The 55,234-nt window shown below is 77.1% G+C and carries 57 protein-coding genes (1 of these 57 cut by a window edge); 27 read left to right on the forward strand and 30 right to left on the reverse strand.

The genetic code is table 11. From position 1 onward, the window contains the following. Positions 1 to 151 precede the first annotated feature (151 nt). The gene (locus tag ACI79Z_RS14795; protein WP_456903048.1) at positions 152 to 325 is read left to right on the forward strand and encodes a hypothetical protein; all 174 of its coding nucleotides are present in this window, start codon (positions 152 to 154) and stop codon (positions 323 to 325) included. Positions 326 to 354: 29 nt separating this feature from the next. On the opposite strand, the gene ACI79Z_RS14800 is transcribed toward ACI79Z_RS14795, so the two are convergent. From ACI79Z_RS14800 to ACI79Z_RS14825, 6 genes are all read right to left on the reverse strand, one after another. Continuing rightward, on the reverse strand, positions 355 to 945 hold the full coding sequence (locus tag ACI79Z_RS14800; protein ID WP_387993778.1) for a hypothetical protein: 591 nt from the start codon (positions 943 to 945) through the stop codon (positions 355 to 357). A gap of 102 nt (positions 946 to 1,047) precedes the next feature. Next, on the reverse strand, positions 1,048 to 2,469 hold the full coding sequence (locus tag ACI79Z_RS14805) for an NADP-dependent succinic semialdehyde dehydrogenase (RefSeq protein WP_456903049.1): 1,422 nt from the start codon (positions 2,467 to 2,469) through the stop codon (positions 1,048 to 1,050). A 79-nt stretch (positions 2,470 to 2,548) separates the two neighbouring features. Continuing rightward, complete coding sequence (chrA, locus tag ACI79Z_RS14810; RefSeq protein ID WP_387993772.1) at positions 2,549 to 3,943, reverse strand: chromate efflux transporter; 1,395 nt, start codon at positions 3,941 to 3,943, stop codon at positions 2,549 to 2,551. 16 nt (positions 3,944 to 3,959) lie between these two features. Further along, a complete protein-coding gene (locus tag ACI79Z_RS14815; RefSeq protein WP_456903050.1) occupies positions 3,960 to 4,391 on the reverse strand; it encodes a chromate resistance protein ChrB domain-containing protein in 432 nt (143 codons plus the stop codon). Beyond that, complete coding sequence (locus tag ACI79Z_RS14820; protein ID WP_456903112.1) at positions 4,388 to 4,882, reverse strand: Chromate resistance protein ChrB; 495 nt, start codon at positions 4,880 to 4,882, stop codon at positions 4,388 to 4,390. The genes ACI79Z_RS14815 and ACI79Z_RS14820 overlap by 4 nt, the downstream gene beginning before the upstream one ends. Positions 4,883 to 4,946: 64 nt before the next feature. Next, the gene (locus ACI79Z_RS14825) at positions 4,947 to 6,122 is read right to left on the reverse strand and encodes a DUF222 domain-containing protein (protein ID WP_456903051.1); all 1,176 of its coding nucleotides are present in this window, start codon (positions 6,120 to 6,122) and stop codon (positions 4,947 to 4,949) included. Between the two features lie 131 nt (positions 6,123 to 6,253). Here ACI79Z_RS14825 and ACI79Z_RS14830 point away from each other — a divergent pair, with 131 nt between their 5' ends. Further along, on the forward strand, positions 6,254 to 6,823 hold the full coding sequence (locus tag ACI79Z_RS14830) for a dihydrofolate reductase family protein (RefSeq protein ID WP_456903052.1): 570 nt from the start codon (positions 6,254 to 6,256) through the stop codon (positions 6,821 to 6,823). A 1-nt stretch (position 6,824) separates the two neighbouring features. Here the strand turns inward: ACI79Z_RS14830 and ACI79Z_RS14835 are convergent, their stop codons facing one another. After that, a complete protein-coding gene (locus tag ACI79Z_RS14835; RefSeq protein WP_456903053.1) occupies positions 6,825 to 7,793 on the reverse strand; it encodes a sulfotransferase family protein in 969 nt (322 codons plus the stop codon). Between the two features lie 77 nt (positions 7,794 to 7,870). Here ACI79Z_RS14835 and ACI79Z_RS14840 point away from each other — a divergent pair, with 77 nt between their 5' ends. From ACI79Z_RS14840 to ACI79Z_RS14860, 5 genes are all read left to right on the forward strand, one after another. Continuing rightward, complete coding sequence (locus tag ACI79Z_RS14840; protein WP_456903054.1) at positions 7,871 to 8,794, forward strand: hypothetical protein; 924 nt, start codon at positions 7,871 to 7,873, stop codon at positions 8,792 to 8,794. Positions 8,795 to 8,872: 78 nt separating this feature from the next. Then, a complete protein-coding gene (locus ACI79Z_RS14845) occupies positions 8,873 to 8,962 on the forward strand; it encodes a putative leader peptide (RefSeq protein WP_387993752.1) in 90 nt (29 codons plus the stop codon). A gap of 68 nt (positions 8,963 to 9,030) precedes the next feature. Continuing rightward, the gene (locus tag ACI79Z_RS14850) at positions 9,031 to 9,594 is read left to right on the forward strand and encodes a cysteine dioxygenase (RefSeq protein WP_456903055.1); all 564 of its coding nucleotides are present in this window, start codon (positions 9,031 to 9,033) and stop codon (positions 9,592 to 9,594) included. Further along, the gene (locus ACI79Z_RS14855) at positions 9,591 to 9,728 is read left to right on the forward strand and encodes a hypothetical protein (protein WP_456903056.1); all 138 of its coding nucleotides are present in this window, start codon (positions 9,591 to 9,593) and stop codon (positions 9,726 to 9,728) included. Before ACI79Z_RS14850 ends, ACI79Z_RS14855 begins: the two co-directional genes overlap by 4 nt. 24 nt (positions 9,729 to 9,752) lie before the next feature. Then, a complete protein-coding gene (locus ACI79Z_RS14860) occupies positions 9,753 to 10,001 on the forward strand; it encodes a rhodanese-like domain-containing protein (RefSeq protein ID WP_456903057.1) in 249 nt (82 codons plus the stop codon). Positions 10,002 to 10,059: 58 nt separating this feature from the next. Here the strand turns inward: ACI79Z_RS14860 and ACI79Z_RS14865 are convergent, their stop codons facing one another. The 3 genes from ACI79Z_RS14865 to ACI79Z_RS14875 are packed head-to-tail and all read right to left on the reverse strand — an operon-like array spanning position 10,060 to position 12,340. Then, positions 10,060 to 10,236, reverse strand: coding sequence for a hypothetical protein (locus tag ACI79Z_RS14865; protein WP_387993745.1), 177 nt, complete (start codon positions 10,234 to 10,236; stop codon positions 10,060 to 10,062). Beyond that, a complete protein-coding gene (locus ACI79Z_RS14870; protein WP_456903058.1) occupies positions 10,233 to 11,285 on the reverse strand; it encodes a glycosyltransferase in 1,053 nt (350 codons plus the stop codon). Before ACI79Z_RS14870 ends, ACI79Z_RS14865 begins: the two co-directional genes overlap by 4 nt. Next, a complete protein-coding gene (locus ACI79Z_RS14875; RefSeq protein ID WP_456903059.1) occupies positions 11,282 to 12,340 on the reverse strand; it encodes a glycosyltransferase family 9 protein in 1,059 nt (352 codons plus the stop codon). The genes ACI79Z_RS14870 and ACI79Z_RS14875 overlap by 4 nt, the downstream gene beginning before the upstream one ends. 105 nt (positions 12,341 to 12,445) lie before the next feature. On the opposite strand from ACI79Z_RS14875, the gene ACI79Z_RS14880 reads away from it, so the two are divergent. From ACI79Z_RS14880 to ACI79Z_RS14890, 3 genes are read left to right on the forward strand one after another with little or no spacing between them, the layout of a single operon-like run. Continuing rightward, positions 12,446 to 13,699 (forward strand): glycosyltransferase, encoded by a 1,254-nt coding sequence (locus ACI79Z_RS14880; RefSeq protein WP_456903060.1) that lies wholly within the window; start codon positions 12,446 to 12,448, stop codon positions 13,697 to 13,699. After that, on the forward strand, positions 13,696 to 15,480 hold the full coding sequence (locus tag ACI79Z_RS14885; protein WP_456903061.1) for a glycosyltransferase: 1,785 nt from the start codon (positions 13,696 to 13,698) through the stop codon (positions 15,478 to 15,480). Before ACI79Z_RS14880 ends, ACI79Z_RS14885 begins: the two co-directional genes overlap by 4 nt. A 31-nt stretch (positions 15,481 to 15,511) precedes the next feature. Next, positions 15,512 to 16,354 (forward strand): hypothetical protein, encoded by an 843-nt coding sequence (locus ACI79Z_RS14890; protein WP_456903062.1) that lies wholly within the window; start codon positions 15,512 to 15,514, stop codon positions 16,352 to 16,354. On the opposite strand, the gene ACI79Z_RS14895 is transcribed toward ACI79Z_RS14890, so the two are convergent. The 3 genes from ACI79Z_RS14895 to ACI79Z_RS14905 form a co-directional block, all read right to left on the reverse strand. Further along, a complete protein-coding gene (locus tag ACI79Z_RS14895) occupies positions 16,351 to 16,731 on the reverse strand; it encodes a hypothetical protein (RefSeq protein ID WP_456903063.1) in 381 nt (126 codons plus the stop codon). The genes ACI79Z_RS14890 and ACI79Z_RS14895 overlap by 4 nt on opposite strands. A 190-nt stretch (positions 16,732 to 16,921) precedes the next feature. After that, entirely contained in the window at positions 16,922 to 17,404 is a 483-nt protein-coding gene (locus tag ACI79Z_RS14900; protein ID WP_456903064.1) for a hypothetical protein, read from the reverse strand. Continuing rightward, on the reverse strand, positions 17,401 to 19,842 hold the full coding sequence (locus ACI79Z_RS14905; protein ID WP_456903065.1) for a molybdopterin oxidoreductase family protein: 2,442 nt from the start codon (positions 19,840 to 19,842) through the stop codon (positions 17,401 to 17,403). The genes ACI79Z_RS14900 and ACI79Z_RS14905 overlap by 4 nt, the downstream gene beginning before the upstream one ends. Positions 19,843 to 20,016: 174 nt before the next feature. On the opposite strand from ACI79Z_RS14905, the gene ACI79Z_RS14910 reads away from it, so the two are divergent. From ACI79Z_RS14910 to ACI79Z_RS14940, 7 genes are read left to right on the forward strand one after another with little or no spacing between them, the layout of a single operon-like run. Beyond that, positions 20,017 to 21,054 carry a bacteriorhodopsin gene (locus ACI79Z_RS14910; RefSeq protein WP_456903066.1) on the forward strand — a complete coding sequence of 346 codons (1,038 nt, stop codon included), beginning with the start codon at positions 20,017 to 20,019 and terminating at the stop codon, positions 21,052 to 21,054. Positions 21,055 to 21,056: 2 nt separating this feature from the next. Further along, positions 21,057 to 22,043, forward strand: coding sequence for a beta-carotene 15,15'-dioxygenase, Brp/Blh family (locus tag ACI79Z_RS14915; protein WP_456903067.1), 987 nt, complete (start codon positions 21,057 to 21,059; stop codon positions 22,041 to 22,043). Further along, on the forward strand, positions 22,040 to 22,447 hold the full coding sequence (locus ACI79Z_RS14920) for a four-helix bundle copper-binding protein (RefSeq protein WP_456903068.1): 408 nt from the start codon (positions 22,040 to 22,042) through the stop codon (positions 22,445 to 22,447). Before ACI79Z_RS14915 ends, ACI79Z_RS14920 begins: the two co-directional genes overlap by 4 nt. Positions 22,448 to 22,483: 36 nt before the next feature. Further along, a complete protein-coding gene (pdxY, locus tag ACI79Z_RS14925) occupies positions 22,484 to 23,332 on the forward strand; it encodes a pyridoxal kinase PdxY (protein WP_456903069.1) in 849 nt (282 codons plus the stop codon). A 59-nt stretch (positions 23,333 to 23,391) separates the two neighbouring features. Then, positions 23,392 to 24,876 (forward strand): amino acid permease, encoded by a 1,485-nt coding sequence (locus ACI79Z_RS14930; protein ID WP_456903070.1) that lies wholly within the window; start codon positions 23,392 to 23,394, stop codon positions 24,874 to 24,876. A gap of 60 nt (positions 24,877 to 24,936) precedes the next feature. After that, the gene (locus ACI79Z_RS14935; protein ID WP_456903071.1) at positions 24,937 to 25,317 is read left to right on the forward strand and encodes a hypothetical protein; all 381 of its coding nucleotides are present in this window, start codon (positions 24,937 to 24,939) and stop codon (positions 25,315 to 25,317) included. Beyond that, positions 25,314 to 26,615 (forward strand): ANTAR domain-containing protein, encoded by a 1,302-nt coding sequence (locus ACI79Z_RS14940; RefSeq protein ID WP_456903072.1) that lies wholly within the window; start codon positions 25,314 to 25,316, stop codon positions 26,613 to 26,615. The genes ACI79Z_RS14935 and ACI79Z_RS14940 overlap by 4 nt, the downstream gene beginning before the upstream one ends. Here the strand turns inward: ACI79Z_RS14940 and ACI79Z_RS14945 are convergent. Continuing rightward, a complete protein-coding gene (locus ACI79Z_RS14945) occupies positions 26,596 to 28,551 on the reverse strand; it encodes a CheR family methyltransferase (RefSeq protein ID WP_456903073.1) in 1,956 nt (651 codons plus the stop codon). The genes ACI79Z_RS14940 and ACI79Z_RS14945 overlap by 20 nt on opposite strands. Before the next feature lie 78 nt (positions 28,552 to 28,629). Continuing rightward, positions 28,630 to 29,682: a chemotaxis protein CheB gene (locus tag ACI79Z_RS14950; RefSeq protein ID WP_387990025.1), complete on the reverse strand. Its 1,053-nt coding sequence runs from the start codon at positions 29,680 to 29,682 to the stop codon at positions 28,630 to 28,632. 120 nt (positions 29,683 to 29,802) lie between these two features. Here ACI79Z_RS14950 and ACI79Z_RS14955 point away from each other — a divergent pair, with 120 nt between their 5' ends. From ACI79Z_RS14955 to ACI79Z_RS14965, 3 genes are read left to right on the forward strand one after another with little or no spacing between them, the layout of a single operon-like run. Continuing rightward, on the forward strand, positions 29,803 to 30,552 hold the full coding sequence (locus ACI79Z_RS14955) for a LamB/YcsF family protein (RefSeq protein ID WP_387990022.1): 750 nt from the start codon (positions 29,803 to 29,805) through the stop codon (positions 30,550 to 30,552). Beyond that, complete coding sequence (locus tag ACI79Z_RS14960; protein ID WP_456903074.1) at positions 30,552 to 31,151, forward strand: 5-oxoprolinase subunit B family protein; 600 nt, start codon at positions 30,552 to 30,554, stop codon at positions 31,149 to 31,151. Before ACI79Z_RS14955 ends, ACI79Z_RS14960 begins: the two co-directional genes overlap by 1 nt. Then, on the forward strand, positions 31,145 to 31,978 hold the full coding sequence (locus tag ACI79Z_RS14965; protein WP_387990016.1) for a 5-oxoprolinase subunit C family protein: 834 nt from the start codon (positions 31,145 to 31,147) through the stop codon (positions 31,976 to 31,978). Before ACI79Z_RS14960 ends, ACI79Z_RS14965 begins: the two co-directional genes overlap by 7 nt. Here the strand turns inward: ACI79Z_RS14965 and ACI79Z_RS14970 are convergent. Then, positions 31,975 to 32,841, reverse strand: coding sequence for an intradiol ring-cleavage dioxygenase (locus tag ACI79Z_RS14970; protein WP_456903075.1), 867 nt, complete (start codon positions 32,839 to 32,841; stop codon positions 31,975 to 31,977). The two genes, ACI79Z_RS14965 and ACI79Z_RS14970, sit on opposite strands and share 4 nt — an antisense overlap. Before the next feature lie 55 nt (positions 32,842 to 32,896). Then, a complete protein-coding gene (locus ACI79Z_RS14975; protein ID WP_387990010.1) occupies positions 32,897 to 34,357 on the reverse strand; it encodes a benzaldehyde dehydrogenase in 1,461 nt (486 codons plus the stop codon). Between the two features lie 168 nt (positions 34,358 to 34,525). On the opposite strand from ACI79Z_RS14975, the gene ACI79Z_RS14980 reads away from it, so the two are divergent. Then, the gene (locus ACI79Z_RS14980) at positions 34,526 to 35,701 is read left to right on the forward strand and encodes a DUF222 domain-containing protein (protein WP_456903076.1); all 1,176 of its coding nucleotides are present in this window, start codon (positions 34,526 to 34,528) and stop codon (positions 35,699 to 35,701) included. Between the two features lie 34 nt (positions 35,702 to 35,735). Here ACI79Z_RS14980 and ACI79Z_RS14985 read toward each other — a convergent pair whose 3' ends face one another. After that, the gene (locus ACI79Z_RS14985; protein WP_456903077.1) at positions 35,736 to 36,110 is read right to left on the reverse strand and encodes a VOC family protein; all 375 of its coding nucleotides are present in this window, start codon (positions 36,108 to 36,110) and stop codon (positions 35,736 to 35,738) included. A gap of 165 nt (positions 36,111 to 36,275) precedes the next feature. Between ACI79Z_RS14985 and ACI79Z_RS14990 the strand changes: the two genes are divergently transcribed. After that, complete coding sequence (locus ACI79Z_RS14990) at positions 36,276 to 36,482, forward strand: hypothetical protein (protein WP_387990002.1); 207 nt, start codon at positions 36,276 to 36,278, stop codon at positions 36,480 to 36,482. A 9-nt stretch (positions 36,483 to 36,491) separates the two neighbouring features. Here ACI79Z_RS14990 and pcaC read toward each other — a convergent pair whose 3' ends face one another. The 6 genes from pcaC to ACI79Z_RS15020 form a co-directional block, all read right to left on the reverse strand. Next, positions 36,492 to 36,908, reverse strand: coding sequence for a 4-carboxymuconolactone decarboxylase (gene pcaC / locus ACI79Z_RS14995; protein WP_456903078.1), 417 nt, complete (start codon positions 36,906 to 36,908; stop codon positions 36,492 to 36,494). Next, complete coding sequence (pcaD, locus tag ACI79Z_RS15000) at positions 36,905 to 37,684, reverse strand: 3-oxoadipate enol-lactonase (RefSeq protein ID WP_387989996.1); 780 nt, start codon at positions 37,682 to 37,684, stop codon at positions 36,905 to 36,907. Before pcaD ends, pcaC begins: the two co-directional genes overlap by 4 nt. After that, the gene (pcaB, locus tag ACI79Z_RS15005; RefSeq protein WP_456903079.1) at positions 37,681 to 39,024 is read right to left on the reverse strand and encodes a 3-carboxy-cis,cis-muconate cycloisomerase; all 1,344 of its coding nucleotides are present in this window, start codon (positions 39,022 to 39,024) and stop codon (positions 37,681 to 37,683) included. Before pcaB ends, pcaD begins: the two co-directional genes overlap by 4 nt. A 51-nt stretch (positions 39,025 to 39,075) precedes the next feature. Then, the gene (gene pcaG, locus ACI79Z_RS15010; protein ID WP_456903080.1) at positions 39,076 to 39,738 is read right to left on the reverse strand and encodes a protocatechuate 3,4-dioxygenase subunit alpha; all 663 of its coding nucleotides are present in this window, start codon (positions 39,736 to 39,738) and stop codon (positions 39,076 to 39,078) included. Beyond that, positions 39,735 to 40,481, reverse strand: coding sequence for a protocatechuate 3,4-dioxygenase subunit beta (gene pcaH, locus ACI79Z_RS15015; protein ID WP_456903081.1), 747 nt, complete (start codon positions 40,479 to 40,481; stop codon positions 39,735 to 39,737). Before pcaH ends, pcaG begins: the two co-directional genes overlap by 4 nt. A gap of 71 nt (positions 40,482 to 40,552) precedes the next feature. Continuing rightward, positions 40,553 to 42,244 carry an FAD-dependent oxidoreductase gene (locus ACI79Z_RS15020; RefSeq protein ID WP_387989984.1) on the reverse strand — a complete coding sequence of 564 codons (1,692 nt, stop codon included), beginning with the start codon at positions 42,242 to 42,244 and terminating at the stop codon, positions 40,553 to 40,555. Positions 42,245 to 42,447: 203 nt separating this feature from the next. Between ACI79Z_RS15020 and ACI79Z_RS15025 the strand changes: the two genes are divergently transcribed. Next, on the forward strand, positions 42,448 to 45,030 hold the full coding sequence (locus tag ACI79Z_RS15025; RefSeq protein WP_456903082.1) for an ATP-binding protein: 2,583 nt from the start codon (positions 42,448 to 42,450) through the stop codon (positions 45,028 to 45,030). Here the strand turns inward: ACI79Z_RS15025 and ACI79Z_RS15030 are convergent, their stop codons facing one another. Beyond that, positions 45,031 to 45,864: an acetoacetate decarboxylase family protein gene (locus ACI79Z_RS15030; RefSeq protein ID WP_387989978.1), complete on the reverse strand. Its 834-nt coding sequence runs from the start codon at positions 45,862 to 45,864 to the stop codon at positions 45,031 to 45,033. Positions 45,865 to 45,944: 80 nt separating this feature from the next. Here ACI79Z_RS15030 and ACI79Z_RS15035 point away from each other — a divergent pair, with 80 nt between their 5' ends. Continuing rightward, positions 45,945 to 46,721: an IclR family transcriptional regulator gene (locus ACI79Z_RS15035; protein ID WP_387989976.1), complete on the forward strand. Its 777-nt coding sequence runs from the start codon at positions 45,945 to 45,947 to the stop codon at positions 46,719 to 46,721. Between the two features lie 66 nt (positions 46,722 to 46,787). After that, positions 46,788 to 47,954 carry a 4-hydroxybenzoate 3-monooxygenase gene (locus ACI79Z_RS15040; protein ID WP_456903083.1) on the forward strand — a complete coding sequence of 389 codons (1,167 nt, stop codon included), beginning with the start codon at positions 46,788 to 46,790 and terminating at the stop codon, positions 47,952 to 47,954. Here the strand turns inward: ACI79Z_RS15040 and ACI79Z_RS15045 are convergent. The 4 genes from ACI79Z_RS15045 to ACI79Z_RS15060 are packed head-to-tail and all read right to left on the reverse strand — an operon-like array spanning position 47,951 to position 51,682. Beyond that, entirely contained in the window at positions 47,951 to 48,829 is an 879-nt protein-coding gene (locus ACI79Z_RS15045; protein WP_387989970.1) for a hypothetical protein, read from the reverse strand. The two genes, ACI79Z_RS15040 and ACI79Z_RS15045, sit on opposite strands and share 4 nt — an antisense overlap. 9 nt (positions 48,830 to 48,838) lie before the next feature. Beyond that, a complete protein-coding gene (locus ACI79Z_RS15050; RefSeq protein ID WP_456903084.1) occupies positions 48,839 to 50,320 on the reverse strand; it encodes a mannitol dehydrogenase family protein in 1,482 nt (493 codons plus the stop codon). A gap of 34 nt (positions 50,321 to 50,354) precedes the next feature. Further along, positions 50,355 to 51,272, reverse strand: a complete 918-nt coding sequence (locus ACI79Z_RS15055) for a ribonuclease Z (protein ID WP_387989966.1) — start codon at positions 51,270 to 51,272, stop codon at positions 50,355 to 50,357. A 26-nt stretch (positions 51,273 to 51,298) separates the two neighbouring features. After that, positions 51,299 to 51,682, reverse strand: coding sequence for a TFIIB-type zinc ribbon-containing protein (locus ACI79Z_RS15060; protein ID WP_456903085.1), 384 nt, complete (start codon positions 51,680 to 51,682; stop codon positions 51,299 to 51,301). A gap of 63 nt (positions 51,683 to 51,745) precedes the next feature. On the opposite strand from ACI79Z_RS15060, the gene ACI79Z_RS15065 reads away from it, so the two are divergent. Further along, positions 51,746 to 52,816, forward strand: a complete 1,071-nt coding sequence (locus ACI79Z_RS15065) for a DUF3616 domain-containing protein (protein WP_387989960.1) — start codon at positions 51,746 to 51,748, stop codon at positions 52,814 to 52,816. Between the two features lies 1 nt (position 52,817). On the opposite strand, the gene ACI79Z_RS15070 is transcribed toward ACI79Z_RS15065, so the two are convergent. Further along, entirely contained in the window at positions 52,818 to 53,990 is a 1,173-nt protein-coding gene (locus ACI79Z_RS15070; protein ID WP_456903086.1) for an MFS transporter, read from the reverse strand. Positions 53,991 to 54,128: 138 nt separating this feature from the next. On the opposite strand from ACI79Z_RS15070, the gene ACI79Z_RS15075 reads away from it, so the two are divergent. Next, on the forward strand, positions 54,129 to 55,234 hold the 5' portion of the coding sequence (locus ACI79Z_RS15075; RefSeq protein ID WP_456903087.1) for a carboxylesterase/lipase family protein. The gene runs 550 nt beyond the window's last position; only the first 1,106 of its 1,656 coding nucleotides appear in the window; its start codon is at positions 54,129 to 54,131; its stop codon lies beyond the right edge, outside the window.

Below are 55,234 nucleotides of genomic sequence, written 5' to 3' on the forward strand. Positions count from 1 at the left end.
CTCCGCCCCGCCCCCGCCCCCCCCCCCCCCCCCCCCCCCCCCCCCCCCCGCGCCCCCGCCCCCCCGCCCCCCCCCCCCCCCCCCCCGCCCCCCCCCCCCCCCCCCCCCCCCCGCCCCTGGCCGCCGACGCAGCGTTGCCCGCCGGCGGCCGGTGCGCCTGCTCGACGGCGGACCCGGCCTGGAGGTGCGCGTGGCCGGCCGGCCGCCCGGGGACACCGGCCGGCTCGCCCTCGCCGCGTCCGCCGTCACCGCGGTGCGCGTCGAGGCCGGCGACGGCGGCTGGGTGCGCCTGACGGCGGGACCGGGCGGCCCGGCCCCGGCCTGAGCCGGGGCCGGGCCGGGACCGGCGCGGTCTCAGCGCGGGAGCAGCCGCCCGAGGACGCCCCGGACCGTCGCGCCCACCCGGTAGGACTGCACCAGCCAGGCGTTGCAGGTGATCACCGCGCCGGCCAGGGCCGGGACGGCCGCCTGCGCGACCCGCTGCCGGGCCTGCCACTTCCGGATCTCCGGCGGCGTCCCGGCCGACGGCAGCGTGGCGTCCTTGACCTCGAGGCCGCCGTCGGAGGCGGCCTGCTCGGCGAGCCGGCCGATCTTCTGGCCGGTGTACGCCGCGTAGGCGGTGGCGCCGGCGCCGGCGACGGTGAGCGCGGCCTTGAGCGTCCCCACCGTCCCGTAACCCTGCTGCAGGGCCAGCCGCTGGCTGTTCGACCGGGTCAGCTGCAGCCCGGTCACGAGGGTGGCCGCGATCCCGCCCCACTGTGCCGGCGCGAACCGGCCCCAGGCCGAGCTCGCCACCCGGACCTTGTCGATGCCCGCGGTCAGGTCGGCGCCGGACTTGTTCACGCCGGCGATGCCCATCACCGAGCCGCCGAACCACAGGGCGGTGCCGAGGTCGTGCACCGCCTGGGTGAGGAAGCGGTTGTCCGGGCTGGTGGTCGTCGTCACGAGTGCTCCCGTCCGGGTGCCGCGCACCCGTGTGGACCGTCCACCCGGGTCCCCGCTGCTGAGGGGGCGGACGTCCGGGCGGCTACCCGCGCCACGCCGGGGTCACTCCGACGCGCTGGCCGTGTCCCCCTGCGCCTGCTCGCTGCTGGGCGGGCCGATCCACACCGTCTTGGCGTTGGTGAACTCGTACATGCCGAGCTCGGTGAGCTCGCGGCCGTAGCCGCTCTGCTTGACCCCGCCGAAGGGCAGCTCGGGGTAGCTGGTGACCATCCCGTTGACGAACGCCATGCCGCTCTCGACGTCGCGGATGAAGGTGGCCCGCTCCTGCTCGTCCTCGCTCCACAGGTTGGCGCCGAGTCCGTAGGGGTGGCTGTTGGCGATCTCGATGGCCTCCTCGAGACCGTCGACGGTCCACAGCGCGGCGACCGGGCCGAAGACCTCCTCGGCGTAGAGGTCCATCTCCGGCGTGACGCCGGTGAGCAGCGTCGGCTCGTAGAACCAGCCGGGGCGGTCGGGCCGCTTCCCGCCGACGACGACGGTCGCGCCCTTGTCGACGGCGTCCTGCACGTACCGCTCGACGTCCTCGCGGCCGGACTCGGTGGCCAGCGGGCCGACCTGGGTGCCGTCGTCCATCGGGTCGCCGACGACCAGGGCGGCCATCTTCTCGCCGAACAGCCGGGTGAACTCCTCGGCGACGTCGGCGTGCACGAAGAACCGCTTGGCCGCGATGCAGCTCTGCCCGTTGTTCTGGCAGCGCGCGGTGACCGCCACCTCGGCGGCGCGGTCGAGGTCGGCCGAGGGCATGACGATGAACGGGTCGCTGCCCCCGAGCTCGAGCACCGTCTTCTTCAGGACGTCCCCGGCGATCGAGGCCACCGACTGCCCGGCGGGGGCGCTGCCGGTGAGGGTGGCGGCGGCGACGCGCTCGTCGCGCAGGACCCGCTCGATGGTCGAGGAGCCGATCAGCAGGGTCTGGAAGACGTCGGCGGGGAAGCCGGCCTTGCGGAACAGCTCCTCCATGTACAGCGCGGTCTGCGGCACGTTGCTGGCGTGCTTGAGCAGCCCCACGTTGCCGGCCATGAGCGCCGGGGCGGCGAAGCGCATCGCCTGCCAGAGCGGGAAGTTCCACGGCATGATCGCCAGCACGACGCCGATCGGCTGGTGGACCAGGTAGGCCTGCTCGGCCCCGACGGCGCCGGCGTCGGCGGGCTTCGGCTCGAGCATCGCCGGGCCGTTCTCGGCGTAGTACCGCAGCGCCTTGGCGCACTTGGCGACCTCGGCCTCGGCCGCGGCCAGGGTCTTGCCCATCTCGGTGACCATGAGCTCGGCGACCTGGTCGGCGTCGCCGTCGAGGACGTCGGCGGCCGCGCGCAGCCAGCCGGCCCGCTCCTCGGGCCTGGTCAGCCGGTAGCTGCGGAAGGCGGCCGCGGCGCGGCCGATCCTCTCGTCGAGGGCCTCGTCCGACAGCGGCTCGTAGGTCTTGAGCGTCTCGCCGGTGGCCGGGTTGGTGGTGGCGATGGCCATGTCGGTCCCTCCCTCGTCGGCGCGCGGGGCTGCACGCCGTCCCGGGGAGAGCCCCTACCCGTCCCCGCCCCGCTCACGCTCACCCGACCGGCAGCCCGGCCAGCCCGGCGACCAGGCCGAGCACGGCGCACACGCCGAGGGTGCGCAGCACCGACCACCGCACGCGGAAGAGCAGCACCGCCGCGACGACGGCGATCGCCAGCGGCACCCACCGCAGGGTCGTGGGGTCGGGCAGCTCGAGCGCCAGCGGCCCGGCGTCGACCCCGGAGGTCCCCGAGAACAGCGTGTGGACGGCGAAGTAGACCCCGAGGTTCGCGATGACCCCCACGACGGCGGCGGTGATGCCGGTGAGCGCCGCCGACAGCGACCGGTTGCCGCGCAGCCGCTCCATGTAGGGGGCGCCGAGCAGCACGAACAGGAAGCTGGGCACGAAGGTGACCCAGGTGACCAGCAGCGAGGCGAGGACGGCCGCCACCCACGGGTCCAGGTCCCCGGACGCCCGGTACGCGCCGAGGAACGCGACGAACTGGACCACCATGATCAGCGGCCCGGGCGTGGTCTCGGCCAGCGCCAGCCCGCGCACCATCTCGCGCGGGGTCAGCCAGCCGTAGACCTCGACCGCCTGCTGGGCGACGTAGGCCAGGACCGCGTAGGCGCCGCCGAAGGTGACCACCGCGGCGCCGGAGAAGAACAGCCCCTGCTGGGTGAGGACGCTGCCCCCGCCGGTCAGCACGGCGACCGCCGCGACGGGCAGCCCCCAGACGACCAGCCCGGCCAGCAGCACCCGCACGGTGCGCCGCGTGCTGGGTGCCTCGTGGTGCAGGACGTCGTCGGAGACGACCGGCGGCGGCCCGGCGTCGGGCCCCTCGGCCGCCTTCCTCCGCGGCAGCGCCGTCGGCCGCCAGCGGCCCAGGGCCCAGCCGGCGAGCCCGGCGAGGGCGACGACGACCGGGAACGGCACGCCGAAGAGGGCGAGCGCGAGGAACGCCGCGACCGCCAGGACGACCAGGGCGCGGCTGTCCAACGCCTTCTTCCCGACGCGGATGACCGCCTGGACCACGATCGCCAGCACCGCGGCGGCCAGACCGGTGAAGACGGCGGTGATCGCGGTGGTGCTGCCGAAGGCGACGTAGACCGCCGAGAGCACCAGCAGCGCGAGCACGCCGGGCAGCACGAACAGGCCGCCGGCGACGAGGCCGCCGCGGGTGCCGTGCAGCAGCCAGCCGACGTAGGTGGCCAGCTGCTGGGCCTCCGGGCCGGGCAGCAGGGTGCAGTAGTTCAGCGCGTGCAGGAACCGGCGCTGGCCGATCCACCGGCGCTCGTCGACCAGCTCCCGCTGCATGACCGCGATCTGGCCGGCCGGGCCGCCGAAGGTCTGCAGCGAGACGAGGAACCAGGCGCGCACCGCCTCGCGGAAGGACGGGTACGCCGTGGCGGGGGCCGCCGTCGGCCCGGCGGGGGTCGGCTCGGTCATCGCGGGCTCCGTCGGGTCAGGCCGGTTCACGGCCGAGCAGCAGGCGGCGTCGGGTGTACTCGTAGAGGCCGTCGAACAGCGGGCCGGAGACGGCGAGGGTCCGCTCGTCGTCGCCGGTCATCGACAGCCCGCGCAGCAGGACGTCGAGGCCCGGCGCCTCCGGGGCGTCGAAGCGGCCGTCGTCCACGTCGGCCTCGTGCACGATCTCGCCGATCCGCTCCAGCACGGGGTCGTCGAGCCCGTGGACGCGCAGGATCGTCTCGAACGAGCAGTCGCCGCCGACGTGGCCCAGCGGGACCCCGCGCATGTCGAACGGGGTGGCGTCGGCCGGGACGTCGGCGGGGTCGGCGACGAAGACGAATTCGGCGTCCGGGTCGACGAAGCGACGGATGAGCCAGGCGCAGGCGGCGCGGTCGACGTGGATCCCGGCGCGGGTCGCCCACCTCACGAGCGGCCCCCTCGCCCGGCCGCGACCGGTTCGCCGGCCGCGGTCGCCAGGGCGCGCAGCGCGGCGCCGGCGACGTCCCGCTCGGGCGGGGGGAAGAAGTCCCGCCTCCCGACGGCACGCCACTCCCCCCGCAGCCGCCGCAGCGCGCGGGTGCGCTCGGCCGGCGGTTCCCCGATCGCCGCGGTGCACTGCGCGGCCAGCTCGCGGTACTCCTCCGCGCGGGCGGCGGCCATGCCCGCGGCCAGCTCGCGCTCCTGCGCGGCGGTCGCCGGGTGCGCGGTCCAGATGCCGGCGCTGCCGCCGGCGGCCAGGACGTCGTCGGCGAGCCACTCGAGCGCCTCCCGGGTGCGGGCGTCGGCCGGCAGGGCCACCACGCCGTCGGCCAGCTGCGCGACGCCGAGCCGGCGCAACCGGCGCCACAGCGTCGTCCGCGGGCCGGAGGGCTCGCGTGGCAGGCGGTAGGACAGCAGCACCCACTCGCCGGTCGCCATCACGGCGCCGATGCAACCACGGTTGCACCGACCGCGTCCAGTGCACCCGCACGCCCGCGGGCGCTCACGCCGCGGGGGCGAGCAGGGGTGCCGGGGTGGTGATCTCGGTGCCGTCGGGCCGGTAGGTGCGCCAGGTGCCGGTCGGTCGTCGCTCGACCCGGAAGCCGTGGTGGACCTTGGTGTGGTGGCGCTCGCAGAGCAGCGCCGAGTTCTCCAGGGAGGTGTCGCCGCCGTCGATCCAGTGGACCAGGTGGTGCACGTCGCACCACCAGGTCGGGGCGCCGCAGCCGGTGAACGCGCACCCGCCGTCGCGCAGTTCCGCCGCCTTGCGGATGTGGCGGCTCATCAGCCGCCGCTCCCGGCCGAGGTGCAGCGGGGCGCCGTCGGGGCCGAACACCACCCGGGACACCGCGCCGTCGCAAGCCAGCCACCGCGCGCGGGCGGCGGAGATGGTGGCGCCGAAGCCCATCCGCCCGGCGTTCGGCCGCCCGTGCGGGTCGACCAGGTCAGCCAGGTCCACGACGACGGCGACCTGCGGCCTGTGGCCGCGCAGCTGCGGCAGCGAGCCCGAGGTCAGCACGTTGTCGGCCACCTGCACGAGCGCGTCGCCGAGGCGCTGGGCGCGGGTGCGCTCGTCGCCGGCGGGGCGGTCGGCCTGCACGTGCGCCTCGAGTGCGGTCTGCAGCCTCTCCCCGCCGACTGCGTCCAGGTGCCCGCGGATCGTGAGGGAGCCGTCGGCGTGCCGGGCCAGCGTCAGCGACCGCCCCTCGGTGGGGTCGGGCTCGGCCCCGTCGGGGTCGAGGGCGTCGAGGTAGTGCTGCACCACCTGGGCGAAGTCCTTGTACGACTGCTCGACCGCCACCCCGGTGAGCACCGCGTCGACCACGGTCAGGTCCACGCTCTGCTCGGCGGCCGAGTCCAGCCGCTCGGGGGTCACCGCCCGCGCCGCGACGGCCACCTGCTCCGCGGTGACCAGTCCGGCGTCGTGGGCCTCGGCGAGGGCGGGCAGGTGCTCCAGCGCCCGCCCGGTGCGCACCAGCCGGGCAGCAGCGGCATCGGAGAGCCGGCAGTGCCCGCGCAGCCACGAGGCCATCGACGCCAGCCCGTCGCGCTCCGGCGCCTGGGACAGCTCCGCGGCGCGCACCGCGCGGGCCAGGCGGGCGTCGATCCGGTTGCGCTCGGCGACCAGCGCGGCGACCTCGTCGAGCACGTCCCCGCCGCCCAGCCCACCCGAACACATGATCGAAGAATAGCCGATCAGAGACGCCCGCGCGACGTGAATCCGCAGCTCAGACGCCTGTCCACAGATCCGGTGGACCCCTTGACGACACCGTGCCGATGAGTCGGCGACACCTCTGGGGTCGTCTGTACATGACCCTCGTCATCGGCGACATCACCGTCTCCCTCGACGGCTTCGTCAGCGGCTCCGGTGAGAGCGTCGAGGCCCTCCACGTCTGGGCACTGCAGAGCGACCACCCCGTCGACCGCGGCGTCCTGGAGCGGCACGCCGCCGCGAGCGGCGCCGTCGTCATGGGCCGGCGCACCTTCGACGACGTCGACCGGGGGTGGACCGACGGGATGGGCTACGGGGCCGCCGTCGACGCCCGGCCGCCCTTCTCCGTCGTCACCAGCGGCCCGCCGGAGCAGCACCGGCTCGCCACCACGCACGACTTCACCTTCGTGACCGCGGGCCCGGAGGCCGCCGTGGACCGGGCGAGTGAGGCGGCCGGCGACCGCGCCGTCTTCGTCATGGGCGGCGGCGCGCTGGTCGGCTCCTGCCTGCGCGACGGGCTGCTGGACGAGCTGCGCCTGCACGTGGCGCCCGAGGTGCTCGGCGCGGGCACGCCGCTGTTCGCCGGCGTCGGCCGCCACCGGCTGGCCCGGGTCGCCGTCGAGGTCTCGCCGGTGTGCACGCACCTGACCTACCGCGTGCACCGCTGACTCAGGGACGGCGGGAGCGGAAGTCGCCGCGGCCGGTGTCGCTGCGCCAGTCGTCGAAGGACTCGCCGGTGAGCTCCTCGAGCAGCGCGACGTCGGGCAGCAGCGGTGCCAGGACCTCGCGCCGCACCTCCACCGGCATCGGCGGCCGCGACGCCCCCTGCGCGTGCAGCGCGGCCAGCAGCGGCCGGGACACCTGCCGCCACACCTGCGGCGGGGCGTACGCGCCGAGCGCCGCACCGGCCCGGGTGACCCGGGCCAGCGCCCGGTACCGCGGCGTGTCGGCCACGTACGGCTTCACGTTCTCCGGCGCCACCGCGTGCGCCACCCCCGGCTCGACGCCGAGGAACGCGCTGACCCGGTCCAGCGTCTCGCGCGGGGAGTCGACCAGCTGCCGGTACCGCAGCAGGAGCACCTGCTCCCGGGGCAGGACGGAGTACAGGTCCCGCAGCTGCTCGCCGTAGCGGCCGAGCCCGCGATAGTGCCAGAACGGCGCCCAGCCGGCGGCGGCCCGGGACTCCTCGCGCTCGACTGCGGTGGCGAAGTCGGCCTCGGGCTCCAGCCCGTCGGCGCGCAGGTGCACCCAGTTCGACCAGGCGCGGTCCACCGGGTCCCGCACGATCGCGACGACGCGGACCCCCGGGACGTCGGCGGCCAGCCGGCGGTGCGCGGCGCGGTCGTACAGGTAGAACGGCGTGCTCTCGCCGCGGACCGTCCCGGGCGGGGCGCCGTCGAACAGCCGCAGGTAGTCCGCGCGGCGCCAGACCCACTCCCGCGCGCTGTGCGCGTCGCCCGGGCCGCGCTGGCCGCGGCGCGGGGGCGGGCCGCCGTCGGTCAGGTAGTACTTCGGCTCCTTGACCGGGGACAGGTACAGCCCCGGGTGGGTGGCCAGCGCGGCGTGCAGCGCCGTCGTCCCGGCCTTCGGCGCCCCGGCCAGCACGAACTGCGGCAGCCGGTCGGCGTCGGTGCTCATCGGTCCCCTCCCTGTCCGCGGCGGCCCGCGGTGTACACACGGGGAGGCCTGTCCCCTCCCCCGAACGGAGCCGCCGCGTGACCGCGTCCGCGCCCCGCCCGCCGGCGCCCGACCGCTTCTGGTCCGACGCCGAGGTCGTCGTCGAGCCCGAGGACCCCCGCCCGGGCTCGTGGGCCGGCGGCCCGTCGGCCCAGCTCGTCGACGGCACGTGGTGGCTGGCCTACCGGCTGCGCCGCCCGGTCGGCGAGGGCCGCGGCTTCGGCAACGTGGTGGCCCGGTCCGACGACGGCGTGCGCTTCGAGCCGGTGCTCGCGATCGGCAAGGAGCGCTTCGGCGCGGAGTCGCTGGAGCGGCCGGCGCTGGTGCACACCCCCGGCGGGCGCTGGCGGCTCTACGTCAGCTGCGCGACGCCGGGCACGAAGCACTGGCGGGTCGACCTGCTCGAGGCCGACACCGTCGAGGGGCTGGCCACCGCCGAGCCCCGCACGGTGCTGCCCGGCGACGCCGCCACCGCGCCCAAGGACCCGGTGGTCCGCTGGGACGGCGACCGGTGGCACGTGTGGGCCTCGGTGCACCCGCTCGACGACCCCGAGGCCACCGACCGCATGACCACCGAGCACGCCACCAGCCCCGACGGCGTCACCTGGACCTGGCGCGGCACCGCCCTCGCCGGCACCGAGGGCAGCTGGGACGCGCGCGGCGTGCGGTTCACCGCGGTGGTGCTCGACGGCTCGCGCACCTGGGCGCTCTACGACGGCCGGGCCACCGCGGAGGAGAACTGGGAGGAGCGGACCGGCCTCGCCGAACACGATGCGGAACACGACGGCGAGCTCGGCTTCCGCGCCGCCGCCGGCGGGCCGTACCTGCAGAGCCCGCACCCGCCGCACGGGCTGCGCTACGCCGACGTCGTCCCGTTGCCCGGCGGCGGGGCGCGCTGGTTCTACGAGGCCACCCGCGCCGACGGCGCCCACGAGCTCCGCACCGTCGTCCTCCCTGCCTGACCGGTCCGGCCGCGTCCTCGACACGCGGTAATCCCTACCAGACCGATGGACTTGACAGGATTTGGCGGGAGGGGCCGGATGGTCGTCGTGGCACCCGCCCTGACGCTCACCCGCCGGTCCGCCGTGGACCTGCTGCGGGTGGCCAGCGCGCTGTGTCCGGTCGCCTGAGCGCCCGACACCCCTTCCTCCGCGCCGTCCCCGACCGGGCCCCGGTGCGCCCTGCTCAGGAGAACCCCGTGACGCCCCTGCTGTCCCCTGCCGACCTCACCCCGCGCACCGCCACCGCCCGCACCGCCACCGCCCGCACCACCTCCGCCGCCGCCCTGGCCGCCGCGCTGCTCGCCGTCGCCGACGAGTGGCTGCCCCGCGTCGAGTACCGCGCGGGCAGCCGCTGGACCGGCCTGCTGCCCGCCGACGACGCCGCCGGCCTGGTGGACCCCTCGCTGCACGCCGACCTCGCCGACGCCCAGGTGTGGCTGCTGACCTGGCTGCCGGGCCAGGGCACCCCGCTGCACGACCACGGGGGCTCGGCGGGCGCCTTCGCCGTCGTCGGCGGGGTGCTCACCGAGGACGTCGTCGGCGGGCGCCCCGGCGCCGTGCGCGAGGCGGCCACCGAGCTGTGGGCCGGCCGGGTGCGGCCGTTCGGGCCCCACCACGTGCACCGGGTGACCAACCGCGGGACAGTGCCCGCCGTGAGCGTGCACGCGTACACCCCGCGCCTGTCCCGGATGACCGCCTACCGCCTCGAGCACGGCACCCTGCTGACCACCGGCACCGAGAAGGCGGGCGTCGACTGGTGACCGGCCGTCCGCCCGGCGCGAAGAGCGTCGGCCAGCTGCTGGAGGAGGCGCGCTCGCGCATCACGCGGGTGACGCCGCAGGAGGCGGCGCGGCGGGTCGCCGACGGCGCGGTGCTCGTCGACATCCGCCCGTAGTCGCAGCGCGAGGCCGACGGCGAGGTGCCCGGCGCGCTCGTCGTCGAGCGCAACCACCTGGAGTGGCGGTTCGACCCGGAGAGCGACGCCCAGGTGCCGCAGGCCACCGGGTACGACGTCGACGTCGTCGTGCTGTGCCAGGAGGGCTACACCTCCAGCCTGGCCGCCGACGCGCTCCGCTCGCTCGGCCTGGCGCGGGCGAGCGACGTGATCGGCGGGCACCGCGCGTGGGTGGCCGCCGGGCTGCCCAGCACCGGCGGGGCCGCCTCCTAGACCGGTCCGGGGACGGCGGCGCGTGACGGAGGCCGCCGCCGTCCCCGGACCACCGCGGTCAGGTCTTGCTCTTCCCCTGGGCGCTGGAGTGCTCGTGGCGGTCGTCGGAGTGCCGGACGGTGCGGATCTGCTTGGAGGCACCGGTGGTGGCGCCCGCCTCGCTGGGCGAGAGCCCTTCCTTCTTGGCCTCGCGGGCGGCGGCGCGCTGGGCGTCGGGATCGGTCTTCTTGCTCATGGGGCGGCGGTACCCGGCTCCCCGTCCGCCACGCCGGAGAGCACCTGGAAGGTCCGCTCCGCCATGAGGTCGGCGCCGAGGTCCCGCTCCGCCCGCGCCCGGGCCCGCGCGCCGAGGGCGGCCCGCCGCGCCGGGTCGGTCAGCAGGCCGCGCAGCGCCGCGGCCAGCGCGCCGGCGTCCTCGACCGGCACGACGACGACGTCCTCCCGCAGCGCGTGCCGCACCCGGCCGACGTCGGTGCTCACGCACGGCAGCCCCTCGGCCATCGCCTCCAGCAGCACCAGCGGTCCCGCCTCCACCCGCGAGGACACCACGAACAGGTCCACCCCGGCGAGGAAGGCGCGGGAGTCGTCCACCCAGCCCGGGAACGCGACCGGCAGGCCGTCGGCCGCGGCGCGCAGGGCCTCCCCGTCGCGGCCGGCGCCGCCGATCACCGCCTCGAACGGCACGTCGAGCCGGCGCAGCGCGGCGAGCAGGACGTCGAAGCCCTTCTGCGCGGTCAACCGGCCGAGCGCCCCGATCCGCGGCACCGCGTTGCCGGCCGGGCCGGCGGGGTCGGGCGGCACGTCGACGCCGTTGGGCACGACGTGCGCCCGCGCCGGGTCGACGCCGAGGTCGGTCACCACCTGCGCGCGGCCCTCCTCCGAGGGGCTGATCACCGCGCCCATCCGCCGGTAGAGGGCGGACAGCACGGCGCGCTCCTCCCCGCCGCGGGTGTCGCCGACCAGGTGCAGCACGCCGGCGGTGGGCGCCACCTGCTGCGCGGCGGCCACCGCGGCGGCGTTGGACGCGGGGTCGACGAGATCGACCACCACGACGTCGGGGCGCTGGGCGGCCAGCACCGCCCGCGTGTGCGGCGCCGCGGCGGTGTGCCGGGTCAGCGGGACGACGGTGCGCTCGACGTCGAGGTGCGCGAAGCCGGCCGCCACCGGCTCGGCGCACACCAGGGACGCCGTCCAGCCGTTGGCGGCCGCGCGGCGCAGGTGGTGCGTCAGCCACACCTCCGCGCCGCCCCACCCGCTGGAGTCGGCGACGAACGAGACCCTCACGAGGCGGCCAGCTCGAGCGCGGCACCGGCCACCGCCGACGGCGAGACGGTCAGCGCGCAGCGGAACTCGATCGGGCAGGCCAGGTGCGGGCACGGCGCGCACGCCACCGTCGGGGTCAGCGCGCGGTGCCGGGGGCCGGGGTGCGCCCACCGGACCGGGTCGCCGGGCAGGAAGACGGTGACGCTGCGGGCACCGACGGCCGCGGCCAGGTGCGCGGAGCCGGTGTCGTTGCCAACCAGCACCGCGCTGTCGCGCAGCAGCGCGGCCAGCCCGCCGAGGCTGGTGGCGCCGGTCAGGTCGACCGCGGGGGCGCGCATCGCCGCGGCCACCCGGGTGGAGATCTCCCGCTCGCCGGCCACCCCGGTGACGACGACGTCGAGCCCCTCGGCGGCCAGCGCGTCGCCGACCGCGGCGTAGCGCTCGACCGGCCAGCGGCGGGTGGGCGCGGACGCCCCCGGGTGCAGGACGGCGTAGCGCCCCGGCTCCAGCCCGGCGGCGGCGAGGGTGGCGGCGTGCTCCGCCTCGTCGTCGGCGGTGACCGGGAAGCCCATGCGGGCGTCCCCGCCGGCCGGCAGGCCGAGGTGCTCGAGCAGCGCGACGTGCCGCGCCGCCTCGTGCAGGTGCAGCGGGTAGCGCAGGTGCAGTGCCTCCGTGCCCGGCGGCGGGTCCCAGCCGGTGGGCGCGAACCCGCCGGTGAGCCGGGCGCCGAGGGCCGCGGCCACCCGGTTGGCGGCCGGCCGGTCGCCGTAGGCCTGCAGCGCGAGGTCGAACCCGCGCTCCCGCGCCGCGGCGGTGAACCCCGCCCACCCCGCGCGGTCGACCGGGCCGTCGGGGACGCCGTCGGCGCCGGGGAACGGCAGCAGCGCGACGGGGACGCCGAGGCGCTCGACCACCGGCGCCGTGCGGCCGAAGGTCACCAGCGTGACCTCGACGTCGGGCCGGGCGGCGCGCAGCCGGCGGAGCGCGGGGACGGTGCACAGCAGGTCGCCCAGGCCCACCCGCAGCCGGACCAGGGCCAGGCGTCGGACGGCGGGGTCGGCGAGGGGCGCGGTCACCAGCGCCCACTGCCCCGGCAGGGCAACTCCATAACGCCCAACCGACGGGTGCCGCCGCTTCGTGGTGCACTACGAGTCCTGCCCCCGACGCCGGAGGTCCCCTGCGTGTCCCGTCCCGCTGCCGCCCTGCACGTGCTGCGCCTGTGCAGCGTGTTCGAACCGCCGGCGGCCCGGCCGGCCACGGCGCCGGGGTCGCTGCCCGGGGAACTGGACGCCCGCGCGGCGCGGTTCGACCCGATCGGCGGGATGCAGAACCACACGGCCACGCTTACCCGGTGCCTCGACGCCGCCGGTGTCACGCAGACGGTGGTGACCGCGCGGCTGGCCGGCCCGCGCGGGACGACGCCGCTGGGCCGCGGCACCCGGGTCTTCCGCACCGGGCTGCCGGTGCCGCGGCTGCGGCAGCTGTGGGCGCTGTCCGGGCTGCCGGCGGTGCTGCGCGCAGGCCGGCGGGCGCCGGTCGACGTCGTGCACGCCCACCAGGGCGAGGACCTCGCCACGCTGCCGCTGGCCCGGCTGGCCGCCCGGGTGCACCGCGCCCCGCTGGTGGTCACCGTGCACTGCAGCGTCGGGCACACGCTCACCGGCCGCGGGCCGCGGGTGCGGCTGCTGCGGGCGCTCGGCGGCTGGATCGAGCGCAGCACGTTCCGCCGCGCCGACGCCGTCGTCGTCCTCACCGGGCGGACCGCGGCGGCCCTGCGCGCGGACGGCGTGCCGGACGAGCGGTTGTCCACCATCCCCTCCGGCTTCGACCCGGCGCTGTTCTCCGGCGGCGCCCCGGACGTGTTCCCCGGGGTGGCGCGGCCGCGGGTCGGCTACGTCGGCCGGCTCGCGCCGCAGAAGGACCCCGCCACGCTGGTGCGCGCGTTCGGGCGGATGCGGGAGGAGGCGTCGCTGGTCGTCGTCGGCGACGGGCCGGACCGGGCGCTGGTGCACCGGCTGGCCGCCGAGAGCCCGGCGGCCGGGCGGATCACGCTGGCCGGGTTCGTCGAGCACGCCCGGGTGCCCGCGGTGCTGGCCTCCCTCGACGTGCTCGTGCTGCCCTCGGCGTACGAGGAGATGGGCTCGGTGCTCACCGAGGCGATGGCCGCGGGCCTGCCGGTGGTCGCCAGCGACGTCGGCGGCATCCCCGAGGTGGTCCGGGACGGGGGGACCGGGCTGCTCGTCCCGCCCGGCGACGCCGACGCGCTGGCCGCCGCGCTGGACCGGGTGGCCGGCGACGACCTGCTGCGCGCCCGGCTGGCCGCCGGCGCCCGCGCCCGCTCGGCCGAGTACGGGTGGCCGGCGCTGTCGGCGCGGGTGGCCGCCGTCTACGACCGGGTGCTCGGCGTCGACTCCGACCTCGAACCCGCCGCGTGAGGCCGCGGGTCGCCGTCCTGGTCCCCGTGCACGACCAGGCGGCGTTCCTGCCCCGGGCGCTGGAGTCGCTGCTCGCCCAGGAGGAGACGGCGTGGGAGGCGGTGGTCGTCGACGACGGCTCCCGCGAGCCGGTCACCGTCCCCGCCGACCCCCGGCTGCGGCTGGTGCGCACCGACGACAACCGCGGCCTGGGTGCGGCGCTCAACCGCGGCCTGGACGAGACCACCGCGCCGGTCGTCGCGTACCTGCCGGCCGACGACGTCTGGTTCCCCGCGCACCTCGCCGGCCTGCTCGAGTGCCTGACCGACGGCGTGGTGCTGGCCCGCGCCGACCTCGACGAGCCGGCGGGCACCTCCTACGCGCAGCTGGTGCAGGTGGCCCACCGGCGCACCGGCGACCGCTGGACCGAGCGCGCGGAGCTGGAGACCGACGACCTCGACCGGCTGATGTGGTCGCGGGTGGCCGCCCGCGGGACGGCGACCGGCACCGGCCGGGTCACCTGCGCGTGGACGCGGCACCCGGGCCAGCGGTCACGCGCGATCCGCGAGTCCTCCGACGGCGGCCTCAACGTGTTCCGCGGCCGCTACCGGGTCGCCGGGCCGCTGCGGTTCGCCTCCACCGACGGCGGGGAGACCGACGAGGTCGCCCGGTACGCGCGGTTCCGCGAGCGCTCGTACCCGCCGTCGCCGGACGGGCTGCGGGTACTGGTGGTCGGCGAGCTCGCGTTCAACCCCGAGCGGGTGCTGGCGCTGGCCGAGCGCGGCCACTCCCTGACCGGTCTGTGGACCCCCGACGGCCTCGGCGACTCCACCGTGGGGCCGCTGCCGTTCGGGCACGTCGCCGACCTCGACCGCGACCGCTGGCGGGACGGGGTGCGCGCGCTCGCCCCCGACGTCGTGTGGGCGCAGCTGAACTGGCGGGCGGTGCCGTTCGCGCACGCCGTGCGGCAGGCGTTCCCCGACCTGCCGTTCGTGTGGCACTTCAAGGAGGCGCCGCAGCGCAGCATCGTGCGCGGGGAGTGGCCGCTGCTGGCCGACCTGGTCTGCGGCGCCGACGCCTGCCTGTTCGCCACCGAGGAGGAGCGCGACTGGTTCGCCCTCGCGCTGGCCGGCCGGGTCGACCCCGCGCGGCTCGGCGTCCTCGACGGCGACCTGCCCAAGCGCGACCGGCTCGACGCGCCGTTCTCGCCCCGGCTCTCCGACGCCGACGGGCAGCCGCACACCGTCCTCGCCGGCCGTCCCTCGGGGCTGGACCTGGACTGGGTGCTGGCGCTGGCCGACCGCGGCGTGCACACCCACCTGTACGGGCAGGTGCGGGCGCCGGGCGCGACGGGGTCGTGGACCGGCTGGCTGGACGAGGCGCTGGCCCGCGCGCCGGGCTTCGTGCACGTGCACCCCGCCGTCGGGCCGGAGGACTGGGTGCGCGAGCTGTCCCGCCACGACGCCGGGTGGCTGCACCGCTTCGACTCGGCCAACGGCGGCGACCTGCGGCGGGCCAGCTGGGACGACCTCAACTCCCCCGCCCGGCTGCCGGTGCTGCTGGCCGCGGGGCTGCCGCTGCTGCAGCAGGCCAACCCCGGCTCGCTGGTCGCGGTGGAGCGGGTGCTGCGCGCCGACGGGACGGGGCTGTTCTACCGCTCCGCCGACGACGTCGCCGCCGCGCTGCACGAGGAGCTCGGGACGCGGGCCGGGCACGCCGCCGCCGTGGCCGCGCGGGAGCGGCACGTCTTCGACGCCCACGCCGACCGCCTGGTGGACCTGTTCCGCTCGATCGCCCGTTGAACCGTCGGACCCCGGGCCTAGCGTCGGCGCCGTGACGGGCGAGCTGCGCTGGGCGGTCACCGACGGGCCGGACGGCACCGCGGCCGTCGAGCTGCCCCGCGACGACGACGACGCGTGGCGCCTCGAGCAGCAGGCCCGCGGCGGCTTCTGGTGCGCCCGCGAGGCCGGCGGCTGCGGCGGCCGGCTCGAGGTCGCGCACGGGCCGCGGCCCGCGTTCCGGCACGGGGGGTCCGCGGCCTGCGCGTTCGCCCGGCACGGCGCCGCGGCCGGCCCCGCCTACGACGCGCTGCGCTACCGCCGCCCCCTGACCGCGTGGCTCACCGGCCAGGGCCACGAGGCCCGGGTGGTGCGGGCGCCCGACCCGGGCGGGCACCCCGGCCTGCACGTCGTCGTCCCCGGCGCGGGCGTCCTCGAGGTCCAGCTCGCCCCGCTGGCCGACGACGCCTGGCGGGAGCGGGACGACGCGCTGCGGCGCGCGGACGGGCGGGTCACCTGGCTGCACGGCCCCGACGCCGAGGTGTCCGCGGCCGCCGAGGCGCGGGTGCGCGGCGCCGCGCTCGTGGTGCGCCGGCACGACCGCGGCCTGATGGTCGGCGTCCGGGACGCCGGCGCCGCCGTCCGCTGGGTGCGGCTGGCCTCCTGCCGGCTGACCGCCGGCGGGCTGGACGTGCCCGGACTGGCCGAGGCCCGCGCCCGGCACGCGCGGCGCACCGCCGAGCGGGAGGCGGCCGCCCGCCGGGCGGGCCGGGCCGCGCGGCGCGCGGCGCGGACCGCCGCGGCACCCTGGCTGCCCGGCTTCGAGCAGCTGCCCCTCCCCGCCCCGGGCCGGGAGGCGCCGGGCCGGGGGGCGCCGGGCCGGGAGGTGGCGGTCTAGGAGGCGCCGGCGCGCGGCGGCTCCTCCGGCTCCCGCTCGTCCCGGACGCGCCCCGGCAGGCGCAGCACCGGCAGGTGCAGGTGCGGCAGGTGCCGCGGCAGCCAGTCCTGCGGGTGCGGCAGCCGGTCCACCAGGCCGGCCGGCAGCCGCACGTGCGGCAGGTGCAGGGAGCCGTAGCGCGGCTCCTCCGGCGGCTCGGGCCGGGCCCGGCGGAGGGCCGCCGTCCAGGCGCTGCGCGCCGCCGCCGCGTGCGCGCGCGCCGCGGCCTGGGCCGCGCGGTGGTCCCGCTCCCAGCGGGCGGTGTTGCTCCGTGCCATCGCGGTGACCAGCGCGGTCAGCACGACGAACCCGACGACGCTGGCGATCGCCCAGCCCATGGCGGCCCTCCCCTGGACCGCGCCGCACAGCCCGGGAGCCCGGCGTCCGCGGCGGTGACCGCAGGATCCCGCCGTCCCGGTTCCGCGACAAGTCGGTCCGCGCGACCCGCCGGGCGACGCGCCGACGCGCCGCCGGGTCCGGGCGGGTCGTGCCCCGCCCCGCCCCGCGGGGCAGGGCGCGACCGGCGCGTCAGCTGACCAGGGCCTGGGTCGCGGACTCCTTGAGCTTGGCGTTCGCCCACCGCATCTGCCGCAGGGTGTCGGGGTGGCAGCGCCGGGCCAGCTCGAACAGCTCCCGCCGCCGGGCTCCCTGCGCGGCCTGGGCGAGCAGCTCCCAGTCCAGCGAGACCCCGGCCGCCTCGCGGTGGACGTGCCGCAGGTCGGCGAGCAGCAGCAGCCCCGGCTCCGACCGGCGCCGCAGCAGGTCGGCCGTCGTCTGCCGGAGCGTCTCCAGGACCCCCGGGTCGCCCGGCGGCTCCGGGTCGAGGTCGACGCCGAAGTCGCGGCCGACCCGTGCCAGCTCGGTGACGTGCCGCTGCGACCAGGCGGCGACGTCCCGGGCGACGTGGAAGACCTCGTGGTCGGAGGCGTGCCGGTCCGAGACGGCGACCAGCGTGCGCGCCAGCCCGGTCTCGGACCGGTGCAGCTCCTCGATCGCCAGTCCCAGCTTCACCGGACCCCCTCCCGCTCCTCCACGAGCGCCGCGTCGCCGCCGCGGGTGGGCGGCACGTCCGCCGCGACCGGCCGCGAGCCGGTGGTGGTCGGCGCCGGGGCCGGCGTGCCGTCGGAGGCGGCCAGCCGGGTCACCGCGGCGGCCGCCGTCTTGAAGATCGGCTGCTTGGACACCGGGTCCCAGTCGGTCGGGGTGAGCTCGTTGGCGGCCCGGTCTGGCTCCTCTCCGCCGGCCCGGTCCCAGTACCCGTAGTGGAACGGCAGGAACAGCACCCCCGGCCGGATGCCGCTCACCCGCAGCCGCGCCTCGACCCGGCCGCGCGGGGTGGACACCTCGAGCAGGTCGCCCTCGCCCCAGCCGCGGTCGGCGGCGTCGGAGGCCGACATCTCCACCCAGACCTCCGGCGCGGCGGCCCGCAGCTGCGGCGCCCGGCCGGTCTTGGTGCGGGTGTGGAACTGGTAGAGGGTCCGGCCGGTGACCAGCTGGAACGGGTGCTCCTGGTCGGGCAGCTCGTGGGGCGGGACGTACTCGGCCGCCTTGAGCACCGCCTTCCCCTCGGGGTTGAGCGCGCGGTACTCGGTCTCGTCGAGCGGGGCGCCGGTGACCATGTCGCGGCCGTAGCTCTCGCAGTACTCGGGGTGCGCGGAGAACCGGCCGTCGGCGTAGAGCCGCTCGGTGCCCTCGGGCGCGTCCTCGGTGACCGGCCACTGGATGCCGTTGCGTTCGCGCAGCTTCGCGTAGGACAGGCCGCTGTAGTCGCAGGGCCGGCCGCGGGAGCACTCCTTCCAGCCCTCGAAGGCGCCCTCGGGGTCGTCCCACTTCACCAGCGGGGCGCCGTCCTTGTCCCGCAGGTCCAGCCGGCGGGCGAAGTCGACGAGGACGTCCAGGTCGGGCCGGGCCTCCCCCGGCGGGTCGACCGCCTTCTCCGACAGGTGCACGGTCCGGTCGGCGTTGGTGAACGTGCCGGTCTTCTCGCCCCACAGGGCCGCGGGCAGGACGACGTCGGCCAGCTGCGCGGTCTCGGTCAGGAAGGCGTCCTGCACGACGAGGAACAGCCGCTCCTGGGCCAGGATCGAGCGGATCCGCCCCAGCTCGGGCAGCGACACCGCGGGGTTGGTCGCCTGCACCCACAGGAACCGCAGCGACCCCTCCTCGGCGTGCCGGAACACCTGCATCGCGTGCGTCGGCGGCGAGTAGGAGGGGATGTCGAACGGGTCGAGGTTCCAGACCCGGGCCAGGTCGGCGACCTGGGCGTCGTCGGACCAGTTGCGGAAGCCGGCGAGGTCGCCGTCCGCCCCGGCCTCGCGGGTGTTCTCCGCGGTGGGCTGGCCGTTCATCTGCAGGATCCCGCAGCCGGGTCTGCCGAGCATGCCCCGGACCAGGTTGAGGTTGTTGACCTGCACGGCGGCCGCGGTGGCCTGGTGCGACTGGTAGAAGCCCTGCAGGACGGTGGACAGCAGCCGCTCGGCCGTGCCGAGGACGCGGGCGGCCTCCCGGATCCGCGCGGCCGGGACGTCGCACACCTGCTCGGCCACCTCGGGCGGGTGGTCGCGGACCCGCTCCGCCAGCTCGTCGAACCCGACGGTGTGCGCCTCGACGTAGTCCCGGTCGACCCACCCGCGGGCGATGACCTCGTGCAGCAGCGCGTTCATCAGCACGACGTTGGTGCCCGGCCGCGGCGCCAGGTGCACGGTCGCCGCGCGGGCCACCGGCGTCTCCCGCGGGTCGACGCACACGATCGCCGGCGGGTGGGGGCCGGCCAGCCGGTCGAGGATCCGGGCCCACAGCACGGTCTGGGTCTCGGCGACGTTGTGCCCGAACAGCGCGATGACGTCGGCGTGGTCCACGTCGGTGTAGGAGCCGGGCTGGCCGTCGCAGGCGAAGGTCTCCTTGAGCGCCGCCGCGGCGGTGGCGGTGCACAGCCGGGTGTTGCCGTCGACGTGGTTGGTGCCGATGCCGCCGTGGGCGATGAGCCCGAGCGTGTAGTACTCCTCGAGGAACAGCTGGCCGGACGTGTAGAAGCCGATCGCGCTGGCGCCCTGCTCGTCGAGCAGGTCCCGGCACCGGCGCACGACGGCGTCCATCGCGGTGTCCCAGTCGGTCTCGACCAGCTCGCCGTCCCGCCGGACCAGCGGCCGGGTCAGCCGCTCGGGTGAGGAGTTGGCCTGCCAGCCGAACAGGTCCTTCGGGTCGAGCCGGCCGTGGTTGACCCGGTCCTCGGCACGGCCGCGGACGCCGACGACGCGGCCGTCCTTGACCGCGATGTCCAGGCCGTCCCCGTTGCTGTGCAGGACCGCCGCCGAGGGCACCCAGCGGTCGACGTCGTCCTCGGTCAGGCCGTCGGCGAGGTGGGTGTCCACCCGCACCGGCCAGGTCTCCCCCGGCCCGTACGGCGTCCTCGTCCCCCACGGCTCGGCGATCCGGTCGATGCGCGCCATGCGAGGTCCTCTCGTCGGTGCCGGTCGGTCCGCAGGGGCCATCTCCGCGGGCCGGTGCCGTCAAACGGCCTGCCGGACGGGGCACCGACCGGTTCGGCCGGATGACGGGGGGTAACCCCGCCGCGGGTCGAGCCGCGGCCCCGCAGCCCCCGGCTCCCCGGAGGTCCCGCAGACGTGTCCGACACGCCCACCCCCGAGCTGCAGACCATGCCGCTCGGCCTGTACGACCTGGTCACCTACTCGATCGCCGGCGCGGGCCTCGCCCTGGTCGCCTACCTCCTCTACTCGTGGACCAGCCGGGACGAGGTCGGTGCCCGCTACCGCCCCGCCGTGGTCGCCGGCCTGTGCATCGCCGGCGTCGCCGCGCTGTCGTACCTGGTGCTGTACCTCGAGTGGGACACCGGCTTCGACCTGCGGGACGGCGTCCTCGTCCCCAACGCGGAGGCGCGCGCGACGCTGTACCCGCGCTACGCCGACTGGTCGGTGACCGTCCCGCTGCTGACCGCGGAGCTGCTGGCCGTCTGCTCGCTCACCGGGGCCCGGGCACGCACCCTGCGGTTCACCACGATGGCCGCGGCCTTCCTCATGATCCTCACCGGGTTCCTGGGCAGCCAGGTGCTGGCCCAGGGCCGCGACGTCGGCGCGCTGGTGCTGTGGGGCTGCATCAGCACCGTCTTCTACGCCTACCTGTACGTCGCGCTGATCGGCGCCGTCCGCGCCTCGACCGGCTCGATGAGCGTCGAGGCCGGGACCAGCCTGCGCAACGCGGCGATCGTGCTGCTGGCGACGTTCGGCGTCTACCCGCTGGTCTACGCGGTCCCGGTGTTCGTCGACGTCACGCCCGCCTGGCTCGCCGGCATGCAGGTGGCCTACTCCGCCGCCGACGTGCTGGCCAAGGTCGGCTTCGGCGTGCTGGTGCACAAGGTGGCCAAGCTGCGCACCGCCGAGGACGTCGCCGCAGGCGTCGACACGCACCCCGAGTCGGTGTGGGTGAGCAACGTGCACCAGAGCGAGGCCGTGCTGCCGGGCACGCAGGCCGAGCACCGCAGCACCCGCTTCGAGGACAACACCGTCGACGACGCCCCGGTGTTCGCCACGCACCCGGCCTACCCGCACGAGCACCACGAGGTCGAGCACCTGCCCGAGCGGGACCCCGGGAGCCGGGTCTCCGCCGGCCGGTACGGGGCGGCCTGGACGGCCGACCGGGCCTGACCGTGCCGTCGCCCGCCGGACCGCTCGCGGCTCCAGCACGGGCCGCCACCGCCGTCTCGCTGACCGCGGTGGCGGCGGTGGTGGCCGTCGAGGTCACCGTCGGCTGGGGGGACCTGGCCTGGCTGCCGCTGGTGGCCGGTCTGCTGCTGGGCCTCCCGCACGGGGCGGTCGACCACCTGGCGCCCGGCTCCCGGCTGCCGCGGCCGGCGCTGGTCGCCCTCGGCTACGCCGCCGTGGCCGCCGCCGGGTGGCTGCTGTTCCGGGCGGCGCCGGGGCCGGGGCTGCTGGTCTTCGTGCTCGTGGCGACCTGGCACTTCGGCACCGGGGAGACCGCCTTCGCCGACCTGCGGGCGGGCCGCCCGGTGCACCGGCAGGCGACGGCGTCGGCGGTGCTGGGCGCGCTGGTGCTGCTCGTCCCCCTGGCGCGCGGGACGCACGAGGCGGCGCCGGTCGTGGCCGCGGTCGTGCCCGGGAGCAGCGGCGTCCTGCCGGCCGCCGTCGTAACGACGGTGCTGGTCACGGTGCTCCCGGCGGCCGCCGCGCTGGCCGCGGAGCGGCTGCTGGCCGGGCGGTGGCTGGAGGCCGCCGAGGTCGCCGCCCTGCTGGTGCTCGTCCTCGTCGTCCCGCCGTTCGCGGCCTTCGGCGTGTGGTTCGGCTGCTGGCACGCCGTCCGCCACGTCGCCCGCCTCGTCGCCGCGGACCCGGCGGACGCGGACGACCTGGCCCGCGGCCGGCTCGGCGCCCCGCTGCGCCGGTTCGCCGCCGCCGCGGCGCTGCCGACCCTGGCGGTGCTCGCGGTGCTGGCGCTGCTGTGGCCGGCCGCGGGAGGCTGGCGCGGGTCCCTGGCCACCGCCCTGCCGGTCCTGGCGGCGCTCACGCTCCCGCACGCGCTCGTCGTTGCCCGGCTCGACCGGACGGCGCGCCGGGACCCGCCGCCCGGGACGGCGCCCGCCGCCCCGGCCCGACGCAGGGAACGGAGACCGACGTGACCGTCGCCGCCCAGATGCTCGACACCTACCCGGCCGACCTCGGCGGCATCGACCGCGAGCGGTTGACCGCCTGCATCGAGGCGTGCGTCGAGTGCGCGCAGGCGTGCACCGCGTGCGCCGACGCCTGCCTGTCCGAGGAGATGGTCGCCGAGCTCCGGAAGTGCATCCGCACGAACCTGGACTGCGCCGACGTCTGCGAGGCGACGGGGCGCGTGCTGTCCCGGCACACCGGGTACGACGCGAACCTCACCCGCACCGTCCTCGAGGCGTGCGCCGCCGCCTGCCGCGCCTGCGGCGACGAGTGCGCCTCCCACTCCGGGATGCACGAGCACTGCCGGGTCTGCGCGGAGTCCTGCCGGCGCTGCGAGCAGGCCTGCCGCGACCTGGTCGCCACCCTCGGCTGACCGGCCCGCGGGCGCATGGCAGCGTGTGCTCCCGTGGTGAACGTCCTCTCCATCCAGTCGCACGTCGCCTACGGCCACGTGGGCAACTCCTCGGCGGTCTTCCCGCTGCAGCGCCTCGGCGTCGAGGTCTGGCCGGTGCACACCGTCCAGTTCTCCAACCACACCGGCTACGGCGCGTGGACCGGGCGGGTGTTCGACGGCCAGGCGATCGAGGAGGTCGTCGACGGCATCGCCGACCGCGGCGTGCTGGGCACCGCCGACGCCGTCCTGTCCGGTTACCTCGGCTCGGCCGACATCGGCCACGCCGTGGTCGGCACGGTGGGGCGGGTGCGCGCGGCCAACCCCGACGCCGTGTACGCCTGCGACCCGGTCATCGGCGACGTCGGCCGCGGCGTGTTCGTGCGGCCGGGCATCGAGGAGTTCATGCGCGAGGTCGCCGTCCCGGCGGCCGACGTCGTCACCCCCAACCACTACGAGCTCGACCTGCTCGCGCGGACGACGACCCGCACGCTCGCCGAGGTGCAGGACGCCGTCGCCGCGGTGCAGGCGCTGGGCCCGCGGGTGGTGCTGACGACGTCGCTGGTCGCCGACGACACCCCCGACGACGCCGTCGACCTGCTCGCCTCCGAGGGCGGCCGCCACTTCCGCGTGCGCACGCCGCGGCTGTCGGTGTCGGTCAACGGCGCCGGCGACGCGATCGCGGCGCTGTTCCTCGCGCACTGGCTGGACACCCGCTCCGCCGGCGAGGCGCTCGGCCGGGCCGCGGCCAGCGTCTGGGGGCTGCTGCGGCGCACCGAGGAGGCCGGCTCGCGGGAGATCCTGCTGGTCGCCGCCCAGGACGAGTTCGTGTCCCCGTCGCGGACCTTCCCCGTCGACGAGGTCTGACGGAGGACCACCCCTCCTCTCACCCAGCGAGCGGGCCCGCACCGACCTAGCGTCCCCCCGTGGACCTGTTCCGGACGAAGTCGGTGGAGGCCGTCCGCGCGGACGCCGGGGACGACGAGGGGGCGCCCGACGGCGGCGGGCACCTGCGCAAGCGGCTGTCCGCGAGACACCTGGTCGGGTTCGGCATCGGCATCGTCATCGGCACCGGGATCTTCACGCTCACCGGCGTGACGGCGAAGAACAGCGCCGGCCCGGCGGTGGTGGTCTCCTTCGCCGTCGCCGGGCTGGTCGCCCTGCTGGCGGCGGTCTGCTACGCCGAGCTGGCCTCGGCCGTGCCGACGGCGGGGAGCGCGTACACCTACACCTACGCCACGGTCGGCGAGGTCGTCGCCTGGATCATCGGCTGGGACCTGTTCCTGGAGTTCGCCCTCGGCGCGGCCGTGGTCGCCCGCGGCTGGTCGGGCTACGTCGGCAACCTGCTGGACCTGCCGCCGTCGCTGTTCGGCGAGACCGCCACGGTGAACCTGGGCGCGGCGGCGATCGTCGTCGTCCTGACGCTCGTGGCGGTGCTGGGCATCCGCGAGTCGGCGCGGGTCACCGGCGTGCTGGTCGTCGTCAAGGTCGCCGTCTGCCTGTTCGTCATCCTGGCCGGGGTCTGGTTCGTCCGCGGCGCCAACCTCACCCCGTTCGTGCCGCCGTCGGAGCCGGCCGAGACCGGCAGCGGGCTGACCCGGCCGCTCATCGAGGTGATCGCCGGGCTGGAGCCGGTCGCGTTCGGCGTCGGCGGGGTGCTCACCGCGGCGGCCGTCGTCTTCTTCGCCTACACCGGCTTCGAGGCGGTGGCCAACCTGTCGGAGGAGACCCGGCGCCCGGCGCGGGACGTGCCGCTCGGCCTGCTCGGCACCCTCGGGCTGGCCACGGCGCTCTACGTGGGCGTCGCGTTCGTCGTCGTCGGGATGGTCGAGTACACCGACATCGACGAGGGCGCGCCGATCGCCGACGCGTTCGACCAGGTGGGGCTCGGCTGGGCGTCGTCGCTGGTGTCGATCGCCGCGGTGGCCGGGCTGACCTCGGTGATCCTGGTCGACCTGATCACCATCGGCCGGATCGGGTTCGCCATGGGCCGCGACGGGCTGCTGCCGCCGGCGGTGGCCCGGGTCAGCCCGCGCACCGGCGTCCCGGCGCGGGTCACGCTGCTGTTCGCCGTCCTGGTGCTGGTGCTGGCGACGTTCGTGCCGCTCGGGACGCTGGCCGACCTGGTCAGCATCGGCACCCTGTTCGCCTTCCTGCTGGTGGCGGTCGCGGTGCCGGTGCTGCGCCGCACCCGCCCGCAGCTCGAGCGGCCCTTCCGGGTGCCCTTCTCCCCCGTGCTGCCGGCCCTCGCCGCGCTGGCCTGCCTCTACCTGATGCTCAACCTGAGCATCGAGACGTGGCTGCGGTTCCTGGCCTGGCTCGCGCTCGGGATGCTGGTGTACGTGGCCTACGGCTACCGGCACTCCCGGGTCCGTCTGGCCGCACGGGAGCGGGCCGCCGAGCGTGCGTGACCGCCGGTCGGCGTGCCCGACACGCGTGCGACGGGCGGCCCGGGCGAGGACGATGGGCCCATGACCGCTGAGGACCGGGCGCGGGAGGCCGCCGAGCGCGCGGAGGCGGCCGGCCGGCGCACCCGCGAGCTGGCCGACCGGCTGCTCCGCCTGGACTCGGGCCAGGTCCCGTCCGAGCACGACGTCCGGGCGGCGCAGGAGGCGGCCGAGGACTCCGCCGTCCGCGCGGCGGCGGCCCACCACCGCGCCGCCGCGCGGCACGAGCACTCCTCGCAGCTGCACGAGCGCACGGCCCGGCTGCACGACGCCGCCGCCGACCGCGGCATCGGCGACGCCGCGGAGCACCGCCGCCAGGCGGCCCACCACCGCGACGAGGCCGAGGAGGACCGGCGGCAGGCGGCCGCCGACGCCGGGAAGGCCGGCCGGGAGTCCTCGCCGTGAGCACCGACCCGCTGCGCCCGCTGCCGGCCCCGCGCGTCGTCGACGACCTCGCCGAGCTCGCCGTCGCGCACGAGGAGCTGCGGGTCGCCGAGGAGGAGCTGCGCGCGCAGCAGGAGGAGATCGCCCGGCTGGTCGAGCGCTTCGACGGCGAGCGCCGGTGGCACGAGCACGTCGCCGCGGTCCTGCCGGTCGGACTGTTCGTGACCGACGGCGCGGGGAAGCTGGTGGAGGTCAACCCGGCGCTGGCCGCGCTCGTCGGGGTCTCCGTCGCCCGGCTCGCCGGCAAGCCGCTGACCGTCTACCTCGAGCCCCGGGACGTGCCCGGCCTCCGGTCCGCGCTGCGCGGGCTCGGGTCGGGGCAGGCCGCCGAGTACCGCGCCCCGGTCACCGTCCGCGGTCGCCGCGGCGCGAGCGCCGCGGGGCAGCTGTTCGGCGCGCCGGACGTGGTCGACCCGGAGGCGCTGCGGGCGCGGATCCGCTGGGTGCTGGTCACCGACGACAGCGGCATCCCCCTCGGTCCGACCGAGGTCCCCACCGGCGAGCCCGCCTCGCGCGACGGGGACGGCACGCCGGTCACCGTGGCCGAGGCGCTCACCCAGCTGACCCGGCTGGCCGGCACCGACGGGGACCGCCAACAGCTGCTCGGCCGGATGGCGGCGCTCACCCGGGCCGCCGTCCCGGCGGCGAGCTGGGTGAGCATCACCATCGGCTCCCCCGCGGCGCCGCGGTACCTGGGCAGCGACTCCACGGTCGCCCAGGAGGCCGACGCCCGGCAGATGCGGGCCGAGGAGGGACCGTGCCTGGACGCCGCGGCCACCGGCGAGGTCGTCGCCACCGGCGACCTGCGCGCCGATCCCCGCTGGCCGGCGCTGGCCCGGCTGGCCGCGGTCGGCCCGGTGCGCAGCGTCCTCGCGGTGCCGCTGGCGCTGACGGGCGAGCCGACCGGCGTGCTGAACGTCTACTCGTCCCGGGCGGACGCCTTCGGGCCGGCGGACCGGCGGATCGCCGAGCTGGTGGCGGTGGCCCTCGCGGCCGTGCTGCAGGAGGTCGGCGAGCGGGAGGCGCTGCGCCGGCTCACCGCCAACCTCGAGCAGGCGCTGGCGTCGCGGGCGGTCATCGACCAGGCCAAGGGCGTGCTCATGGGCCGGCTCGGCGTCGACGCCGACGACGCGTTCGCCCGGCTGGTCACCCTCAGCAACCGGCTCAACGTCAAGGTCCGCGACCTCGCCCAGCTCGTGGTCGAGGGACACGCCGACGAGGTCATCGCCGCCGCACTGATCAGTCGACGGGGTCCATGAGGACGACGGCGCCGCCGCTCTGCCCGGCGCGGGGCGCGAAGGCGCTCACCGTGACCCGGACCTGCACCGGCCGCCCGCGCCGGTTGACCGCGCGCAGCTCGACGGTCTCGTGGGAGGGCCCCTCACCGGCCACCTGCCGGCGCAGCAGCGGGTGCAGGCTCGACACGGGCAGGCCGATGTCGAGGTTGAGCAGGTACTGGCCGCTGACCTCGTCCTGGCGCAGGCCCCACAGGTCCTCGGCCGCGGCGTTCCACGCCAGCACCCGCAGGTCCCGGTCCACGACGACGACGCCGGCGCGGAAGCTGGAGAGCACGCCGCTCATGAACTCGTTGAGCGTGGCGACCTCGTCGGTGCTGGCGCGCAGCTCCTCGTTGGCCGTGTGGAGCTCGTCGTTCATCGACTGGAGCTCCTCGTTCATCGTCTCCAGCTCCTCGTTGGTCGACTGGAGCTCCTCGTTGGTGGTCTCCAGCTCCTCGACCGTCGACTGCAGCTCCTCGTTGGTGGTCTCCAGCTCCTCGTTGGTCGACTGCAGCTCCTCGTAGGCCGTCTCCAGCTGCCGGTTGGCGTACTCCAGCTCCCGCTGCAGCCGCCGGTAGGGGGTGACGTCCTCGAACACGACCGTGACGCCGAGCGGGCTGCCGTCCTCGCGGGACAGGGGCACCACCTGGACGTCGAAGACGAGGGCCTCCGTGCCCGCCTGGTGCCGCTCCACGCCGCGCAGCCACACGGCGCGCCGGCCGCTCACCGCCTCGGCGATCGCGCCGCGCAGCTCGACCGGGCGGTAGGACACCTCGAGGTCCTGGAACGGCCGGCCGACGTCGCGCTCGTCGACGTGGAACAGCCGCTGGGCGTGGTGGTTGACCAGGGCCAGCCGGCCGTCGGTGTCGAGGACCAGCTGCGCGCCCGGGGAGGCGAGCATCGCCTGGCGCCGCAGCCGGGACAGGTCGCCGATCCCGCCGTCGAGGTCGCTGCGAGTGACGGCCGGGACCGCCCGGTGCTCTGCCTGCCCCCCGCCGTCGCGCTTCCGGAAGAACCGGCGGGTGAGGTCGACCGGGACGAACAGCTGGGCGTGCGAGAGCAGCATCTCGGCCTTGCCGAGGAAGAGCAGCCCGTGCGGGGCGAGCGCGAAGTGCAGCCGGCCGAGGATGCGGTTCTGGGTCTCCGCGTTGAAGTACATGAGCGTGTTGCGGCACAGCAGCAGGTCCACGTGCGAGATCGGCGCGTCCTGCACGAGGTCGTTGCGGCCGAAGATGACCGAGCGCCGCAGGTCCTTGCGGAAGGCGAACCGGGTGCCCTCCTGGGTGAAGTACCGCTCCACCTGCTCGGGGGTCAGGCCCGCCATCTCGCGCTCGGTGAACAGCGCCTGGCGGGCCTGGGCCAGCGCCTCCTCGTCGACGTCGGTGGCGTAGATCTTCACCCGCTCGCGGAACTCGTCGATGCCGAGCGCCTCGGCCAGCAGGATCGCCAGGCTGTAGGCCTCCTGGCCCGACGCGCAGCCGGCGCTCCACACCCGGATCCGCGGGCCGGCGGAGGCCAGCAGGCCCGGCAGCAGCTGGTCGCGCAGGTGGTCCCAGGCCGGGCGGTCGCGGAAGAAGCTCGTGACGTTGATGAGGATCGTGTTGAACAGCGGCGCGAACTCGTCGGGGTGGACCTCGAGGAAGTCCTGGTACTCGGCGACCGACGTCGTGCCGACCTCGGCCATGCGCCGGCGCACCCGGCGGACCAGGCTGGGCCGCTTGTAGCCGGTGAAGTCGAAGCCGCGCCGCTCGCGCAGGTACACCAGCAGCGACTCGAAGTCGGGGTCGATGCCGGCCGCGGCGTCGACGAAGGCGGCGGCCTCGGTGTCGTCGGGCTCGGTGTCGTCGGGCTCGGCGTCGTCGACCAGCAGGTCGTCGTCCTCCGCCGCGTCGCGGGCGGGCAGGTCGTCGCTCGTCACGTCGCCTCCGCCCGGGTCGGAGGTCGTCCCGTCGTCGGTCACCAGGTCCCCGTCCCGCCGTCTCTGCTCGGCCACGGGTCAGGCCCCCGCCGCGCCCGTGGCGGGGTCGCCGAGCTCGTCGTCGACCTGGTCCGGGACGCCCTCGCCGTTCAGCGCACCGCGCTCGAGCAGGTTCCGCAGCAGCGCGGCGGCCCCCAGCGCCTCGTCGTGCCGGCGCCGGAAGGCGAGCGCGCTGTGCCGGTGTCCGCCGTCCTCCGCGCGCAGGCCCATGCGCAGGCTCAGCGCCGCCCGCTCCTCCAGGCCGCGCAGCGCCATCCACAGCGCGCCCTCCAGCGCCTGCGCCTGCTCGGCGGCCAGCGCCTCGGGCGACCAGGCGTGGCCGACGCGGCACCGGTACCGCTCCATGCCGCCCTCGCTGATCGAGAACAGCGCACCGTGGCAGCTGGGGCAGCCGAAGCCCGACGGCGTCCCCGGCCGCGCGTCCTCGTCCATCGCCTCGCCGTCGAGTCGGGCCATCTCCGTCTCCGTCGTCATGAGGGGGGTGGGTGCCGGGGCGACGGCGTCGACCTCCTCGCGCACCAGCCGGTCCAGCAGCCGGGGCAGCTCGGCGAGTGCGGCGACGTGGTCGGCCCCGCCGACCTCCACCGCGTGCAGCGGCATGCTCGGGTAGAGGGCCTCCCCCGGGTCCTGCGCGACGGTCGCCCCGCCCCGGGCGCGGACGGCGATCGTGCCCGCGGTGCCGTCGTCGAGCGCGCCGGACAGGACGACCGAGACCACCCGGGGGCCGTGCGCGCGGGCGGCCGAGCGGAACAGGACGTCGACCGCCGGCCGGCAGCCGTTCTCGCGCGGTCCCCGGGAGAGCTGCACGTGGCCGTCGGCCACCATCAGGTGCCGGTCCGGCACGGCGACGACGACCGTGCCGGGCTCCAGCCGCATCCCGTCCTCGGCCGCGGACACCCGCAGCGCCGACACCCGCGCGAGGATGGCCGGCAGCGCGCTGCGCCCGCTGGAGGGCATGTGCAGCACCACCAGGACCGCCGCGGGCAGGTCCCGCGGGAGGCCGGCGAGCAGGTCGCGCAGTGCCTCGACGCCGCCGGCCGAGGCGCCGATCACCACCAGGTCGCGGTGCATCCGGTACCGCCTCCTCCGTGCCGGACGCCCTCCTGGCTCACGGGGGCGTCAACGGAACCGTAGTTGCCTCCCGGCCGGCTGACCGCGTGGCGTGCGCGGGTCGCCCGCGAGGATGTCGTCATGGACCTCAACGCCGACCTCGGGGAGTCCTTCGGTGCGTGGACCCTCGGCGACGACGCCGCGATGCTGCAGGTGGTGACCAGCGCGAACGTCGCCTGCGGCTTCCACGCCGGCGACCCGCTGACGCTGCGGCGGGTGTGCGCGCAGGCCGCGGACGCCGGCGTCGCGATCGGGGCGCAGGTGTCCTACCGGGACCTCGCCGGCTTCGGCCGCCGGTTCCTCGACGCCGCGCCCGACGAGCTCGCCGCCGACGTGCTCTACCAGCTCGGCGCGCTCGACGGCCTGGCGCGGGTGGCGGGGACGCGGGTGCGCTACGTCAAGCCGCACGGGGCGCTGTACAACGCGGTCGTCGCGCACGAGGAGCAGGCCGCGGCCGTGGTGTCCGCCGTCGCCGCGTACGACAGGTCGCTGCCCGTGCTGGGGCTGCCGGGCTCGGCGTTCCTGCGGCTGGCCGGCGAGGCGGGGCTGCCCACGGTGGCCGAGGCGTTCGCCGACCGCGCCTACACCCCGGCCGGCACGCTGGTCCCCCGCCGGCAGCCGGGTGCGGTGCTCACCGACGCCGGCGAGATCGCCCGGCGGTGCGTGGCGATGGCCGCCGGGGAGCCGGTGACCGACGTCGACGGCGGTCCGCTGGTGCTGGCGCCGGACTCGATCTGCGTGCACGGCGACACCCCGGGCGCGGTGGCGATCGCCCGGGAGGTGCGGGCGGCGCTCACCGGCGCCGGCGTCGCGCTGGCGCCGTTCGCCTGATGCGCGTCCTGCCGAGCGGGTCGTCCGCGCTGCTGGTGGAGCTCGACGACCTCGACGCCGTCCTCGGCTTCTCCGCCGCGCTGCGCGACCGGGCGCTGCCCGGCGTCGTCGACGTCGTCCCGGCCGCGCGGACGGTGCTGGTGGTGGCCGACGGCGACCTCGCCGACGTGCGGGCCGCGCTCGAGCGGCTGCCGTGGCGGCCCGGCCGGGCGGGCACCGGCGAGCGGGTCGAGCTGCCGGTCCGCTACGACGGCGCCGACCTCGCCGACGTCGCGGAGCTGCTGGGCACCGACCCCGACGGCGTCGTCGCGGCGCACAGCGGGCGGGAGTGGACCGTGGCGTTCTGCGGCTTCTCGCCGGGGTTCGGCTACTGCGTCCCCGACGGGCCGCCCTGGGACGTGCCGCGGCTGGCCACCCCGCGCACCCGGGTGCCGGCCGGGTCGGTGGGCCTGGCCGGCGGGTTCACCGGGGTCTACCCGAGCGCGTCGCCGGGCGGGTGGCGGCTGGTCGGGCGCACCGACGTCGCGGTGTTCGACCTGTCCCGCGACCCGGCCGCGCTGCTGCGCCCGGGCGTGCGGGTGCGGTTCGTGCCGTGCTGACCGTGCTGTCCCCCGGCCCGCTGACCACGGTGCAGGACCGCGGCCGGCCCGGGCTCGGCGGGATCGGCGTGGGCCGGTCGGGGGCCGCCGACCGCGCCGCGGCCGCGCTGGCGAACCGGCTGGTGGGCAACGACCCCGCGGCCGCGGTGCTGGAGGTGACCCTCGGCGGGCTGGTGGTGCGCGCCGGGGCGGACCTGCTCGTCGTCACCACGGGCGCGCGGTGCCCGGGGTCGCCGGTGCACGCCGCACCCGGCCTGCTCCGCGCCGGGGCGGCCCTGGCGCTCGGGACGCCGGCCGCCGGGCTGCGGACCTACCTCGCCGTCCGCGGCGGGATCGCCGTCCCGCCGGTGCTGGGCTCGCGGTCCACCGACGTGCTCTCCGGCCTCGGGCCGGCGCCGCTGCGCGCCGGGGACGTCCTGCCGGCCGGGGACGCCGCCGGCCCGCTGCCCGGCGTCGACCTCGCGCCGGTCGCCGACCCGCCCGCCGGGGAGGTGACCGTGCGGCTGCTGCCCGGCCCGCGCGCCGACTGGCTGACGGGGGCGGCGCTGGACGCGCTCGGCTCGGCCGCGTGGACGGTCACCGCGCAGAGCAACCGGGTGGGGCTGCGGCTGGCCGGCCCGCGGCTGGACCGCGCGGTCGGGGGCGAGCTGGCCAGCGAGGGGCTGGTCCGCGGCGCGGTGCAGGTGCCGCCGTCGGGGCAGCCGGTGCTGTTCCTCGCCGACGCGCCGGTGACCGGCGGCTACCCGGTGGCCGGCTACGTCGCCGACGGCGACGTCGACCGCTGCGCGCAGCTGCGCCCGGGGCAGTCGCTGCGGCTCCGGCGCTAGGCGCGCAGCAGCGTGACGTCGACGGTCAGGGTGCGGAAGGGGTTGGGCAGGCCGAGGGCGGCGGCGCGCCCGGCGTCGTCGACCTCGGGCACGTCCCGGACGAGGCTCTCCTTGACCCCGAACACCGCGTCGGAGTCGAGGTAGGGGCTGTCGGCGACGAACACGTGCGTGGTCACCGGCCGGTACCCCGGCGCCGCGGCGATGACGTGCAGGTGCGCGGGCCGGTTGGGGTGCCGGCCGGTGGCGGCGAGCAGCTGCCCGACCGGGCCGTCGTCGGGGATGGGGTACCAGCGCGGGACGACCGAGCGGAACCAGAAGCGGCCGTCCTCGCCGGCGGTGAAGAGCCCGCGCAGGTTGCCCGGCGGCTGCACGTCCGGCTGCTGGACGTCGTAGAAGCCGTCCGCGTTGGCCTGCCAGACGTCGACGGTGGCGCCGGCCAGCGGCTCGCCGTCCGGGCCGGTGACCCGCCCCGAGACCAGGCACGGGGCGCCCTTGCCGTCGAGGGCGATGTCGTCGCCGAGCTGCCGCTCCGGCGACTCGACCTGGTGGAAGGGGCCGAGCACGGTGGACTCGGTGCCGGTGCCGCCGCTGCGGTGGTTGATCGTCTCCACGAGCATCGAGACGCCGAGGACGTCGGAGAGCAGGACGAACTCCTGCCGCACGGCGTCGCTGGTGTGGCCGGTGCGGGTGAGGAAGTCGATCGCCGCGGCCCACTCCTCCTCGGTCAGCTCGACGTCCTTGACGAAGGCGTGCAGGTGACGGACCAGCGACGTCACCACCTGCCGCAGCCGGGGGTCCGGGGTGCCCGCGAAGCTGGCGGCGACGACGTCGGCCGAGCGCTCCTCGCTGAACAGCTCGTGCATGCCGGCCACTCTCCCGGGGCCGTGCACCTGCGCGGAAGTGCACGGCCCCGGGCGCTCAGAACGGGTAGGCGGGCAGGTCGCCGCGCAGGGTGACCCACTGGGTCTCGGTGAACGCCTCGATGTTGGCCTGCGGCCCGCCGTGCCGGGAGCCGGTGCCGGACGCGCCGACGCCGCCGAACGGGGCGACCGCCTCGTCGTTGACCGTCTGGTCGTTGATGTGCACGAGCCCGGACGGGATGCGCTCGGCGAGCTCGAGGCCGGCGTAGACGTCGCGGGTGAGGATGCCGAGGCTCAGGCCGTACTCGGTGCCGGCGGCGAGCCCGGCGACCTCGTCGAGGCTGGAGAACGGCGTCACCGGGGCGACCGGCCCGAAGATCTCCTCCTGGTAGGCCGGGTGGTCGATCGCGACGCCGCCGAGGACGGTCGGCCGGTAGAACAGCCCCTCGTAGGTGCCGCCGGTGCGCACGGTGGCGCCCCGCTCGACGCTGGCGGTGACCAGGCCGTGCACGCGGTCGCGCTGCCCGGCGTCGATGAGCGGGCCGAGCGCCACCTGCTCGCGGAACGGGTCGCCGACCGGCAGCTTCTCGACCTTCTCGGTGAGGACGGCGGTGTACTCCTCGGCGATCGACTCGTGCACCAGGTGGCGGCTGGTGGCCATGCAGATCTGGCCCTGGTGGCTGAACGTGCCCCAGGCGCCGACGCTGGCCGCCGCGGTGACGTCGACGTCGGGCAGCACGATCAGCGCGGAGTTGCCGCCGAGCTCCAGGTGCGCGCGCTTGAGGTGCTGCCCGGCGAGCGCGCCGACGGCCCGGCCGGCCCTCGTCGAACCGGTGAAGGCGATGACCCGCACCTGCGGCGCGGTGACCAGCGCCTCGCCGACGTCGGCGCCGCCGGGCAGGACCTGGAAGACGCCGGCCGGCAGCCCGGCCTCCTCGAAGACGCGGGCGAAGACGGCGCCGCCGGAGACGGCCGTGCGCGGGTCGGGCTTGAGGACGACGGCGTTGCCGAGCGCCAGCGCCGGGGCGATCGCGCGGATCGCGAGGATGGTCGGCACGTTGAACGGCGCGATGACGCCGACGACGCCGGCCGGGACGCGGCGGGCGAAGCTCAGCCGCGGGGCGCCGGTGCGCAGCAGTTCCCCGTAGGGGTGGCTCGGCAGGGCGGAGGCCTCGTAGCACTCCTGGGCGCTGGTGTGGACCTGGAAGTCGCCGAACGGCTGGATCGCGCCGGACTCGCGGGCCAGCCAGCCCTTGATCTCGTCGGCGGCGTCCTCGAGCACCTGGCCGGCCCGGCGCAGGACCCGCGCGCGCTCCTCGAACGGGGCGGCGGCCCAGGCGCGCTGGGCTGCCGCCGCCCGCTCGGCTGCCGCGTGGACGTCCTCGGGAGTCGCCTTCCCCACCGGCGCGATGACGTCACCGGTGGCCGGCTCCACCGCGTCGTACGTGCCGCCGGACCCGTCGGTCCAGGCGCCGGTCCAGACCTTGCCCTGCCACGCGCCGTCGTCCAGGAGTGCCACGTCGTCCCTCTCTCGTCCTGCTGATGGTCCCGCTGCTTCCCGTTGCGCCTGCGATCCTGGCGGAGGTGTCCCGTGACCGCCGCGCAAGGGGTCGGCGAGGTCTGTGGACGGACCGCTGACCTGGGGATTCAGGGTGCAGGCGGTCGTCGGACCCCGTAAACTTCGATCATGTGTTCGGGTGGACTGTGCAGTGGTGACGTCCTCGACGACGTCGCCACGCTGGTCGCCGAGCGCAACCGGATCGACGCCCGCCTCGCCCGCGCGGTCCGTGCCGCGGAGCTGTCCCAGGCGCCGGAGCGCGACGGCCTGACGTCGATGACCTCGTGGCTGCGCGGCCACTGCCGGCTGTCGACGGCGGAGGCGTCGCGCCTGGTGCGCACCGGGCGGGCGCTGGAGCACCTGCCCGCCCTCGCCGAGGCGCACGACGCCGGTCTCGTGTCCGCCGAGCAGGTCACCGTCGCGACACGGGCGGTGACCCCCGAACGCCTCACCGCCGCCGCGGCCGCCGGGGTGGACCTGGCGGTGATCGACGTGGCGTTCACCGGCGTGGCGGTCGAGCAGTCGCACGCCGACCTGGTCCAGGTGGTGCAGCACTACTGCAACGCCCTCGATCCCGACGGGCTCGAGCCCGATCCGACCGAGGGGCGGTCGTTGACGCTGGCCCGGCACGCCGACGGGTCGCTGTCCTTCCGCGGGCACCTGGACGCGGTCGGCGGGGAGAGGCTGCAGACCGCGCTGGAGGCGCACGTGCAGGCCGACCGCCCCGCCGGCGACGAGCGCACCCGCGCCCAGCGCCTCGGCGACGCGCTGGTGCAGGTCGCCGACAACGCCCTGGCCGCCGGCTCGCTGCCGCAGCTGCGCGGCCACAAGCCGCAGATCGCCGTCGTCATCGACGTGGAGGACCTGGTCGATCCGGCCGGGCGGCCGAACGCCGGGCGGATGGGCTTCGGCGCCACCATCTCCGCCGCGAGAGCCCGCTGGCTGGCCTGCGACGGCGCCATCTCCCGCGTGGTGTTCGGCCCCGACGGCGCACCCCTGGACCTCGGCCGGGAGCGGCGGCTGATGAGCCGCCACATCCGCCGCGCCGCCGAACTGCGCGACGGCGGGTGCGTGTTCGCCGGCTGCGGCGCCCCGACCTGGTGGTGCGATGTCCACCACCTGGTCCACTGGATCGACGGTGGCGAGACGTCACTGGAGAACTCGGCGCTGCTCTGCGAGCGCCACCACACCAAGGTCCACCACGGCTTCCGCGTGGAACGACAACCCACCGGGACCTGGCGCACCTGGCGGCCCGACGGCACCGAGATCACCACCCCGGCACCACTGCTGGCGCCCGCCGCCTGAGCGCGCCCGGGGGCCCTGGCGCGCCCTCCCGCCGTCAGGTCTCGGACCAGACGCCGAGCTGGTTGCCGCTCGGGTCGGTGAAGGAGAACCGGCGCCCGCCGGGGAACGCGTACGGGCCGTCGACGACGCGGCCGCCGGCGCTCGTGACGGCGTCCACGGAGGCGTCCAGGTCGGCGGAGTACAGCAGCACGAGCGGGCCGCCGGCGCGCACCTCGTCGTCCAGGCGCAGGCCGCCGACCTCCTCCGCCGGGTCGTCGGGGTCCTGGATGCCGGCGTAGCCGGGGCCGTAGTCGGTGAACCGCCATCCGAAGGCGTCGGCGTAGAAGCGCCGGGTCCGGTCGAGGTCGGTCACGGCGAGTTCGACGTAGTCGATGGCGTGGTGCCGGTGCCGGGGCGAGGAGTCGGCCATGCCCGGCAGCCTGCACCCGCGCAGTGACGGGGCACGGCACCACCGGGAGGCGGGCGGCGACCGGAGCGCTCCTCCCCGTGACGACGCACCGCGCCCCTCGAACGCCTGCGCGGCACGCCCCCGGACGGCCCGGCACCGTCCCGTCCCCCACCTACCGTCCTGCTCATGAGGGCCGGAGGAGTGCAGGCGGGAGGGGCGTACCTGGACGGGATCCGGAGCCGGCTGCTGCTCGCGGTCCTCGTCGGCCTGGGCGCGGCGCTCCTCCACCACTGGCTGGACGACGAGGTCACCGCGACGGTCCTCGTCGGGCTCGTCACCGTCGCCGCGATCGCCCTGACGCCCAGCCCCCCGGAGCCCGCCGGAGGGGACTGAGGGCCCGGGTCAGCCGGCGCGCATCTCCTCCAGGATCGGGCCGGCGACCTTGAAGGCGTGGTTGGCGGCCGGGACGCCGGCGTAGACGGCGGCGTGCTGGACGACCTCGGCGATCTGGTCCTCGGTCAGGCCGTTGTGCACCGCGGCGCGCACGTGCAGCGCGAACTCGTCCCAGTGCCGCAGCGCGATGCAGATCGACAGCGTGGCGATGCTGCGCTCGCGCCGCTCGAGGCCCGGCCGCTGCCAGACGTCGCCCCACGCCACCCGGGTGATGAAGTCCTGGAACCCGGCGGTGAACGGCGTCGTGTTCGCCACCGCCCGGTCCACCCAGGCGTCGCCGAGCACCTCGCGCCGGGTGCGCATCCCCGCCTCGCGGCGGGCCTCGTCGGTGGTGAGGTCGTCCGGGTCGAGCGGCGCGTCGCTCACGCGTGACCCCCGGCGGCGTCGAGGTGGCCGAGCAGCGCGCCGGTGACCTCCAGCGGCTGCTCCAGGTTGGGCAGATGCGCGCCCGGGCTGACCGACAGCAGCGAGGCGCCGGCGATCCCGTCGGCGATCAGCTGCTGGTGCGGCGGCGGCAGCGCCGGGTCCTCCGCGCCGGACACCACCAGCGTGGGCGCGGTGATCCGCGCGAGGTCCTCGCGGGCGTCGAAGTGCCCGACCGCCTCGCAGCAGCCGGCGTACCCCTCGTCGTCGGCGCCGGCGATCATCGCCTCCAGCCGCGCCACCAGGTCCGGGTGCTGCGCGGCGTAGGCCGGGGTCAGCCAGCGGCTCACGATCGCCGGCGCGAGCGGCGCGGTCCCGCCGGAGCGGGCCTGCACCGCCCGGTCGAGGAAGCCCTGCGGCTCCGGCCTCGCCGAGGTGCACAGCAGCGCCAGCCGGCCCACCCGCTCGGGCTCGCGCGCGGCCAGCCGCATCGCCGTCATCCCGCCCAGGGACAGCCCCGCCACGTGCGCGCGCCGCACCCGGAGCCGGTCCAGCAGCGCGAGGACGTCGTCGACCAGGTCGTCGACGGTGTACGGCCCGGCCGGCGCGGGCGACTCCCCGTGCCCCCGGGTGTCGTAGGTGACCACGCGGTAGCGCTCGGCCAGGGCCGGCACCTGCGGGTCCCACATCCCCCGGGTGGCGCCCAGCGAGTTGGACAGGACGACGACCGGCGCGTCGGCCGGCCCGTCCTCGGTGTAGCTGACCTCGACCGCGGTCACGGTGCCCCTTCCACCAGCTGCTCGTGCTCGGCCAGCGCGGCGTCCACCTGCGCGCCGGCCTCCCCCACGTCCGGCGCGGCCGCGGCCAGCACCGCGGCGACGTCGACGTCGGTCCGCGTGGCCACCACCTCGGCCAGCGTCCGGCCCGTCTCGCGCGCGTGCCGCGCGGCCTCCGCGGCCGCGTCGTGCGCCGCCGCCCGCCCCAGCTCCGGCGTCAGCGCATCGGCCAGCGCGCCGGCCAACGACCCCTCGCCGGCCGCGGACACCGCCTCGGCCATCCGGCCGACATCGGGCCGCAGCCCGCGCAGGCTCTCCGCCAGCCAGGACGCGGCCGACCCGACGGTGACGAGCAGGTCGGTCAGCGTCGGCCACTCGCTGTGCCACGCGCCGGCGGCCCGCTCGTGCTCCTGCTCCATCGCGCCCAGCAGCGTCGCCACCAGGCCCGGGGCCCGCCGCGCGCACGCCCGCGCCGAGATCGCCGCCACCGGGTTGCGCTTGTGCGGCATCGCCGACGACCCGCCCCGCGCCTGACCGGCAGGACCCTCGCCGATCTCCGCGACCTCGGCCACCTCCGACTGGGCCAGCAGCACCACGTCGACGGCGACCGTCGCCACCACGCCCGCGGCCGCGCCCAGCGCCCCGGCGAGGTCGGCCACCGGCAGCCGCGTGGTGAACCACGGCACGGCGGGCGCGACGAGCCCCAGCTCCTCCGCCAGCGCCGCCCGCACCGCCGTCCCGGCGCCCCGCGACGCGGCCAGCGTCCCGACCGCGCCGCCGTACTGCACCGGCAGCGAGGCGACCACCTCGGCCAGCCGCAGCCGCGCGCCGTCCAGCCCGGCGAGCCACGTGGCGGCCTTGAGCCCGAACGTCGTCGGCACCGCCTGCTGCATCAGCGTCCGGCCGACGACCACGTCGTCGCGGTGCGCCCGCGCCAGCGCCGCGCAGGACTCCGCCGCCGCGGCCAGGTCGGCGTCCAGCGCCGCCACCGCCCGCCGGGCGAGCAGCAGCAGCGCGGTGTCGAGCACGTCCTGGCTGGTGGCGCCGACGTGCACGGCGACGGCGTCGCGCTCCCCCACCGCGGCCTGCAGCGCCCGCACCAGCGGCGGCACCGGGTTGCCGGCGTCGGCGGCGTGCGCGACGACGGCGGCGAGGTCCAGCCGCGAGGGGTCGGCGCAGGCGGCGGTCACGGCGTCGGCGGCCGTCGCGGGCACCAGGCCCGCCGCGGCGGCGGCGCGGGCGAGAGCGGCCTCGACCTCCAGCAGCGCGCGGAACCAGGCGTCGTCGGACACGGCCGCCGCCGCACCGCCGCGGGCGAAGGTGCCGGCGAACAGACCTGTCACGGCGTCCTTCCTACCGGCGGCCGCGGGGTCTCGCTCGGACGGCAGCGCACCTCAGAGGGCGAAGAAGACCGTCTCGCGGTCCCCCTGCAGGTGCACGTCGAAGCGGTAGCCGTCCTCGGCGGGCCGGGCGAGCAGCGTGGCCCGGCGGTCCTCCGGCAGCGCGGCCAGCACCGGGTCCGCCGCGTTGGCCTCGGCCTCGTCGGCGAAGTAGACGCGGGTGACGACGCGGTCGAGCAGGCCGCGGGCGAACACCGAGACGTCGAGGTGCGGCGCCTGCAGGCCGCCCTCGCCGTCGGGCACGCGGCCGGGCTTGAGGGTGAACACCGCGAACTCGCCGGTGATCGTGGAGGAGCGCGCGTAGCCGCGGAAGCCGGGGTACGCCGAGGGCCCGCGCGGGTCCTCCGGCGAGGGGAAGCGGCCGTCGGGGTCGGCCTGCCAGGTCTCGACCAGCGCGTCGGGGACGGCGTCGCCGGCGCCGTCGACCACCCGGCCGCGGATCCAGAAGCCGCCGGGCGTGCCCTCGGCGGCGGCCCACGCGCCGTCCGGCCAGGTCAGGCCGATCGCGAGGTAGGGCCCGACGGTCGCGCTGGGGGTGGTGCCGAGCCGGAACGGCTCGGTCAGGAAGCCGGTGCCGCGCTGCCCGGAGCGGGGCTGGAAGGGGACGGCCGGGTCCGGCGGGACGTCCAGCGGGTCCACGATCGGGTCCACGATCACGCCACGTCCCCGTCGTCGTCGGTCTCGAACGGCGTCTGCTCCGTGCCGCGCAGCACGATGTCCCACTCGAAGGCCAGCGCCCAGTTGTCCTGCGTGCGCTCCAGGGAGTGGCGGCTGACCGCCCGGTGCCGGGCCGCCGCGGGGATCGCGTTGAAGATCGGGTCCTGGCCGAACAGCGGGTCGTCCGGGAAGTACATCTGGGTGACCAGGCGCTGGGTGAACGCCCGGCCGAACAGGCTGAAGTGGATGTGCGCCGGCCGCCAGGCGTTGTGGTGGTTGCCCCACGGGTATGCGCCGGGCTTGATCGTCAGGAACTCGTAGCGGCCCAGGCTGTCGGTGACCACCCGGCCCAGCCCGTCGAAGTGCGGGTCCAGGGGCGCGGGCCAGTTGTCGACGACGTGCCGGTAGCGGCCCGCCGCGTTGGCCTGCCACACCTCGACGAGCGCGTGGGGCACCGGGCGGCCGTCGCTGTCCAGGACCCGCCCGTACACGAGGATCCGCTGGCCGATCGCCTCGCCGCCGTTGCGCAGGGTCAGGTCGGCGTCCGCCGGCAGCACCCGGTCCTCGCCGAGCACCGGGCCGGTGACCTCGGTGAGCCGGTGCGGCAGGTCCACGGGCGTGCGCAGCGGCGCGCGCAGCGCGGTGCTCCGGTAGTCCGGGAAGCCGACGGGCGTCCGGGTCCCGTCGGGTTCGCGCAGGTACCGCGGCAGGACGAGCCTGCCCTCCGACGTGGTCCCGGTCATGGCGGGAACGTACGTCCGGGCGACGGCGGCGGGCGAGCGTCGGGTCCCGTCCAGCGGAAGACGCCGGTCGGTCAGCGGGCCGCGGACGACGCCGCGAGGGAGGCCAGGTGGGCGTGCACGAGCGTCACCGCGAGCGCGCCCTCCCCGACCGCCGAGGCCACCCGCTTGACCGAACCCTGCCGCACGTCGCCGGCGGCGAAGACGCCCGGCGTGCTGGTCTCCAGCAGCGCCGGCGGCCGGTCCAGCGGCCAGGCCGGCGTGACGTCGCCGCCGGCCAGCAGCGCCGCCCCGGTGAGCAGGAAGCCCCAGCGGTCGCGGGCCAGCGTCCCGGCCAGCCAGTCCGTGCGCGGCTCGCTGCCGATCATCACGAACAGCATCCCCGGCTCCTCGGTCTCCGCGCCGGTGTCCAGGTCGCGCAGGACGACGGTCTCCAGGACGTCGCTGCCGCGCCCGCCGGCCACCTGCACGCGGTACCGGACGTCGACCCGCGGCAGCGCCTCGAGCTCGCGGATGAGGTAGTCCGACATCGTCTCGGCGAGCGAGGATCGGCGGACCAGCACGGTCACCCGCTCGGCGTAGCGCGAGAGGTACACCGCCGCCTGCCCGGCCGAGTTGCCGCCGCCGACGACGAACACGTGCCGCCCGGCCATGGCCGGCGCCTCGCTGACCGCCGCCCCGTAGAAGACGCCGCGGCCGGTGAACGCCTCGAGCTCCGGCACGCCGACCCGCCGCCAGGCCGCGCCGGTGGCGATCACCACGCTGCGCGCCCGCACCGCCGTCCCGTCGTGCAGCGTGATCCGGTGCAGCCCGTCCTCGGTGCGCAGCGACGCGGCGGTGCGCATGAAGGAGAACGTCGTGCCGAACGCCCAGGCCTGCAGGTAGGCGGAGAACGCCAGCCGGCTGCCGCTCACCCCGGTGGGGAACCCGAGGTAGTTGCGGATCAGCGAGCTGGTGCCCGCCTGCCCGCCGACCGCCTCGCACTCCAGGTGCAGCGTGTCCAGCCCCTCGGAGGCGGCGTACACGCTCGCACCCAGGCCCGCGGGCCCGGCGCCGACGATCGCGACGTCGTGGACGGCGTCGGGGTCCAGCGGGTCGAACAGGCCGAACGCCTCGGCCACCTCCAGGTCGGTCGGCGCCTCGAGCACGGTCTGCTCGGGCCGGAACCGGACGACGACGACCGGCAGCCGCGGCTGCTCCAGCTCCAGGTCGGCGAGCATCGCGCGGCCCTCGGGCGAGCCGGCCTCGTAGATGCCGAGCGGGATGCGGTTGCGGGTCATCTGGTCGCGCAGGTGCTGGGCGTGCGGGTCCCACCGGTGCCCGATGATCCGCACCGCCTCGAAGCCGCCGCCGCGCCGCGAGGACCACTCGTCGAGGATCTCGGTCACCGAGCGGTGGAACTCCTCGTCGGGGCAGCCCTGCGGGGCGTACACCCAGCGGTCGAGCTGGCCGACGGTGATCGCCTCGAAGATCGGCCGGGCGGTCTCGAACGCGCCCCACCGGACCAGGGCCACGGCGATGGCACCGGGGTGCTCCGCGTGGCAGGCGCGCAGCACCTCCAGCCCGTCGGGGTCGTCCTCCCCGAGGCCGCCGAGGAGCACGGCCACCGTCGGGTCGCCCGCGGCGGACAGCGCGGCGTCCAGCTCGCCGCGGCCGGTCGCGGAGACGACGCGGTAGTCGCTGCCGTAGCGGCGCTCGAGCTCCCGGGTGGTCGAGGTCCGCAGGCCGGCGTCCCGGGCGACGACGGCCAGGGCGGTGCCGGTCACGACGCCGCTCCGGACGGGCGGGCGGGGACCGGGACAGGGGCACCGTGCACGGGGCTCTCCGGGTGCGCGCATCCCCCGTGCGGACCGTGGGCGCGGCCAGCCAACCACTCCCCCGGGCCCGCTGTCACCGGGTTCCGGGGCGCCTCCGCCGTCCCTAGACTCCCCGACGTCGGCGACGTCGGCGACCTCGGCAGGAGGTGCACGTGGCCGCTCCGGCGGGGACGCCCGGGATGCCGCGGACCATCGCGACGCCCGACCAGCGGCTGCGCGTCTTCGTCTCCTCCACCCTCGAGGAGCTGGCGGCCGAGCGGCGGGCGGTCCGTGACGCCGTCGCCCGGCTGCGGCTCACCCCGGTGATGTTCGAGCTCGGCGCGCGCCCGCACCCGCCGCGCGACCTCTACCGCGCCTACCTCGCGCAGAGCGACGTCTTCGTCGGCGTCTACGGCGACCGCTACGGCTGGGTGGGCCCGGACATGGCGGTGTCGGGCCTGGAGGACGAGCTCGAGCTGTCCGAGGGGATGCCGCGGCTGCTCTACGTCCGCACGCCGGCGCCCGGCCGCGACCCCCGGCTGGCCCGGCTGCTGGAGCGGGTGCAGGCCGAGGGCGGCGTCTCGACCACGCCCTACCGCGACCCGGCCGAGCTCGGCGAGCTGGTCGCCGACGACCTCGCCGTGCTGCTGAGCGAGCGCTTCACCCGGTCGGTCCCGGCGCCGCCCGGGCTGGCCGCCGGGTGGCTGCCGACGCCGCCCACGCCGATGGTGGACCGCACCGCCGAGCTGGCCACCGTCACCGGGCTGCTGGGCGACCCGGCGGTGCGGCTGGTGGTGCTCACCGGGCCCGGCGGCATCGGGAAGACCCGGCTGGCGCTGGCCGCGGCCGCGGCGGTGGAGCCCGGCCGGGACGGCGTGTGGTTCGTCGACCTCTCCGGCGTCCGCGACCGCGCCGACGTGCCCGCGGCCGTGGCCGAGGCGGTCGGGGTGTCCGCCGAGGGCAGCCGCCCCCTGCTCGACCAGGTGGCCGACCGGCTGGCCGGCCGCCGGGCGCTGCTCGTCGTCGACAACCTCGAGCAGGTGGCCGGCGCCGCCCCGGACCTCGCGGCGCTGCTGGCCCGCTGCCCGCTCACCCAGCTGCTGGTCACCAGCCGCGCCGTGCTGCGGCTGCGCGGCGAGCACGACGTGCCGATCGAGCCGCTGCGGACGCCGGCCGCCGACGAGGTCCCCGGTTCCGCCCCCGCGGTGGAGCTGTTCGTGGCCCGCGCCCGCCAGGCCGACCCCTCCTTCGCGCTCACCGCCGCCACCGCCGGCCCGGTCACCGAGCTGGTGCGCCGGCTCGACGGGCTGCCGCTGGCGGTCGAGCTGGCCGCGGCCCGGGTGCGCACGCTGCCGCCACGGCTGCTGCTGGCCCGCCTGGACCGCGCGCTCGACCTCGGCGACCCCGACGTCGACGTCCCCGACCGCCAGCGCACCCTGCGGTCCACCATCGCCTGGAGCCACGACCTGCTCGACGAGCGCGGCCGGGCGCTGCTGGCGCGGCTGTCGGTGTGCGCGGACGGCTGCACCCTCGACACCGCCGAGGTGGTGGGCGCCGGCCGGGGCGAGGACGGAGCCGCCGACCTCGACGTCCTGGAGACGCTGTCGGACCTGGTCGGGCACAGCCTGGTCACCCCCACCGACACCGGCGACGGCGAGCCGCGGTTCCGCATGCTCGAGCTGGTCCGCGCGTTCGCCGCCGAGCGGCTGCGCGAGCGCGGCGAGGAGGAGGCGACCCGGGTCCGCTGGGCGCAGCACCTGGCCCGGCTGGGCGCCGAGGCCGGCGCGGGGCTGGCCGGCCCGGCCGCGCGGCTGTGGCGGGACCGGCTGGACGCCGAGACCGCCGACCTGCGCGCCGCGCTGCGCTGGGCGGTGGCCACCGACCACGCGGACCTCGCCGTCCGGCTCACCGCGCCGCTGGTCCGCTGGTGGTGGGCGCGCGGGCTGCTGCCGGCGATGGCGGGGCTGGCCGAGCAGACGGCGGCGCTGCCGTCGGCGGCCGCGCTGCCGCCGGACCTGGCCGGCCGGCTGGCCTGGGCGCGGGCCGCGCTGCGGATCGCCCTCGGCGACCGGGCGAGCGCGGCCGGCCTGCTCGACGGCGTGGTCGACGACGCCCGCCGCCGCGACGACGCGTGGCTGCTCGGCCACGCCCTCGGCGCGCGGGCGATGAGCCTGTCCCCGGCCGACCCGCGCGTCGTCCCGCTGCTCGACGAGGCGCTGGACCAGCTGCGGCGCAGCGGCGACGGCTGGTCGGTCGCGTTCAGCGGGATGCTGCGCGTGGGGGTCGCGCTGGCCGGCGGGGACGTGGCCGCCGCCGAGCGGGTCGCGGGAGAGGCGCGGGAGCTGGCCGCGGCGGCCGCCGACGACCAGCTCGCCGCGCTGCTCGGCGACGCCCTGGCGCTGGCCGCGCTGCTGGCCGGCGACCTGCCCCGCGCGCGGGCCCGGCTGGACGAGGCCGTGGCGCTGCACCGGCGCACCCGCGACCTGGAGGGCGCGGCGACCTGCCTGGAGGTGCTCGCCGCGCTCGCCCTCGCCGAGGGCCGGCACGCCGCGGCGGCCCGGCTCGTGGGCGCCGCCGACGCCGCCCGCACCACCCTCGGGGTGGCCCGCTGGTCGCCGCACCAGGCGCTGGCCGACCGGCTGCGGGAGGCGCTGCGCGCCGCGCTCGGGGACGACGGCGAGGCGCGCGGGCGGGCCGCCGGCGCGGCGCTGGGCCCCTGGGCCGCGCTGGACGAGGAGCTGGGCGGGCCCTCCTGATCAGCCGACCGCGACCGGCGGGTACTGCGGCAGCGGGGCGGTCCCCGGGTGGGCCACGGTGAACCGGCCGAACTCCTCGTCCCGGCCGGGGTGCACGGGGGCGGGGGCGTCCGCCGTCCCGAGCGGCCGGCCCGCCGGCAGCGTGCTGCGGTACCCGACGGCGCGGAAGGCGGCCAGCGGCGCGAGGGACAGGCCGAGCGCGCGCAGCGCGTCGGCCACCGGGTGCTCCCCCAGCGCGAGCTCGGCACCCCCGGGCCGCGCCTGCCAGCGGGCGAGCACCGGGATCCGCGTCTCCAGCAGCCGCCCGCCGCGGACCGACCACAGCGTCCGCGCCGGGCTGCCGCGCAGCGCCGGGCCGCGGGCGCGCACGGTGTGCACCAGCACGCCGGCGCCGGCCTCCGACAGCCGGACCCGCTGCCGGCCGGGCTCGTCGACGAAGTCCATGTCGCCCAGCCACTTGGGCAGCCCCCACTCGGCGCGGCCGAGGTCCCGGGCCTCGCGGGAGGTCACCGGCAGCTGCAGCACGAAGCCGCCGACCGCCGGGCGGGCGCCGCGCACCGGCCGGCCCGCGACGACGCCCGCGGTCACGCCCACCTCGCCGTAGGGCGCCAGCACGCGCGTGCCGCCGTCGGCGTCGGTCCAGGTGACCGTGCGGTAGCGGAAGGCGTGCACCGCGACGAGCGTGCGGCCGCCGGGCAGGGCGAGCGGCCGGAGCAGCGGCCGGCCGCCGTCGCGGGGCAGCAGCGCGGCGACCGCGCCGGCCGAGGCGAGGTGGTAGGAGCTGGCCACCGCCGCGTCGTGGTAGGCCAGCGGCAGCCGGACGGGATCGGTCACGCACCCCAGCCCACCGGGCCGGGACGCGCACCGGCAGGGTCCGAGGTCCTCCGGCTTCCGCTGGGTGGGAGACTGGTGGGGTGGCGGGCGGTGCGGGCGAGCGGGGGCGGTCGGTGACCTCCCGCGCGCTGGCCGTGCTCGACGCCTTCGACGCGAGCGCGCCGCGGCTGACCCTCACCGAGATCGCCGAGCGGTCGGGCACGCCGCTGACCACCGCGCACCGGCTGCTCGCCGAGCTCACCGGCTGGGGCGCGCTGGCCCGCCGCGCCGACGGCCGCTACGAGATCGGCCGCAAGCTGTGGGACCTCGGCCTGCTCGCCCCCGTGTCGCTCGAGCTGCGCCAGGTGGCCGCGCCGTACCTGCTGGACGTGCACACGGCCACGCGGGACACCGTCCACCTCGCCGTCCGCGACGGCCTGTCGGCGCTCTACGTCGAGCGCATCTCCGGCCGCGAGTCGGTGCCGGTGGTCAGCCAGGTGGGCAGCCGGCTGCCGCTGCACGCCACCGGCGTGGGCAAGGTGCTGCTCGCCGCCGCCCCCGACGACGTCGTCGCCGAGGCCCTGGCCGCGCCGGCCCGGGCCACCCGGCACACCGTCGTCGAGCCGGCCCGGCTGCGCCGGGAGCTCGCCGAGGTGCGCCGGCGCGGCTTCGCGCGCACCGCCGAGGAGATGTCGCTGGGCACGCTGTCGGTGGCCGTGCCGGTGCCGGTGGAGCGCGGCGGCAGCACCGCCGTGGCCGCGGCGCTGGGGATCGTCGTCCCCAGCCACCGGCGCGACCTCTCCCGGCTGGTGCCGGTGCTGGAGGTGGCCGCGCGGGGCATCGGCCGCGCGCTGGCCCGGGCCGCGCACCTGGGCTGACCGGCGCTTCCGCTGGGCGGCAGACCCAGGTGTCCCCCCGCGGACGGCCCGGGTCACACTCGCCGCATGCGCACCCAGGTGGGGATCATCGGCGCCGGCCCGGCCGGCCTGCTGCTGTCGCGGCTGCTCGCGCTGCAGGGCATCGACTCCGTGGTGCTGGAGAACCGCTCGCGCGAGTACGTCGAGGCCCGCATCCGCGCCGGCATCCTCGAGCAGAACACCGTCGACGTCCTCACCGGGGCCGGGATGGGCGACCGGCTGCACCGCGAGGGCCTCGAGCACCGCGGCATCCACCTGCAGTACCCGGGCACGCGGCACACGCTGGACTTCCCCGAGCTGTGCGGCCGGCGGGTGTGGGTCTACGGCCAGACCGAGGTGGTCAAGGACCTGGTCGCCGCCCAGCTCGCCGGCGGCCCGCCGCTGCACTTCGAGGTCTCCGACGTCGCGGTCGAGGACGTCGACACCGACAGCCCGCGCATCCGGTTCACCGACGCCGACGGGACGGCGCAGGTGCTCGAGTGCGACGTCGTCGCCGGCACCGACGGCTTCCACGGCCCGTCGCGGGCCGTCGTCGCCGAGGGCACCCGGCAGCGGCTGTGGGAGCGCACCTACCCGTACGCGTGGCTGGGCATCCTGGCCGACGCCGCCCCGGCCACCGACGAGCTGATCTACGCCTGGCACCCCGAGGGGTTCGCGCTGTACTCGATGCGCTCGCCGTCGGTGTCGCGGCTGTACCTGCAGGTCGACCCGTCGGAGCGGATCGAGGACTGGTCCGACGACCGCATCTGGGAGGGCCTGGCCACCCGCTTCGCGCACGAGGGCTGGGAGATCAACACCGGCCCGGTGCTGGAGAAGTCGATCCTGCCGATGCGCAGCTTCGTCAGCGCGCCGATGCGCCGCGGCCGGCTGTTCCTCGCCGGCGACGCCGCGCACATCGTGCCGCCCACCGGCGCCAAGGGCCTCAACCTCGCCGTCGCCGACGTCGTCCTGCTCTCCCGCGCGCTGGTCCGGCTGCTGCAGGAGAAGGAGACCGACCTCGCCGACGCCTACTCCGACACCGCGCTGCGGCGGGTCTGGCGGGCCACCCACTTCTCCTGGTGGATGACCTCGATGCTGCACACCACCGGCGACCCCTTCGACGCCGAGCTGCAGCTGTCGCAGCTGCGCCGGGTGTGCTCGTCGGAGGCCGCCGCCCGCGAGCTGGCCGAGAACTACACCGGCCTGCCGTACTAGCCGAGCAGCTCGCGCACCCGGCCGGCGGTGCCCGGCGCCAGCGGCAGGTGCGGCAGCACGCCGGTCACCTCCTCGGGCTCCAGTCCCTGCTCGGCCAGGACGGCCACCAGCCGGGCGGCGCCGTCCGGGGGCACCGGGGAGGGCAGGCCGGCGTCCCGGACGGCGGCCAGCGCGAGGAACAGCGCACCGGACAGCCCCTCGTCCGGCTCGGGCTCCGCGTGCGCCGGCGCCGCCGCGGCGCGGGTGGCGGCCTCGGCGGCGCGGACCAGCGACAGCGGCAGCCCCTCCGACTCCACCTCCAGCAGCGGCGTGCGGCCCAGCGCGGCCAGCACGAGGTGCTCGGCCTCGGTGCGCAGCGGCCCCTCCCACTCCATCGCGTGCACGACCTCGCCGAGGTCGGCGCCGTCCTCGCCGAGCTCGTCGAGCAGCTCGGCCCACCGCGCCGGCCGGGTGCGGCGGGCGCGGTCGGCGGCGAGCACGCAGGTCTCGCGCACGAAGGGCTCGAGGACCTCGCGGTCGAACCGGTCGGCGAACACGGTGCCGTCGGCGTCGACGGCGTTGAGCGCGTCCTGGAAGCTGCCCGGGCGGGCGTCGCCGAGCTCGATCCGGCCGTCCTCCTCGCCGGACAGCGGCTGCCCGGTGGCGGCGCGGTCGCCGATGGTGGTGCCGGTGGCCACCAGCCGGCCGCGCAGCCGCAGGTGGTGCGGCCGGTCGGACAGGCCCACCGCCCAGGCGCAGGCCTCGGCGATCAGCGCCGCGCGGCGCTCCCGGAGCACCTCGCGGCCGAGCAGGCCGACCCAGTCGACGTCGAAGGAGGAGCCGTCGAAGGAGGAGCCGTCGAAGGAGGAGCCGTCGGAGGTCACGCTGTCGAACACCCCTCCTTGCTACCCCTCTCGGAGCGCTCCGCGGAGCAGCGCCTCCACGGTGGCCGCCGCCCCGCGGGTGCGCAGCGAGTCCAGCGCGGCCCGGTAGGCGGCCGCGAAGCGGGGGCGGTCGCCGAGGTCGCCGAACAGCTCGCGGTCGGCCAGCGGCGCGAGCGGGTCCTCCCGGGACCGGCGCGCCGCGGCGACCAGGCGGTCGCGGCGGGCGTCGACGAGGCCGGCGGCGTCCCCGCGCCGCTCGAGCCCGTGCACCCACGCCGCGACCACCGCCGCCGAGCGCCGCACCTCGCCGCCGCGGTCCAGGTTGGCCCGCAGCACCGGGAACAGGAACTGCGGCAGCCGGTCGGAGGCGTGCTCGACGATCCGGGCGAGGGTGTCGCGCACGTGCGGGTTGCCGAAGCGGGTGACCAGCTCGGCCCGGTAGCGGCGCAGGTCGGTGCCCGGGACCGGCGGCAGCGTCGGCGTCCCCTCCTCCTCCAGGTAGCCGACCAGCAGCTCGCGCAGCAGCGGGTCGCGCGTCGCCTCGTGCACGTGCTCGTGGCCGAGCAGCGGGCCGAGGTGGCCGAGCACCTGGTGGCCGGCGTTGAGCAGCCGCAGCTTCATCAGCTCGTACGGCACGACGTCACCGACCACCTGCACCCCGACGTCCTCCAGCGGCGGCCGCCCGGCCGGGAAGGCGTCCTCGAGCACCCACTGCGTCCACGGCTCGCACACGACCGGCCAGCGGTCCTCGACGCCGAAGGTGGCGGCGAGCCGGGCGCGGTCGTCGTCGGTGGTGACCGGGGTGATCCGGTCGACCATCGACGACGGGAACGGCACCTCCCGGGTCACCCACTCGCCGAGGGCGTCGTCGCGCAGCCCGGCGAAGGCGGCGAAGCTGCGGCGGGCCAGGGCGCCGTTGGCGGGCACGTTGTCGCAGGAGGCGACGGCGAACGGCGGGAGCCCGCGGGCGCGGCGGCGCACCAGCGCCTCGGTGACCAGGCCGAAGACCGTCGCCGGCGCGGCGCCCGGCCGGAGGTCGGCGACCACGGCGGGCGCCGTCGCGTCGAACTCGCCGGTGGCCGCGGACGCGTTGTAGCCGCCCTCGGTCACGGTCAGCGTGACGATCCGGGTGCCCGGCGCCGCCATCGCCTCGACCACCGCCCCGGGGTCGTCCGGCGCGAGCCGGTAGCCCACGAGCGAGCCGACCACCCGGGCGGTGAGGTGGCCGTCGGGGTGCTTCTCGACCAGCGTGTACAGGCGGTCCTGCGCGGCCATGACCTGGGCCATCCGCCGGTCCGCCGGCAGCACGCCGACGCCGCAGATCCCCCAGTCCTGCCCCGCGCCGGCCTCGAGCAGCCGGTCGAGGTACAGCGCCTGGTGCGCGCGGTGGAAGCCGCCGACCCCGAGGTGGACCACCCCCGCCCGCACCGCGGCGCGGTCGTAGCGCGGCGTCCACACCGACGCGGGCAGCTCGGCCAGCGTCGCGGCGCTCAGCCGGGTCATCGGCGCTCCTCGGGGTCCGGGACGGGACCTCCTCCTACCCCGCCCGGGCGGGCACCGGCACGCGCTGGAGGTCGGTGGCGACGACGAGGTCGCCGTCGAACTCCTCCCGTGCCTCGTCCGTGAAGGCGCGCGGGTCGGCGTAGCGCTGGGAGAAGTGGGTGAGCACCAGCGTGCGCACCCCGGCCTGCGCGGCGACCCGGGCGGCCCGGCGGGCGGTGAGGTGCCCGTACCGCTCGGCCAGGGCCTCGTCGGCGGCGAGGAACGTCGCCTCGATGACCAGCAGGTCCGCGCGGTCGGCGAGCGCGGGGACGGCGTCGCACATGCGGGTGTCCATGACGAAGGCGAACCGCTGCCCGGGCCGCGGCGCGCTGACCTCGGCGAGCCGCACCGTCCGCTCCCCCACCCGCAGGACGCCCTCGCGCTGCAGCCGGCCGACGTCGGGACCGGCCACGCCCGCCCCGGCCAGGCGGTCCGGCAGCATGCGGACGCCGTCGGGCTCGGTCAGCCGGTAGCCGAAGGACTCGACCGGGTGGCTGAGCCGGCACGCCTCGAGGACGCCGGCGGGGTCGTCGGCCAGCCGACCGTCCCCGGACACCGGCTCCTCGCGGACCTCGGCGAGGTCGGCGAACGGGGTGGCGTGCCGCAGCCGGTCGAAGAAGACCTGCCCCGACGCCGGGTAGTGCGCGACCACCGGGTGCGCGACGCCGTCCAGCGACATCCGCTGGACGACGCCGGGCAGGCCCAGGCAGTGGTCGCCGTGGAAGTGGCTGAGCAGGATCCGGTGGACGGCGCTGCTCGGCACCCCGGCGAGCAGCATCTGCCGCTGGGTGCCCTCACCGGGGTCGAACAGGAAGCCTCGGCCGTCCCAGCGCAGCAGGTAGCCGTTGTGGTTGCGGGTGCGGGTGGGCGCCTGGCTCGCGGTGCCGAGCACGACCAGCTCCCGCGCCGCCACCCCCGCGACGCTACCGGCGCCGGCCGCTAGCCGAAGAGGTCGGACAGGAAGGACTCCTTGCGCTTCTTGCCGTGCGAGCCGTGGGAGCCGTGCGACGACGAGTGCGAGGAGCCGCGCACCGCGCCGAGCACCTCGTTCACCACGGCGCCGAGCCCCGCGCCGCCGGCGGCCGGATACTGGCCCCCGTGCTGCTGCGGTGTGCCGTGCTGCTGTGGCGGCTGCTGGGCACCGTGGCCGCCGGACTGCGCGGCGGCCGGCGCGGCGTGCCAGGAGTTCTCGGCGTCGATGAGCCGCTCGAGCTCCCCGCGGTCGAGGAAGATGCCCCGGCACTCGGTGCACTGGTCGACGTGGACGCCGTTGCGCTCGTAGGTGCGCATCGTGCCGTGGCACTTGGGACAGACGAGATCCATGCCGCACGGTACGACGCACGCGGGACCCCCGGAGACCGGGACCGCGTGCCAGGGTGCGCGCCCGTGAGGACAGAGCGCACGGTGACCCTCCGGTTCGGCACGGCCTCCCGGCGGAGCGCCACCCACACCAACCTCTCCGCCGTCCGCAGCGACGGGCCGGTCCTCTGGGTGGCCGGTGACGAGACCGCCACGATCGAGCGGCTGGTGGCCGACGACCCCGCCGACCCCACCTCCTACGGCGACCAGGCCACCTTCTCCCTCGCCGACCTCGTGCCGCTGCCCGGCGGCACCGGCCCCGGGGTCGAGGAGGAGGCGGACGTCGAGGGCCTCGCGCGCACCGGCGACGCGCTGTGGGCGGTCGGCTCGCACAGCCTGCGGCGCCGCCGCATCCGCGACGAGCACGACGGCGAGCAGGCGCTGCGCCGCCTGGCGCGGGTCACCGGCCAGCCGCGCCGGCAGGTGCTGGTGCGCATCCCGGTGGTCGACGTCGACGGGCTGCCCACCCTGGTCAAGGACGACGGCACCCGCAGCGCCGCCGTCTTCGGCACCCGCGGGAAGGACCTGCGCGACCTGCTCGCCGACGACGAGCACCTCGCGCCGTTCCTGCCGATCCCCGGCAAGGACAACGGCCTCGACGTCGAGGGCATCGCGGTCTCCGGCGAGCGCGTCTACCTCGGCCTGCGGGGCCCGGTGCTGCGCGGCTGGGCGGTGGTGCTCGAGCTGCGGCCGGAGGTCGACCGGCGCGACCCCGCCCGGCTGCGCCTGCGGAAGTTCCCCGACGGCCGCCGCTACCGCAAGCACGTGCTGCGGCTGGCGGGCCTGGGCGTGCGCGACCTGTGCCCGCAGGGCGAGGACCTGCTGGTGCTCGCCGGCCCGACCATGGACCTCGACGGCCCGGTGTACGTCTACCGCTGGCACCAGGCCTGCGCGGCGGAGGAGCCGACCGTCGTCCGCGGCGACCGGCTCACCCGCGAGCTGGCGCTGCCCTTCGGCGACGGCGACGACCACGCCGAGGGCATCGGCCTGCTCGGCCCGGCCGGGGACGGCCGGCTGCTGGTCGTCTACGACAGCCCCGCGCCGGCGCGGCTCACCGCCGACGGCGGCGTGCTGGCCGACGTCGTCCGGCTGCCCTGAGTCAGCCGACGCGGACCGGCCGGGCGGCGACGACCCCGGCCGCCGCCAGGCCGAGGCCGACGGCGAGCAGGAGCAGCAGCGGCGCGGTCCACCCGCCGGTCGCCTCCGACAGCGCGCCGACGACGACCGGGCCGAGCGCGCCGACGCCGTAGCCGACCAGCTGGCTCATGCCCGACAGCCGGGCCGCGGCGTCGGCGTCGGCCGCGCGCAGCACCACGAGGGTGACCGCCAGTGCGATGCCCGCACCCTGCGCCAGCCCGCCGACCACCGCCCACGCGGGCCACACCCCGGGTGCGGCGAGCAGCCCGGCGACCGGCACCACCCACAGCGCGGCCACGCCGAGCGCGAGCCCCGCCTGCCCGGGGCGGCGGGCGAGCACGGCCGGCACCAGCAGGCTGCCCGCGATGCCGAGCACCTGGTAGACGGAGGCGGCCACCGAGCCGGTGGCGGCGTCGGTGCCGGCGCGGTCGGCCAGCAGCGTCGGCAGCCACGCGGTGAGCGAGAAGTACAGCGTGGAGTGCAGCGCCTGCACCGCGGTCACCGCCCACGCGACCGGCGACCGCCACAGCGGCCGCGCGCGGGCGGAGCGGGCGGCCGGGACGGGAGCGGCGGCGTCGGCGTGCCGCGCGGCCGCCGCCCAGACGACCGCCGCGACGACGGCCAGCACCCCCTCCGCGGCGAGCGCGCCCCGCCAGCCCAGCACCGCCGCCAGCGGCGCGGTGAACGCCGCGCCCGCGGCGGCGCCGGCCACCAGGGCCGCGGTGTAGAGGCCGGTCACCGTGCCCGCGCGCCGGCCGAACCCCGCCTTGACCACGGCCGGGAGCAGCACGTTGCCCACCGTCATGGCCGCGCCGGTGAGGAAGGTGCCGGCCAGCAGCACGGGGGCGCCGTCGAGGACCCGCAGCCCCTGCGCGACCGCGAGCAGCACCAGCGAGCCGAGGACGGCCGCGCCCGCGCCGACCCGGCGCCCGACGGCGGCCGAGGCCGGCGCCAGCAGCGCGAAGCACAGCACCGGCAGCGTGGTCAGCAGACCCGCGGCGGCCGCGGAGAGGCCGAGGGCGGCGCGGACGTCGTCGAGGACGGGCCCGACGGCGGCGATCGCGCCCCGCAGGTTGAGCGCCGTCAGCAGGACGGCGGCCAGCAGCAGCCGGCCGCCGGGCGAGGCGGCCGGCACGCCCCCATCCTGCGCCGCCGACCGCGGACACGCCGGTTCCGGACCCGGTGCGAATCGTGAAACACGGGCCGCTAGTGTCCCAGCGGCCCGTGGTCCAGCTCACACAGCGGTGAGCTCGCGGGCGACCCAGGAGGTCCCGTGCGCATCCCCGTCCCGCGATCCCTCGGCCGGTCCGTCCTCGCCCTGGTCACCGGCGCCGTGCTCGTCACCGGCGCCGTCGTCACCGCCGGCCCGGCCGCCGCGGTGCCCGGCAACGGCAACGGCGGCGGGGCCGGCAACGCCGCCCCGACGCTCGTCCAGACCGACGAGGGCAAGCTCCGCGGCACCCGGCTCGACGGGTACCGCACCTTCGAGGGCATCCGGTACGCCGAGGCGCCGGTCGGCGAGCGCCGGTTCCGCCCGCCCGTCCCGGTGCAGCCCTTCCGCGGCGTCGCCGACGCCACCACCCCGCACGAGCCGTGCGCGCAGCTGGCCAACGGCACGACCAACGCGTTCCAGACCTTCAACGAGGACTGCCTGTTCCTCAACGTCACCACCCCGGCGGGCCTGGACGCGGCCCGCTCGGACCTGCCGGTCATGGTGTGGATCCACGGCGGCTCCTGGGTCTACGGCAACGGCGCCAACTACGACGCCTCGACGCTGGCCGTCGAGGGCGACGCCGTCGTCGTGACGATCAACTACCGCCTCGGCCCCCTGGGCTTCATGGCCCAGCGCGACCTGTCCGCCGGCAACGGCGCGGTCGGGTCCGGCAGCGCCGGGCTGCTCGACCAGCAGGAGGCGCTGCGCTGGGTGCAGCGCAACATCGACGCCTTCGGCGGCGACCCGGACAACGTGACGGTCTTCGGCGAGTCCGCCGGCGCCTCCTCCGTCTGCGCCCAGTTGGCCTCCCCCACGGCCGCCGGCCTGTTCGACAAGGCGATCGCGCAGAGCTACAGCTGCACCGCCACCTACGACACGCTGGCCGCCGAGGAGGCCACCGGCCAGACCGTCGCGACCACCGTCGGCTGCGCCACCGCCGCCGACGTCGCCGCCTGCCTGCGCGCCGCGCCCGCCGAGGCGCTGCTGCGCGCCTGGCCCGGCGGCTCGTTCGTCGTCGGCGGGTCGTCGCTGCCCGAGCAGCCGGGGACCGCGATCGCGGCCGGCCGGTGGAACCGCGTGCCGGTCGTGCACGGCAACCTGCAGGACGAGAACACGCTGTTCACCCCGCTGTCGCTGACCGAGACCCAGCGCCAGGCGCTGCTGTC

The organism is Geodermatophilus sp. SYSU D00663, assembly GCF_054050655.1.

Bases quoted from the DNA above. Each gene is read 5' to 3' on its own strand.
- ACI79Z_RS14805 (WP_456903049.1), bottom strand. From the start codon at position 2,469: ATGGCCATCGCCACCACCAACCCGGCCACCGGCGAGACGCTCAAGACC.
- chrA (WP_387993772.1), bottom strand. From the start codon at position 3,943: ATGACCGAGCCGACCCCCGCCGGGCCGACGGCGGCCCCCGCCACGGCG.
- ACI79Z_RS14820 (WP_456903112.1), bottom strand. From the start codon at position 4,882: ATGGCGACCGGCGAGTGGGTGCTGCTGTCCTACCGCCTGCCACGCGAG.
- ACI79Z_RS14825 (WP_456903051.1), bottom strand. From the start codon at position 6,122: ATGTGTTCGGGTGGGCTGGGCGGCGGGGACGTGCTCGACGAGGTCGCC.
- ACI79Z_RS14830 (WP_456903052.1), top strand. From the start codon at position 6,254: ATGACCCTCGTCATCGGCGACATCACCGTCTCCCTCGACGGCTTCGTC.
- ACI79Z_RS14835 (WP_456903053.1), bottom strand. From the start codon at position 7,793: ATGAGCACCGACGCCGACCGGCTGCCGCAGTTCGTGCTGGCCGGGGCG.
- ACI79Z_RS14845 (WP_387993752.1), top strand. From the start codon at position 8,873: ATGGTCGTCGTGGCACCCGCCCTGACGCTCACCCGCCGGTCCGCCGTG.
- ACI79Z_RS14865 (WP_387993745.1), bottom strand. From the start codon at position 10,236: ATGAGCAAGAAGACCGATCCCGACGCCCAGCGCGCCGCCGCCCGCGAG.
- ACI79Z_RS14895 (WP_456903063.1), bottom strand. From the start codon at position 16,731: ATGGGCTGGGCGATCGCCAGCGTCGTCGGGTTCGTCGTGCTGACCGCG.
- ACI79Z_RS14905 (WP_456903065.1), bottom strand. From the start codon at position 19,842: ATGGCGCGCATCGACCGGATCGCCGAGCCGTGGGGGACGAGGACGCCG.
- ACI79Z_RS14935 (WP_456903071.1), top strand. From the start codon at position 24,937: ATGACCGCTGAGGACCGGGCGCGGGAGGCCGCCGAGCGCGCGGAGGCG.
- ACI79Z_RS14950 (WP_387990025.1), bottom strand. From the start codon at position 29,682: ATGCACCGCGACCTGGTGGTGATCGGCGCCTCGGCCGGCGGCGTCGAG.
- ACI79Z_RS14955 (WP_387990022.1), top strand. From the start codon at position 29,803: ATGGACCTCAACGCCGACCTCGGGGAGTCCTTCGGTGCGTGGACCCTC.
- ACI79Z_RS14960 (WP_456903074.1), top strand. From the start codon at position 30,552: ATGCGCGTCCTGCCGAGCGGGTCGTCCGCGCTGCTGGTGGAGCTCGAC.
- ACI79Z_RS14970 (WP_456903075.1), bottom strand. From the start codon at position 32,841: ATGCACGAGCTGTTCAGCGAGGAGCGCTCGGCCGACGTCGTCGCCGCC.
- ACI79Z_RS14980 (WP_456903076.1), top strand. From the start codon at position 34,526: ATGTGTTCGGGTGGACTGTGCAGTGGTGACGTCCTCGACGACGTCGCC.
- ACI79Z_RS14985 (WP_456903077.1), bottom strand. From the start codon at position 36,110: ATGGCCGACTCCTCGCCCCGGCACCGGCACCACGCCATCGACTACGTC.
- ACI79Z_RS14990 (WP_387990002.1), top strand. From the start codon at position 36,276: ATGAGGGCCGGAGGAGTGCAGGCGGGAGGGGCGTACCTGGACGGGATC.
- pcaH (WP_456903081.1), bottom strand. From the start codon at position 40,481: ATGACCGGGACCACGTCGGAGGGCAGGCTCGTCCTGCCGCGGTACCTG.
- ACI79Z_RS15040 (WP_456903083.1), top strand. From the start codon at position 46,788: ATGCGCACCCAGGTGGGGATCATCGGCGCCGGCCCGGCCGGCCTGCTG.
- ACI79Z_RS15050 (WP_456903084.1), bottom strand. From the start codon at position 50,320: ATGACCCGGCTGAGCGCCGCGACGCTGGCCGAGCTGCCCGCGTCGGTG.
- ACI79Z_RS15060 (WP_456903085.1), bottom strand. From the start codon at position 51,682: ATGGATCTCGTCTGTCCCAAGTGCCACGGCACGATGCGCACCTACGAG.